Below are 52,858 nucleotides of genomic sequence, written 5' to 3' on the forward strand. Positions count from 1 at the left end.
ATGCCGAACAGATTCGCCGATATCAGGCCCGTTGGGAATCCGACAGGCTGCTAGCTCAGTCGATCTGGATGCCGGCGCGGCGGATCGCCTCGCCGTAGCGGGCGATCTCGACGCGGACGAGGGCGGCGGCCTCGTCCGGGCTGCCGCCGGCGGGCTCGAAGCCGGCCTCGCGCATGCGGGCCTGGAGTGCGGGCTCGGCGAGCGCCCGGATCGCCGCGGCGGACCAGCGGCGGAGCACCGCCGGCGGGAGGCCGGGCGGGCCGTAGAGCATGTACCAGACATCGAGGTCGTAGCCGGGGATGCCGCCCTCCATCACCGTCGGCAGCTCCGGCAGCGCGGCGACGCGGCGGGCGGTGGTGACGGCGAGGCCGCGCAGCAGCCCCTGGCGGATGCCGGGGAGGACGGAGGAGAGCGTGTCGAAATTCACGTCGACCACGCCCTGCGCCAGGTCCATCACCACCTGGCCGCTGCCGCGATAGGGGACATGGATCATCCGCACCCCCGTCGCCTGCATGAAGAGCTCGGCGGCGAGGTGCTGGCTGGTGCCGACGCCGTTGCTGGCGAAGTTCAGCTGTCCCGGCCTGGCCCTGGCCAGGGCGACGACGCCGGCGAGGTCGCGGGCGGGGGAGTTCGCCGGGACGGTGACGACCATCGGCACGGCGGCGACGAGCGTGATCGGCGTCACGTCCCGCGCCGGGTCGAAGGGCGGGGCGCGCATGGCGAGCGGGACCTGCACCATGTTGCTCACCGTGCCGAGCGTTGCGGTATGGCCGTCTGGTCGGGCGCGGGCAGTGGCGAGCGCGGCGATCGTCCCGCCCCCGCCGGTGCGGTTCTCGACGGCGACGGGCTGCGCGAAGTCGTCGCCGAGTCGGGCGGCCAGCAGGCGGGCCAGGATATCCGTGCCGCCGCCGGGGGCGAAGCCGACCAGCAGGGCCACCGGGCGGGAGGGAAAGGCCTCCTCGGCCGCCGCGGCGGCGGGGAGGAGCAGGCCGGCGAGGGCGTGGCGGGGGATCACGCGCCGAGCCTCGGCGCCTGGAGCTCGTCGGCGAGCCCGTCGAGCTGGACGCGAAGCGGGGGCGGGACCGGGATGCCTTCCGCCGCGCGGCGGCTGCGCGTCGCCGCGCTCTGCTCGCCGGGGAGGAAGATGCGGTCGACGCCGGGCAGCCGCTCGCTGCCGCGGATCTCGCGGGCCAGCGCGTCGACGCGGCGGCGGAACTCGGCGGGGTCGCCGAAGGCGGCGAGGTCGATGGCGAGGATCGCCTGGCCGGTATTGGTCGCCCTGGTGTCGTCGGCGTTGAAGTCGACCACCTCGCGGCCCATGGCGGCGCCGTTCAGCGTGCCGGCGAGCAGGCCGAAGATCAGCGCCAGCCCATAGCCCTTGTAGCCGCCGATGGGGAGCAGCAGCCCCTCCCCTGCCCGCTTCGGGTCGGTCAGCGGCTGGCCCTGCCGGTCGATCATCCAGCCCTCGGGCATCGGCTCGCCGCGCTGGGCGCGCAGCTTGACCTTGCCGTAGGCCGCGACCGTCGTCGCCATGTCGAGGACGATGGGCGGCTCGTCCTGCGTGGGCACGGCGACGGCGATGGGGTTGGTGGAGAGCAGCAGCTCCAGCCCGCCCCAGGGCGGCAGGTGGTTGGCGCTGCCGACGGCGAGGTAGAGGCCGATCATCCCCGCCTCCATCACCATCCGCGCATAGAGGCTGGCGGGGCCGGCATGGTTGCCGTGGCGGACGCCGCACCAGGCGACGCCCTGGGTGCGCGCCTTGGCGATGGCGGTGCGGGCGGCCATGGTCGTGGCGAGATGCCCGAGCCCGTTGTCGCCGTCGATCAGGGCGGAGGCGGCGCGTTCCTCGATGATGCGCGGGGTGGCGCGGGGGTTCATCCCGCCGGCGCGCATGCGGCGCACATACTGGGCGAGGCGGAAGACGCCATGGCCGTCGGCGCCGATGAGGTCGGCCTCCGTCATCAGCCCGGCGACGAGCGCGGCATCGGCGGCGGGCACGCCCGCCGCCTCGTAGATGCCGGTCATGAAGCGACGCAGCGCCTCGGCCTGGATCAGCTCCCGCATCGGTCGTCCTCCCTTGGGCAGGGAGGCTAGACCGGGGCCCGGGCTCAGGCCATGGCCGCCGTCGCGGAGCGCTTCAGCCCGACATATTCGAGCTCCGCGATCAGCGCCGTGGCAATCGCCTGCACCAGGATGAAGCAGGCGCCGAGCGCATTCGGCGCGATCCAGCCGGGCAGCAGGAGCAGCACGCTGTCGAGCGCCCAGAGCGCATTGCCCGTGACGATGCCGAGCACCAGCAGTCGCGGCAGCTGCGGCCGGGTGCAGGCCCAGGCGAGCAGCGCGGCGAAGGCCAGCAGGAAGAGGCCGGACTCGCGCAGCAGCGGCAGCGGCAGGTGGAACCACCAGCCGAGCGGCGCGGCGCCGACCGCGAGCAGCAGGCCGAGGCCGGCGCAGCTCACCGCATCGAGCAGCAGGGCGCGGCGGAGGAAGGTCGAGGGGATGATCGCGCGCGTCATGTCTCAGGCCCCCGGCGCGAGGTCGGTGAAGCCGAGGACGCGGGCGAAGCGCCCATCGGCGGCCAGCTCGGCGATGTCGGTGCCGGCGGCGACGGCGGGGCCATCCCCGTCGGCGAGTTCCCAGGTGAAGCGGAGCAGGTCGTGATGGGCATCGACCTTGCCGGCGCGCCGGAAGCTGAGGCCAGGGAAATGCGCCCTCGCCGCACCGATCATGGCGGCGATCCCGTCGGGGCCACGGCCTTCCATCAGCGGGTCGGTGTAGGTCGCGGCCTCGGTGAAGGTCTCGCTGGCCAGCGCCGCGCGGCGGGCGGCATCGGCCTCGTTCCAGCAGGCGATGTAGGTGTCGATCAGCTGGTCATGCATCATTCTGTCTCCCGTGCAACGGCGGGAAGGTCCCGCCGATGCAGGGGAGGATGCGGAACCGGCCGCCGCCGGGCGATTACGCGGGAGGTAGAATTCAGCGCGCCCGCGCCAGGAGCCGGCGGGCGCGTTCCACGACGGGGAGGTCGATCATGGCGCCCTCGAAGGCGACGGCCCCCTGCCCCGCCGCCAGCGCCTCCTCGAAGGCGGCGATGAGGCGGCGGGCGCGCTCCGCCTCGGCCGGCGGAACGCCGTATTCCTCGTTGATGATCGGCACATGCGCCGGGTGGATGCAAGCGGTGCAGGCGAAGCCGAGCTTGCGGCTGCGCTGCAGGCTGGCGCGGTAGCCCTCGAGGTCGCGGAAATCGGCGAAGGCGCCGACCGAGCCGAGGGGCAGGATGCCGCTCGCCCGCGCCGCGGCCACCACCATCATGCCGAAGGCGTAGAGCATGTCGGCGCCGGGCTCGGCCTCCAGCTCGGTCGCAAGGTCCTCGGCGCCGAGGCCGAGCGCGGCCATGCGCCGGTCGGCGCCGGCGATGGCGGCGAGATGCAGCAGGGCCTCAGGCGTCTCGACGATGCCGATGAAGCGGGTATGGCCCTGCGACAGGCCGAGCGCGGCCTCGCGGGCGGTGACCACCTCGGCGAGCAGGCGGATGTGCTCCGGGCCCATCACCTTCGGCAGCATCAGCGCCGAGACCTCGGGCCGGATGGCGGCGGCGATGTCGGGCATGGCGAGGTCGAGCGGGCGGTTGATGCGGACCGCGAGCGCCTGCCCCTCGGCATGCAGCGCCGCAGCGGCGGCCGGGAGCGCGGCGCGCGCAGCCTCCTTCCCGGCCGGCGGGATGCTGTCCTCGAGGTCGAGGATGACGACGTCGGCGCCCCGCGTGTGCGCGCGGGCGACGAAGCGCTCGGCGGTGACGGGGACGAAGAGCAGGGAGCGCCAGTTCGGCAGGGTCATCGCGGTCTCCTCAGGCGGCGGCGCCGGACTGCAGCAGGGCGTCGATCTCGGCCTCGGCATAGCCTGCCTCGGCGAGGATGGCGCGGGTGTCGGCGCCGAGGCGGGGCGCGGGCCGCGTCGCCTCGCGCATGCCGCCGCGGAAGGTGACGGGGGTGCGGGTGCGGCGGATGCGGCCCTCGGTCGGGTGCTCGTCGCTCTGCCAGAAGCCGACATCGCCGAGATGCGGGTCATCCAGCAGGTCGTCGATGGAGTTGTAGCGCGCGGCAGGGACGTCGGCGGCGGCGAAGATCGCCAGCCACTCCTCGGTGGTCCTCTGCGCCAGCGCCTCGACCTGCACGGTGAAGTAGTCGGCGGCATGCTGCGTGCGGGTGATGGGGGTGGCGAAGCGCGGGTCGGCCTTCAGCTCGGGCCGGCCGATGGCGTCGAAGAAGGCGAAGGCCTGGCGGTTGTCGTTCGGGCGGATGGTGATGAAGCCGTCCCGCGTCGGCAGCGGGCGGTAGTCGGGCGAGAGCAGGCGGGCATCGCCGCTCGGCCCCTCGGGCGGGTCGAAGGTGGCCGCACCCAGATGCTCGCTGGCGACGAAGCTCGCCATGGTCTCGAACATCGGCACCTCGATCGCCTCGCCCAGGCCTGTCCTCTCGCGCCGGTAGAGGGCGAAGCCGATGCTTTGGGCGGCGACGAGGCCGGTGATGTGGTCGGTCATCACCATGGGCACGAAGCGCGGCTCGCCGGTGGCGCGCTCGAAGGTGCCGGCGACGCCGGAGAGGGACTGGATCACCGGGTCATAGGCCGGGCGGTTGGCATAGCGCCCGTCCGTGCCGAAGGCGACGATGCCGCAATGGACGAGGCGCGGGTTGAGGGCCTCGAGCGAGGCATGGTCGAGCCCGGCGCGGGCCAGTGCCGCGGGGCGGACATTGGAGACGAAGACGTCGGCGCCGGCGATCAGCCGCCTCAGCGCGGCGAGGCCCCCGGCCTGCTTGATGTCGAGGACGATGCTGCGCTTGTTGCGGTTGAAGTTGATGAACTTGCCCGACATGGCGGGCGAGCGGCTGCCGGCGGCGAGGGTGCGGAGGATGTCACCGCCCGGCGCCTCCACCTTGATGACCTCGGCGCCCTGGTCGCCGAGGGTGCGGGTGCAGATCGGGCCGACGACGACGGTGGTGAGGTCGATGACGCGGACCCCGTCGAGCGGCCCGCCCGCCATCAGGCGAACTCGCAGTCGAGCTGCCCGCAGAGATTGCCGTCGCGGTCCTGCACCCAGGTCGCGGCCTTGCCGGCATCGGGCGCGCGGCCGCAGAGGGTGACGGTGTCGCCGACATAGATCGGCCGCGTCAGCCGGGCGGTGAAGCCGGCGAGCCGGCCCGGCGTGCGCGCCACGGCGGCGTCGAGCAGGAGCTGCATGGTCAGCCCGCCATTCTGCACGGTGGCGGGGTAGCCCTCCTCGCCCCGGGCATAGTCGGCGTCGTAGTGAATGCGGTGCGCATTCCAGGTGAGTGCCGAGTAGCGGAAGACCAGCGGCGCGCTGAGATGCGCCTCGACGCGCCAGGCGGCATCCGCCGGGGCGGGTGCGGGCGGCGGAACGGGGCTCGCCCCGCCCGGCTTCGGCGCCTCGCGGTAGACGGCGTCGAACTCCTCCTCGGCGACGACCTGGCCGGCGACGCGCCAGGTGTGGCGCATGGTGAGCACGGTGATGAAGCCGGTGCGCGCCTGCTTCGGCAGGATGGCGGCGACCTCGGCGGTGCGCTCGGCCATGTCGCCGATGCGCAGGGTGCCTGGGATGGCGACGCGGCGGCCCGCGCCCATGCGGCGCGGCAGCGGGATGGGCGGCAGGACGACGCCGGGATGGGGGTGCCCGTCCGGGCCGATCTCGGATTGCCGCGGCGCCTCGTTGCAGAAGAAGCCGAACCAGTGGGGCGGCAGCGCATCGCCCTGGCGGAAGCCGGCAGGGTCCATGTCCAGCATGGCGGCGATGCGGCGGACCTGCCCGAGGGAGACGTCCTCCTCGACGATGCGCCTGCGGCCGACCCAGGCCTGCAGCGCCTCGCTCACCGGTCGCGCCATTCGGCGAGCAGGGCTGCCATGATGCGGTCGACATCGCCCATGGCATTGTAGCCATGGAAGCTGAAGCGGATGCGGCCGCGGCCGTTCCAGGCCCAGACGCCGCGCTGGACCAGCGCCTCGGTCAGCGCCGCGGCGCCGGGGCAGGCGATGCAGACGCTGGCGCCGTGCCGCGCCGGGTCGCGCGGGGTGGTGCTGGGGATGCCCTCCGCCTCCAGCCGGGCGAGCAGCGCCGTCGTCAGGCGCTGGACATGCTCGGCGACGGCGCCCAGCGGGAAGGCCGCGAGGTAGTCCAGCGCCGCGGCGAGGACATAGACGGCGCCATGGCCGGGGTTGCCGCGGGAGAAGCGCATCGCATCCGGCAGCAGCCGCAGGCCGGCGGCGTAGTCGGGGCGGCCCGTGTCGTCGATCGAGTGCCAGCCCGCGGTGCTCGGCGCCCAGTCCGGCTGGCGGGCGCGGTTCCAGTAGGCGATGGCGGTGCCGGTCATGCCGAGCAGCCATTTGTAGGCGGCCGAGAAGGCAAAGTCGGCGATGCGCGGGTCGATCGGCAGGTAGCCCGCCGCCTGGGTATGGTCGACGATCAGCAGGGCGCCGACCGCATCGGCCAGGCGGCGGAGGGCCGCAAGGTCGTAGCGCTCGCCGGTCAGGTAGGAGACGTGGGAGACGGCGATCATCCGCGTCCGCTCCGTCACCGTGGCGGCGAGCGCGGCGGCGTCGTTGGCGCGGGCATAGCGGATGGCGATGTGCGGGTGGCGCTGCAGGGCGACGGGGGCGACGAGCGAGGGATACTCATCCGGGTCGACGACGATGTTGTCGCCGGGCCGCCAGTCGAGGCTCTCGACCAGCATGGACATGCCCTCGGCCACATTGGCGACCAGGCCGATATCGCCGCGGTCGACGCCCCAGGCGGCGGCGGCGAGGCTGCGGGCGCGCATCACCTCCGCATCCTGGGCGTGGCGGCCATGGGTGCCGCGGCTCTTGTCGGCGGCGTAGCGGGCGAGCGCCGCGTCGTGGCGATGGAGGAAGGCGGTCTCGCCCCCGGCGCAGACATGCGTGATGCCGGCGGGGATGCGGAAATCCCGCGGGTCGAAGAGCGGCACGGCACTCGCCGCGGGGCGCACGGCCTCCGCCAGGCTGGACATGGCTTGGTTCCTCCCGAATTGCGGCGGATGATAGGCCGATGCCGGGTTTCGGCAAGCGGCGGAGGCGGGGCGGCATGGCGCTGAACCAGGCGATCTATGAGGACCTGCCGCGATTCCCCTACCGGCCCGTCGAGGGGCCGCAGCGGGCGCCGGTGGCGGTGCTCGGGGCGGGACCGGTCGGGCTCGCCCTCGCCGCGGGGCTGGCGCGGCATGGGGTGCGCTGCACCGTCATCGAGCCACGGGGGGCGGTGAGCTTCGGCAGCCGGGCGATCTGCATCAGCCGGCGCTCGCTCGAGATTTTGGAGGGGTTCGGGGTGGCGGCGCCGCTGCTGCGGGCCGGGCTGCCCTGGCGGCGGGGGCGAAGCTTCTGGCAGCGGCACCAGGTGCTGGAATTCGAGATGCCGGACGGGCCGGAGCAGCGGCATCCACCCATGCTCAACCTGCAGCAATGCTTCACCGAGCAGCTGCTGGTCGATGCGCTGGCGGAGCGGCCGGAGGTCGATATCCGCTGGCACAGCCGGATGCTGGGGCTGGCGCAGGGCGAGCGGGGCGTCACGCTCAGGATCGGCACGCCGGAGGGGGAGTACGAGCTCGAGGCCGAGTATGTGGTCGCGGCGGATGGGGCGCGGAGCCCGGCGCGGGCGGCGCTCGGCCTATCCCTCCGGGGCAATTCCTATGAGGGACGGTACCTGATCGCCGACATCCGCCTGCGCTCGGAGAGCCCGACGGAGCGGCGGGCCTGGTTCGACCCGCCTTCCAACCCCGGCTCCACCCTGCTGATGCACCGGCAGCCGGGCGACATCTGGCGCATCGACTACCAGCTCGGCGAGGAGGAGGATGCCGAGGCGGCGCAGCGGGAGGAGGCGGTCCGGGCGCGGATCGACGCGCATCTGGCGGCGATCGGCGAGCCCGCGGAGTATGAGCTGGTGCTCATCAGCCTCTACCGGGCGCATTGCCTGACGCTCGACGCCTACCGGCACGGGCGGGTGCTCTTCGCCGGGGATGCGGCGCATCTGGTGCCGATCTTCGGCGTCCGGGGGCTCAACTCCGGCATCGACGATGCGGGGAATCTCGCCTGGAAGCTGGCGGCGGTGCTGCGCGGCGAGGGCGGCGAGGCGCTGCTCGACAGCTATTCGGAGGAGCGCGTCTTCGCGGCGCGGGAGAATATCCGGGCGGCGCGGAAGTCGACGCTCTTCATGACGCCGCCGACGCGAGGCCATGCGCTGATGCGGGAGGCGGCGCTGAGCCTCGCCGTATCGCAGGACTTCGCCCGCGCGCTGGTCAATCCGCGGCAGAGCAGCGCCATCGCCTTTCCAGGTTCGCCCCTGCAGACGGCGGAGCAGGGCGAATGGCGGGCCGGGCCGGAGGTCGGGGCGACGCTGCCCAGCCTGCCGATGGGCGACGGGCATCTGCAGGCGATGATTGGCCCCTCCCCGACGGTCCTCGCCTCGGGCGGGGAGAAGGTGCCGGAGGGAGTGAGGCTGGTGGCGGTCAGGGATCCGGCGGTGCGGGCGGCGCTGGGACTGGCGGGGCCGGGCGCGGGCTACCTCCTCCGCCCGGACGGGCATGTCGCCTGGCGCTGGCAGGGCTGGGATGCGGCGGGCCTCGCCGCGGCGCTGCGGCGGATGCTGGGGCGATGAGCACGGACGAGATGACGGAGCGGCTGTGCGAGCAGCTCGCCGAGGCCATCGCCGCGGCGGGCCCGGAGCGGGAGGCGCTGCTCCTGGCGAAGCTCGCCCTGCTGCTCGGGCGGGAGGTCGGCGACGCGGAGCGGGTGGCCGCGGCGATCGGGGTGGCGCTCCGCGACCTGGACTAGGACCCGCCAAGTTCACGGGCAGAGCCGGGCGTTTCCCCTCCCTTTCATAAAAATCCTGCCCGCATAACTCGGCCGAAGGCTTGCAGGACTGCCGATGACCGACGCGACGATGGTGAGTCCCGAAGCCGCTGCCTGGGCGGTCCGGCTCCTCATCGGCCGGGGGCCTGTCGCCGCGGACGAGATCGAGTTCCACCGCCGCAATCCCGGCCTCGAGGCGCTGCGCATCGCCTTCGCGCAGATGGCGGAGTTCCGCCAGTTCCTCGGCGCCCTCGCACGAGGCCTATCGCGCGCCGCTTAACCTCCATCGGCGGCGACGAGATCGACCGACATGTCGACCTGCCGCCCTATGCGCTGCCGCATCCCAAGCTGCTGCTCGATCCCTATGTCAGCACCTCGGTCGGCCTCGTCGTGCGAAAGGCCGGGGCCTAGCGCGGCCCCTCCCCGCCTCGGCTGGCGGAGGCGGGGAGGGGCGAAAGGGGATCACCGAAGGCTGCGACGGCCGGCCAGGCTGATGCCTTGGCGCGCCGGTTCCGAAGCAAGGCAGCGGCGCCTCGCGGTAAAGGCCACACGGGTCGACGCAAAAAGCCGGGCTCTCGCCCGGCTTCCCGTCAAGGCATCGGCGGGCGGCTCAGGCCGCGGCGCCGGCCTTCTTCGCCTGGGCGCGCAGGATGCGGCGCTTCAGCACCTGAGCCTCGACCGGGAGCTTCCGGTTCGGGGTGGTGATGAGGAAGGCATCGAGGCCGCCATTGTGCTCGATAGTGCGGATGCCGTTGGTGGTCAGGCGCAGCTGGATGCTGGTGGCCAGCACGTCCGAGAAGAAGGACGACTCCTGCAGGTTGGGCAGGAAGCGACGCCGCGTCTTGTTGTTGGCGTGGCTGACGTTGTTACCCGTCAGGACGCCCTTGCCGGTGATGCCGCAGCGGCGGGCCATGGTGCAAATCCCAAGCGCAATGGCGCGCGGCAGGAGGGGGCAGGCCCCTACCCCGCGCGCGGTGGTGTGGAAGGTGGGGCGATATGCCCCGCGGCGGGGGTGGCGTCAAGACCGCGCTTGCGCGAGGCTCGGCGAAACATGGACGGGAGGACAAGCCGATGCGGCTCGCCAACAAGATCGCCCTCGTCACGGGCGCGGCCTCGGGCATGGGGGCGGCGACGGCGCGGCTGATGGCCGCCGAGGGGGCGAAGGTCGCCGTCGCCGACCTGCTGGAGGCGGAGGGCGAGGCAGTCGTCGCCGGCATCGCGGCGGCGGGCGGGACGGCGCGCTTCATCCGCCTCGACGTCGCCGAGGAGCCGGCCTGGGAGGCGGCCGTCGCCGCCGTCGTCGAAGCCTGGGGCGGCCTCGACATCTTGGTGAACAATGCCGGGATCTCGGGCAGCGCGACCAACGACCTCTACGATACCGGGCTCTGGGACCGGATCATGGCGGTCAATGCCCGGGGGACCTTCCTCGGGGTGAAGCATGGCGTCGCCGCGATGCGCCGGCGGGGCGGCGGGTCGATCGTCAACCTGTCCTCCATCTCGGGCAATGTGGGGCAGGAGCGGATCCACTGCGCCTACAACGCCTCGAAGGCCGCCGTCCGGCTGCTGACCAAGTCGGTCGCGGTGCAGGAGGGGCCGGCGAAGATCAGGGTGAACACCATCCACCCGGGGCTGATGCCGCCGATGCGCACCTCGGGCGCGACGGCCGACCCGGTGTTCCGCGCGAAGATGCTGGAGCATGTGCCGCTCGGGCGGTCGGGGGAGGTGGATGAGGTGGCGCGGGCCATCCTCTTCCTCGCCTCGGACGAGGCCTCCTACATCACCGGGGCGGAGCTGCATGTCGACGGGGGCTACCTGGCCTGCTGAGAGGGGGAACGGCGCATGGCGATCGCGGAGAAGGGCTTCCTGCTGGTTCGCGGCGCGTTGCTCGCCGACCCCTCGAAGCGGCGGGGAGAGCCGGCGGATGTGCTGATCGAGGACGGGGTGGTCCGCGCCCTCGGCCGCGGACTGGCGGCGCCGGAGGGCACGCCCGTCTTCGACGCCGCCGGGCTGCTGATGCATCCAGGCCTCATCAACGCGCATACCCACGGCCATTCCGGCCTCGCCAAGGGCATGGGCGACCGGTGGACGCTCGAGCTGCTGCTCGCCGCCTCGCCCTGGATCGGCGGCGGGCGGACGCTGGAGGACAAGAAGCTCACCACCCTGATCTGCGCCGCCGAGATGGTGGCGAAGGGCTGCACCGCGGCCTACGACCTCTACTACGAGTTCCCCCTGCCCTCCCGCGACGGGCTGGATGCGGCGGCCGCGGCCTATGCCGAGGCCGGGATGCGGGCGGTGATCGCGCCGATGGTCGCCGACCGGACGCTCTACGAGGCGATCCCCGGCCTGATGGAGGCGCTGCCCGACGCCCTGCAGGGCCAGGTGGCGCGGCTCCGCACGATGCCCGCCGAGCAGACCCTCGCCGCCATCGGCGAGGTGCTGCGGCATTGGCGCTGGTCGGGGCAGGACATCCGCGCCGGCGTCGCGCCGACCATTCCGCTGCATTGCGCCGACGACTTCCTGTGCGGCTGCGCCAGGCTGGCGCGGGAGCATGGCGTCGGCCTGCACAGCCATGTCGGCGAGAGCAAGGTGCAGGCGGTGGTCGGCCGCAGGCAATACGGGAAGACGCTGGTCGCCCATCTCGACGGGCTCGGCCTGCTCGGGCCGGACTTCACCGCGGCGCATGGCGTCTGGATGGATGACGACGACCTCAGGCGCATGGCCGACCGCGGCGCCTCCATCGCGCACAACCCGGGCAGCAACATGCGGCTCGGCAACGGCATGTTCCCGCTGCGCCGGGCGCTCGATGCCGGCTGCAATGTCGGCATCGGCACCGATGGCGCGAGCAGCGCCGACAACCAGAACATGTACGAGGCGATGCGCTACGCCTCCATGCTCTCCAAGGTGCAGACGCCGGACCCGCGCGCCTGGGCCAGCTCCGAGGAGGTCTACCGGGCGGCGACGCTCGGCTCGGCGCGGGCGCTCGGCTTCGAGGATCTCGGGCTGATCGCGCCGGGCTACAAGGCGGACATCGTCTTCCTCGACCTCGGCAGCATCAACTGGGTGCCGCACCACTGGTCGACCAACCAGATCGTCCATGCCGAGGATGGCGGCGGCGTGCGGCACGTCATGACTGGCGGGCGCTTCATCGTCCGCGATGGGCGGCATGTGGGGATCGACCTGGCGAAGCTGGCGCGGGAGGCGGAGGCGGCGCGCGCCCGGCTGGAGGCGCTGAATGCCGAGTGGCACGAGCTCTACCTCAAGCTCGAGCCGGTGGTGGCGAGCTTCTGCCCGGCCATCGCGGCGCAGCCCTACCCTGTGAAACGCTACCTCTGCGACGCGCCGGGCTGATATCCTTGCCCTCTCCGACGGGAAGGGATGGGGCATGGACACGCAAGCCGTCGCGGCGGAATTCGCCGCGCTCTGCAAGGCCGGCCAGTTCGAGGAGGCGGGCGAGCGCTTCTGGGCCGAGGAGATCGTCAGCATCGAGCCGATGCCGGGCGAGATGGCCGTCCTCCGCGGCAAGGCTGCGGTGAAGCGCAAGGGCGACTGGTGGTATTCCAGCCATGAGATCCACAGCGCCGAGACCCACGGGCCCTTTGTGAACGGGGACCAGTTCGGGCTGCGCTTCCAGCTCGACGTCACGCAGAAGGCCTCCGGCCAGCCGATGCAGATGGAGGAATTCGGCCTCTACACGGTGCGCGACGGCAAGGTGGTGGAAGAGCGCTTCTTCTTCCGCACGGGATGAGACATTGGCATGGGATTGGCATAGTAGGATCCGACCTCGCTCGGATGCCCGCCATGACCTTCCCCCGCCGTGCCCTGCTTGCCCTCCCCGCCCTGGTCGGCGGCGGGAGGGCTGCCCATGCGCAAGCCGCCTGGCCGGAGCGGCCGATCCGCTGGGTGGTGAATTTCCCGCCCGGCGGAGCGGCGGACACGCTCTCGCGCATCCTGGCCGAGCAGATCGGCGCCGGGCTCGGCCAGCCGATCGTGGTCGAGAACCGGCCGGGCGCGGGCGGCATGGTGGGGGCGGAGATCCTCGCCAAGGCGCGGGGCGATGCGCATTTGGTGATGATGTCGAGCGCCGCCTCGCACGGGATCGGGCCGGCGCTCTATCCCGCGACGCCCTATGACCCACTCGCGGATTTCAGCCATGTCGCGCTGGTCGGCACCTTCCCGAGCGTGCTCGTCGTCAATCCCGGCGTGCCGGCGCAGAGCCTGGCCGAGTTCCTGGCGCTGGCGCGGGGGCGGCCGGGCGGCCTCGCCTTCGGCACCGGCGGCAACGGCACGATGAACCACCTGACCGGCGTGCTGCTGGCCCGCGCGGCGGGGGTGGAGCTGACGCATGTGCCCTATCGCGGCTCGGCGCCGGCGCTCGCCGATGCAATGGGCGGGCAGATCCCGGCGGTGATGGAAAGCCTGCCGATCGCCCTGCCGCATCTCCGCGCCGGGCGCCTCCGGGCGCTCGGCACCAGCGAGCCGGGGCGGGACGCCACGCTGCCGGAGGTGCCGAGCTTCGGCGAGGCCGGCTTCCCGGCCGTGCAGAGCACCAACTGGTTCGGCTTCTCGGCGACGGCGGGCCTGCCGCCCACGGTCATCGGCCGCTGGCAGGCGGTGATCGAGGCGGCGCTGGCCGATGCCCGCCTGCGCGAGCGCTTTGCCGCCATCGGCGTGGTGCCGGGGCGGATGGGCCCGGCGGACTACACGGCCCTCATCGGCGGCGAGCTGGGGCGGTGGCGGCAGGTGATCCAGGAGGCCGGGGTGAGGCCCGACTGACCTACCATCGGCGGCGATCCTCCTCCCACCGCTGGCGCTCCTCCCAGGCACGGCGGCGCTGCTCCTCCTCCCAGCGGCGGCGCTCCTCCCAGGCTTGCCGGCGGTCTTCCCAGGCCCGGCGGCGGTCCTCCGCCTCGTGGCGCCTGGCCTCGATGCGGTAGCGCTCCTCCTCCACCCGCTCGCGCTCGGCCTCGGCGCGGCGACGGTCCCACTCGGCGCGCTCGCGGTTGGCCTCGTCGGGGCGGCGGTTGCGCTCGCGCTCATCCTCGCGCCATGGGTCACGCCAGGGCTGGGCGAGGGCGCTGCCGGGCAGGGCGAGGACGAGGGCGGCGATCAGGCTGCGGCGGTGCATGACATCCTTCCTTGCATGCGGGAGCGAACGTCCTGGCCGTGGCACGCCGGTGGCGGCGCCATGGCGGGTTCGGGGCATGGCACCCGACGAACGGGGCAACCCCGAAGCGGGCCGCCCGTTCGGCCGGGGACTCAGGGGAATCTCGCCATGGCTGATCACGACCTGCCGCGCCGCGGCCTCGTCCTCGCGGCCGCCGCGCTCGGCGCCGGCGGCGCGGGCTACCCGCCCCCCTCCCCCATCGACAGCGGCCATGTCGAGGGCGGCCGGGTGCAGTTCCCCGACTGGCGCGGCCCGGCCGACCCGCCGGGCGGCGGCGCGCCGCAGCCGCAGCCGCCGGGCGAACGCATCGGCTTCGCCGTCATCGGCCTCGGCCGCATCGCGCTGGAGGAGGTCCTGCCGGCCTTTGCCGAGGCGAAGGAGGCGCGGGCGGTGGCGCTCGTCAGCGGCAGCCCGGCGAAGGCGCGGGCGGTCGGGGCGCAGCACGACATCCCGGAAGGCGCCATCCACGGCTATGCCGAGATGGAGCGGCTGCGGGAGAATCCCGCCGTGCAGGCGGTCTACATCGCCCTGCCCAATGCCATGCACCGGGAGTTCACCGAGCGGGCGGCCGCCATCGGCCGGCACGTGCTCTGCGAGAAGCCGATGGCGAACAGCCTCGCCGACTGCCAGGCCATGGTCGGCGCCTGCGAGCGGGCGGGCGTCAGGCTGATGATCGCCTATCGCTCGCAGTACCAGCCGCATCACCGGGCGACGATCGCGCTGATCCGGGGCGGCGAGCTCGGCCGGCTGCGCTTCATCGAGGCCGCCAACACCCAGGTCAACGGGCCCGGGCCGCAATGGCGCTACAGCCGGGAGATGGCCGGCGGCGGGGCGCTGCCGGATATCGGCCTCTACTGCCTGAACGCGGCGCGCTACCTCACCGGGGAGGAGCCGGTGGGGGCCTTCGCCAGCATCGAGAGCCCGGCCGGCGACCCGCGCTTCGCCGAGGTGGAGGAAAGCATCGCCTTCCAGCTCCGCTTCCCCTCGGGCGTGATCGCCCAGTGCCTCAGCAGCTACGGCACCTACGAGAACCGGAACCTGCGGCTGCATTTCGAGCGCGGCAGCATCGAGATGGCGCATGCCTTCGCCTATCGGGGCCAGCGCCTCGTCGTGCAGCGGCGGGCCGGCGAGGTCGGCGCGGAGGAGGAGCGGATCATCCGGCCGAAGAACCAGTTCGCGCAGGAGATCGACCATTTCGCCGCCTGCATCCGCGCGGGCAGGCGGCCGCATACGCCGGGCGAGGAGGGCGTGCAGGACCAGGCGCTGATGGAGGCGCTCTACCGCTCGGCAAGGGAGGGAGGCCCTGTGCGGCTGGAGCCGCCGCCGGGGCCGACCCGGGGACCGGACCCCGTCTGAGGACGGGAAATGGAGGGGGTTGGATTCGAACCAACGTAGGCTGAGCCAGCGGATTTACAGTCCGCCCCCTTTAGCCACTCGGGCACCCCTCCGGGGAGCCGGGGGGATATCCGGCTTCGCCCTGCCCTGTCAATGCGCCGAAGCCTCGCCCGGCGCGAGGACCTCGCCGAGCCAGGGGGCGCGCCAGCCCTCCATCTGCCAGGCGAAGGCCTCCGCCCCGCCGAGCGAGGGCCCCGGCACGTCGACCCTCACCTCGCCCGCCTCGTTGGGCCCGCGGCGGAAGGCGGAGCGGCCCGCCGCCTCCAGCCGGAGCGCGCTGGCCGGGCCGATGAGGCGGGCGGTGCCCTCGCCCGGCTGGAAGGTCCCGGCGACCGTCATCCCGGCCGGCAGGTGCCGGGCGAGGAGGAAATTCTCGCCCTCCCCGCCCCCGGCCAGACGGAGGCCGAGGAAGGTGGTCCGCGGCCGGAGGCCGAGCGGCGGCGGCGCGTCGGGCGGCCCCTCGGCGGCGCCGGCCTCGGCGATGGTGAGGTACTCGCCCTCCGCGCCCCAGCGGCAGAGGATGAGCCAGGCGGCATGCGGCGGGCCCTGGCGGTGCGGCGCGTCATAGGGCGCCTGCCGGAGGCTGGCCCGCATGGCCATCAGGAAGCCCTGCGGCACCATCATGCGCGGCGCGACATGTCTCATGCGGTCTCCCCCCGTCGGATGATCTCGAGCATCTGGGTCTCGCGGTGGCCGCCCTGCACGACCCGGCAGAGCGCGGTCTCGGCCGGCGGGACGCCATGCGCCAGGCGCATCACCCCCGCCGCGTCGCGGAGGAAGCGCACCCAGTCGCAGCAGGCCTCGAGGTAGCCGGCATCGGCCGTGTCCCGGTCGGCGTTCAGCACCACCAGCCGCCCGCCCGGGCGCAGCAGGGCGAAGCAGGCCGCGGTGACGGTGTGGGCGAGCCGGTCGGTCAGGTCGTCGAACAGCGTCGTCGCATAGATCAGGTCGAAGCCGCCGCGCGGCAGCGTGCCGTCGAAGGTCGCCTTCGGGCTGCGGTGCAGCGTCTCGATGCCGCGCGCCGCGTGCTCCATCTGCACCATGGCGAGGGAGGCGGCATCCTGGTCGAGGGCGACGAAGCGGCCGATCCGCCCGGCCTGCACCGCCTGCGACAACTCCGCCTCGCGGAGATGGCCGCAGCCGAGGGCGAGCACATGCGGGCTGCGCCGCGCCTCGGCGGCCGCGTCGATCCTCTCCGCCACCAGCGACAGCCGGGCCCGGGCGGCGACGCCGCCGGGCGCGGCGTGGTCGCGGCGGAACAGGGTGAGGCCGAGGGCGCTCACCTGCTCGTTCTTCAGCGCCGCCTCGCCGCGATAGAGCATGTCGAGCATCGGCGCGTCGCCGGCATAGCCGCGCGGCTTGCGGAAGCCGCGGCGGGCGAAGGGGTTCTCGTGCAGCAGCGCCAGCAGCGGATGGGCCCGGAGCGCGGCGATGCTGCGCTGCCAGGTGGCGGGGGCGGCGGTGTTGCGCAGCCAGCGGAGGCCATCGGCCAGCGCGTCGAGCACCGGCGCCGCGGGGTCCGCGCCACGCAGGCGAACCAGCGCCTCGTCGAGCAGATGGCGCGGGTCGGCCGCGGCGGAAGCCAGGTGAGCGGGCGCCGACGGACGGAGGGCCTGCGCCAGGGGAACTCCCTTGGGGGCGGCCTGCAACGGCATATGGGTCATGCTCGCCTCACTGCTTTCATGGCCACCATCGGGCGGGATGGCCATCGCATGACGGACCATGGCAGGGCTTGCGTGACCCCAGCGTGATTGCGGGCGCCGCCCCGCCGCGTGGCGGGAAATCACGCTAGGTTCACGCAGGCGCCCGCAGCATGCCCGGGACAATGCCGGAAGGGGGTCTCTGATGACGAAAAGCGGTTCTGCGGGGGCCTGCCCTCTCGGCGGCGCGGCGGCGAGCGGCATCCTCGGCCCGCTCCCCGGCTTCCGTCACCTCCTCGGCGAACCCGAAGCGGCGGAGCGCTTCCAGGTGGATGGGGAGGACCCGCGCTGCTCGCCCGCCGCGCTCGCCACCTTGCGGCGGCGGCTGCGCGGCCTCGCCACGCTGATGGGGACGCGGCCGCCGGAGGCGGCAGAGAATCCCAACCTGCCCGCCGGCTACACCTATCTCGCCCAGTTCGTCGCGCATGACATGGTCTCGACCAAAATGGCCTTCTGGTCGGCGGGCGGGCCAAATCCGGGCGTCGCCAACGTCCTCGGCGCGCCGCTCCGCCTCAGGACGCTCTATGGCGGCGGGCCGGGCGCCTGCCCCTTCGCCTTCGCGCCCGACGATGCGCGCGACCAGCATCGCAGCCGCTTCCGCCTCTCCGCTTATGCCGGCGCGTCGGGCGAGGCGGCGAGCTTCCGCGACATCGGCCGGGCGGCGACGCCGGGGACGCTCGGCAACCGTGGCGGCTTCGCCGGCGCCGGGCGGGGCGAGGCGCTGGTCGCCGATTCCAGGAACGACCAGAGCGCGCTGCTCTCCCAGCTCACCGCCCTGTTCCAGATGCTGCACAACGCCCTGCTCGACATGATCCCGACGCCGGGGACGCTTCCGGCCAGGGCGCTGCGCGAGCGGACGGCGGCGCGCTTCGCGGTGGCGCAGGAGGCGACGACCCTCGTCTTCCGCAGCGTGCTGCGCCACGACCTGCTGCGGCGGCTGCTCCACCCAGAGGTGCGCAGGCTCTACCAGAAGCCGGCGCCCGAATGGCTGGAGCCGGCGCCGGTGCCCGGCATCCCGCTGGAATTCTCGCACGGCGCCTTCCGCTTCGGACATGCGATGCTGCGCGACACCTACCGCATCGGCCGCTTCCCCGATGCCAGCCTTGCCGAGCTGCTGCGGCAGAACTCGACGCGCGGCCCGAACGCGGTGCCGCTGACGCGGGACTGGCTGATCCGCTGGTCGCAATTCTACAGGATGCCGGACCAGCCGCCGCCCAATCTCAGCATGAGGCTCGGGCCGCACTACACGCCCATGCTGATGGGCGACGGGCTGTTCGATGCGATCGAGCCGGGCGATCCGGCCGGCGTCGTCTTCCGCGACCTGATGAGCGCTTCGCTCGCCGGCATGCGCTCGGTCGGCAGCCTGGCGGCGCGCGTGGCCGCGATGCGGCCGGGGCTCGCCACGCCGTCGACGCTGCTGGGCAACCCGGCGGCACGGCAGGCGGCGCTGGCGGAGTGGCTCGGCTGCGAGAGCGATGTCAGCCTGCTGAAGGAGGAGGATGTCGCCGCGCTGGCGGCCGATCCGCCCCTGCCCTTCTACATCCTCTTCGAGGCGGAGCGTGAGGCGGAGGGCGAGCGGCTCGGCCTGCTCGGCTCGCTGCTGGTCGCCGAGACGATCTACGGCGCGCTGGCGCGGGAGCGGCTGGCCTCCGAGGGCGGTGGCGGGCTCGACGCCACCTTCGACCGGCTCTGCGCCACCTGGCTCGGCCGCTACCGTTTTCCCGATCCGCCGCTGGTGAGGAGCATGCCGGAGCTGGTGGCCTATCTTGCCCGCCAGCCCGGCCTGAAGGCCGCGGATCCCGCATTCATCTAATCCGCAGGAGGAGCAAGGGCATGGCCATCGATCCGACCGAGTTCGTCAACATGGTCCCGGTGAATTACGAGAATTGGGGCAAGCTGGTGAAGACCTGGGCCACCGGCGAGGACTACCTGCAGAACGGCCACGAGTATCCGGTGCCGCGGACCCTCGACGAGCTGAAGCGGCAGCTCAAGGCGGCGCATACCGGGCTGGTCCTGCCCAAGCGCATGCAGCACCTGGAGGTGGTGGTCGGGCGGAGCGACACCTTCCTGCTGCGCCTGCCGCCGCCCGACCTGATCGAGGCTGCCGAGAAGCATCTGGCGGAGAAGGACTACACCCTGCCCGCCTTCTACAACGACCTCTACGAGGGCGCGGTGCCGAAGCCGGTTCAGGACAAGGAGGCGCGGCTGAAGTTCCATGCGCAGCGCATCGGCGACTACTCGATCGCCAACTGCCAGTAGTGGCTCTACCAGTCCCCGTGCCGGGCGCCGTAGGTCGGCAGCCCGGCGGCGGCAATGCCGTCACGCAGGCGCGCCCACTCCTCGGCGCGGCGGATCGGATAGAGGTGCAGCAGCCAGCGCACCATGTCGAGGTCGCTCGGCAACGCCGCGGCGAACCAGCTCTGCCGCACCCCGCGGAGGAATTGCTGCGCTGCCGCCTCCGCCTCGTCGATGCGGCCGAGCCGCGCCAGCGCCGCCGCCCGCCAGGCCGGCAAGGTGCGGATGACATCCTGCGCCCGGTCGCAGGCCTCGAGCGTCCCGGCATCGTCGCCGCGCAGATAGGCAATCGTCACCTGGTAGCCCCAATGTGTCAGGCTCGGCATAAGCGTCATCTCGAGCGACTGCGCCGAGAGCTCCGCCGCCCGCTCGTGGTTGCCGGCGAAGCTGTAGAGCAGTGCGGCCGAGATCAGCGTCCAGCTGTCATTCGGGTTGAGCTCGCAGGCGAGGCGCATCGGCACCTCCGCCTGGACATGCTGGTCGCTCATCGCCAGCGACCAGGCCAGGGTCAGGTGCGCGCGTGAATCCGTCGGGTCGAGTTGCACGGCGCGGCGCGCCAGCTCCACCGCCCGCACCTCCCGCTCCCGGCTGCGGCGCTCGCCGGGATGGATGATGTGAACGGAGTTCTCCATCTGCGCCAGGCCGCTATAGGCCGAGGAGAAGCCCGGCGTGCGCTCGATGCATTCGCGGAAGAGCTGCCCGGCGCGGGCCCAGTTCTGCGGGCTGAAGCTGCGGATCATCGCCGTCGCGCGCAACCAGCGGTCGTAGCTCTCGAGCGAGACGTCGGACTCCACCGCGAGGCGCTGCAGCCGCGCCGAGGAGATCTGCAGGTTCAGCGCGATGGCAATGCGGCGGACGATGTCGCGGTGCGCCTCGAACCAGCCGTCGAGCTGCAGCTCCATCCGCTCCGACCAGATGAAGATGCCGCTGTCCTGCTCGGCCAGCGTCAGGACCAGGCTGATGCGGTCGCCCACCTGGTAGGCCGTCGCGCTGATGCGGTAGCGGGCGGAGACGCGGCTGCCTGTCTGCGCGGCGCTCGGCATGGATGGCCCGTCGATGACGAACCATTCGCGGAAGCGCACCAGGCAGGCGATGAGGTCATGCCGGAAGCCGAGCGCCAGGTGCATCTGGTCCGGGCCGACGCCGTTCACCGAGAAGGGCTCGACCAGGAGGGCGATGCGGGCAAGGGTGCCGGCGGGACGGGGCACCGGCGCCGGGGTGAGCGCCTCGAGCTCCGCCTCCGACAGCGCAACGGGCTCGGCGAGGCCGGGCGCGACGGGGGCGATGGTGCCGAGCTTGATGTCGGCGACGAGCGCCTGGGTCGCGGCGGAGGGCTCGGTGTCGTACTCCTCCTCCAGCAGGCGCCAGAGCTGCTCGTAGGCGCGCAGCGCGGCCACGGTGTCGCCGGCCTCGGCGCTGCCGCGCATCAGGTCGCGGCAGGCCTCCTCATGCGTCGGGTCGAGCTTCAGGATCGCCTCGGCCAGGCGCTGGCGCAGGCTGCGCGGCTGGCTGTCCGCGCGCAGCGCCGATTCGAGGGCGCGGATCAGCCGGTCATGGAAGGCCTGGCGGGTGACGCTCAGCCAGCCGCGGAAGGCCGGGTCGAGGTCGTCGAGGCCCTGCAGCAGCGCCTCGCTCAGCCGCGGCGTCGAGAGCAGCAGCGGATGGGCGATGCCGCGCTCGGCGGCGTGCAGCACGTCGCGCGCATCGGGGCGGGCCAGGGCCAGGTCGAGGCAGACGGTGAGGCGGCCGGCGCGGAGGGCGTTGCAGCCGACGGCCTCCATCGCCTCGCGCAGCTCGTGCACCACCTGGCGGAGCGAGGCGCGCGCCTTCTCCTCGCCCGTCTCGCTCCAGAGCAGGCCAACGAGGCGCTCGCGGCTTTCCTCGCCGCCCTCGCTCAGCAGCAGGTAGCCGAGCAGGGCGCGGGCCTTGCGGCTGCGGAGGCGCAGCTCCCGGCCGGCGAAGCTGGCGCGCAACGGGCCGAAGAGCGAGGCGTGCAGCATCCCCGGCGCCACCTGCCCGGCCCGGCCCTCCGATACCGTGGCCTGCTGCGGTGACTCCTCCATCGACTCCCGGCCTGGATGAAAGCGACGTAACCGAGCCTCAGAACAACGCAATTCCACCCGTATGGCAATCGCCGCCGCCGGTTCGGGCGATCTGCGCCAGCAGCCTTGCACCTGTGGTTCGGGAGGGTTCGATCTCGAGGCCGGGCACGACCAGGCGGATGGCGGGAAGCCCAAGCTCCGGCCGCGTCAGGTCGAGGGCGAGCACCGGAAGGCCCCGGGCGCCGAGCCGGCCGATCGCCACGGCCATGGCGGCGGCGGGGTCCGCGGGCAGGTCGGGCCCCGGGGCGGCCGGGCCCTCCGGATGCAGCAGGGCGCAGCGTCCGGTGGCGATGCCGCGATAGCGGGCGAGCAGCGCCCGGTCATGGGCGTTGAGCGCCGCCGGCCCGGACTCCGCCTGCTTCGCCAGGACGACGGCATGGGCCATCTCCATCTGCGCCATCTCGAGGATGGCAGCCCGGGCGGCGGCGGCGCGGGAGGTCCGGGCGGCGAGGCCGCAGCAGAAGCCCTCCCCCTCCGCCCCGGTCGAGAGGGCGGCGATGACCGGGATGCCGAGATCGGTGGTGAGGTCGAGCAGCCAGCTTTGCCGCCCGGCCTCGCCCTGGCGCAGCCGCGCGACGAGGGCGGCGGCCGCAGCCATGGCCGGATCCTCCAGCGCCACCGGCCTGCCCCGCCGCCCGCCGCGCCACCAGAGGGCCGCGGCGTCGCGCTCGACCAGCTCCAGCAGGGCATGCAGGGCGGCGGCCTCGCGGGTCGGCCCGGCGGCGCAGCCGATGCTGAGAGGCCAGGGCGGGGCGAAGTCGGGGGCGGCGCGGCGCAGGCAGAGGCCGGCCGGCAGCCAGTCGGTGCCGGGGGCGTCGAGGCGGAGAAGCTCGATCCAGTCGGCGGGCGCGGCGCCTTCGGGCAGGATGCGGCCGAGCCAGCCCGCCTGGCCGGGCCCGGGCGGGGCGGGACGGAGGCGGGCGCGGTCGGCTTCGGTCTCGGAGGCGGACAGCAGTTCCACCCCCTCCCCCACGCAGCCCTCGAACGCCTCGATCAGGCTGACCCCGACGCCGGAGACGCCGGCCTGGCCCGTGCCGAGCGGCACCTCGGCCCCGAAGACGGCGAGGCCGGGCGCGGTCGGGCAGTCGAGCGCGAAGAGGCGGGTGAAGCGGCTGGCGGCGCCAAGCAGCAGGGCCCGGTTGCGCTCCATCGGGCCGGGCACCGTGGGGGCGGGGCAGCCGAGCCAGGCGAGGAAGTCCGTCACCTCCGGCCCCGAGGGGCGGAGAGGGTCGAGCAGGTGGCGGGCGGCGGCCTCGCACAGCGCGGCGGTCTCGTGCATCCGCCGAGACTAGCCCAATGCCAGGGGATTCCGCCGCCGGGATCGGTCCCCGCGCCGCCGGCCCCGGCTCCCCGGGCAACAGGGGCGGGGCGGCGCCGGGGGCGGCTTTAACGGGCCGGGGGGCCGTGGCGGTCTCGGCGACCCCTTGCTATACCGCACCCGCCGGAGCACCCGGGATGGCGGGGCCGCCGCGCGCCCGGCCGCCGGGGGCACGGCGGGAAGTCGCCGGAAGAAGGATATCTGTCACCATGGCGCGACGCCGTCAGCTCTATGAGGGCAAGGCCAAGATCCTGTTCGAGGGGCCCGAGCCAGGGACGCTGGTGCAGTACTTCAAGGACGACGCCACCGCCTTCAATTCGCAGAAGAAGGGCACCATCACCGGCAAGGGCGTGCTCAACAACCGGATCAGCGAATACCTGATGAGCCGGCTGATGGAGATCGGCATCCCGACCCATTTCATCCGCCGACTGAACATGCGGGAGCAGCTGATCCGCGAGGTGGAGATCATTCCGCTCGAGCTGGTAGTGCGGAACGTGGCCGCAGGCAGCCTCTCGACCCGGCTCGGCATCGCCGAGGGAACCCGGCTGCCGCGCTCGATCATCGAGTACTACTACAAGAATGATACGCTGAACGACCCGCTGGTCTGCGAGGAGCATATCACCGCCTTCGGCTGGGCGGCGACCCAGGACCTCGACGACATGGTGGCGCTGGCGCTGCGGGTGAACGACTTCCTCACCGGGCTGATGCTCGGCGTCGGGATCACGCTCGTCGACTTCAAGGTGGAATTCGGCCGGCTCTACGACAACGAGGAGATGCGGATCGTCCTCGCCGACGAGATCAGCCCAGACAATTGCCGGCTCTGGGACACCAAGACGGGCGAGAAGATGGACAAGGACCGCTTCCGCCGCGATCTCGGCAAGGTCGAGGAAGGCTACCAGGAAGTGGCCCGGCGGCTCGGCATCCTGCCCGAGGCGGGGGTGCGGGACCTCAAGGGGCCGGAGATGATGCAATGATCCTCCGGTCGCCGGAGGGCGCAGGCGGAGCCGGGCACCGCAGGCGTGAAGCGGAGGATTGAGATGAAGGTGCGTGTGACGGTGATGCCCAAGGCCGGGGTGCTCGACCCGCAGGGCAAGGCGATCGGCCATGCCCTGGCGGGCCTCGGCTTCGAGGACGTCGGCGAGGTGCGGGCGGGCAAGGTGATCGAGCTGGAGCTGGCCGAGACCGACCCGGCCAAGGCCCGCACGGCCGCCGAGGCCATGGCGCGCAAGCTGCTGGCCAATACGGTGATCGAGAGCTTCTCGGTCAGCCTGGACTGATGCGTCCCGTGGGCCTGAGCGCCGAAGGGCTGGATCGGCCCGTGCCGGAGGCCATGTCATGAAGACCTCGCTCTTCATCATGCTGGGGCTGACGGTGGTGATCGCCATCGGCCTGCGCTGGCGGGAGGAGCGGGTGGCGGTGCTGCGGCCGGCGGCGCCGGGGCGGCGGCGGGGCTTCCTCGCCGCGCAGAGGCATCGGCTGAACCGTTGGCTGACCGCCGCGACCCTTGCGGCGCTGACGACATTGCTGGTGCTGGGCGGGCTGCATTGGCTTCGCGTCTGGCAGGGGAGTTAGGGACATGCAGGCAGGGATCGTGATGTTCCCCGGCACCAACCGGGAACGCGACATGGCGCTGGCCCTCCAGCGCGCGACGGGCCGGAAGCCCGCCATCCTCTGGCACCGGGATACCGAGCTGCCGCAAGGGACCGACCTCGTCGTCCTGCCGGGCGGCTTCTCCTATGGCGACTATCTCCGCTGCGGGGCGATGGCGGCGCAGAGCCCGATCATGCGGGCGATCCACGACTTCGCCGGGCGGGGCGGGCACGTGCTCGGCGTCTGCAACGGCTTTCAGATGCTGGTCGAGGCGGGGCTGCTGCCGGGCGCGCTGCTCCGCAACGCCTCGCTCCGCTTCCTCTCCATGGACTGCCACCTGCGGGTGGAGCGGACCGATACCGCCTATACCGGCCGCTTCCAGCGCGGCCAGGTCTTCCGCGCGACCATGGCGCATGGCGACGGCAACTACTTCGCCGACAAGGCGACGCTCGACCGGCTGGAGGGCGAGGGGCTGGTCGCGCTCCGCTATGCGACGCCCTCGGGCGAGGTGACGCCGGCCGCCAGCCGCAACGGCAGCGCGCGGAACATCGCCGGCATCCTCTCGCCCAACCTCCGGGTGCTCGGGCTGATGCCGCATCCGGAGAACCAGACCGACCCGCTGATCGACGGGACGGATGGGCTGCCGCTCTTCGCGGGGCTGGCGGAGGCGCTGGCCCCCGCCTGACACGGCTCCGATCCGCGGTCACCGGGTCGCGGATCAGCGTCTGGCTTGTTGTCCTGTCGCGTGATTCGTGCTTCCGGCGATCACGCCCTACAGCTTCACCGCCTGCACCCGGCGGTTCAGCGCCCGTCCGCTCTCGCTGGCACTGTCGGCGACCGGCTCGTTGGAGCCGCGCCCCTCGGCGGCCAGCCGCTCGGCGGGGATGCCGTTCGCCACCAGCCATTGCCGCACGCTCTCCGCCCGCCGCTGGGAAAGCGGGATGTTGACCGCCGGCGTGCCTGTCGCATCCGTACGGCCGGTCAGGCGGAGGCAGAGCGCCGGGTCGGCCGCCAGCGCGTCGCGCAGCTGGGTCAGCACCGGCGCGGCGCCGATGTCGAGATCGGCGGAGTTGGTGCGGAAAGTGATGTAGAGTGCACCTGGCCGGTCCGCTGCAGCGTCTCGGCGACGGGCGCCTGGACGGGGGCGGCGGATTTCGTCGCGCGCGGGTCGCCGGTGAAGCGGAAGCTGGCGTTGTAGGCGCCGTAATCCTGGCTCTGTACGCCGTTGCGGGTGGTGCCCGGGTAGCGCGGGGCGCCGGGGAGCATCTGCATCGAGACGGAGCCGTTGGTCTGGGCGATCATCCCGGCATGGACGGCGGCGCGGCAGGTGGCGCTGTCGGCGGTATAGGCGTCGGTGCCCCAGACCGCGCCGCGGAGCGTTGCCTCGCCGGGGCAGAGGCAGGTGACGGCCTCGTCGCTATCGGCAGACGGCGCCCTGGCTCATCTGCTCGGCCGGGCAGGCGCAGGTCAGCACCCCGTCGCTGTCGGCGAAGGCATCCATATTGTCATTGTCCGGGCATTGGCTCGGCGCCGCCGGGGCCTTGGCGGTGCCGTCGAGCGGCTGGGCAAGTGCCGGCGCGGCGAGCATCGGTAGCAGGAGCAGCGACAGGAGCGCGCGCGGCATGGCAGGTCTTCCTCAGGGGCGGCGCCGGCCCCCTGCCGGCCTCGCCTTTCCTGCTATAACCCCCCACATTCCGCTCCCATGGGAATCCCGACCGCGTGACAATCGTGACCCTCGCCCCCGAGAGAGCCCGCCAGCTAGCCGCCGAATTCGGCCTGAAACCGGACGAGTATGAGCGCGCGCTCGCCATCCTCGGCCGCGAGCCGTCGCTGACCGAGCTCGGCATCTTCAGCGTCATGTGGTCGGAGCACTGCTCCTACAAGTCGAGCCGGGTCTGGCTGCGGGAGCTGCCGACCAAGGCCCCTTGGGTGATCCACGGCCCGGGCGAGAATGCCGGCGTGATCGACATCGGCGACGGGCTGGCCGCCGTCTTCAAGATGGAGAGCCACAACCATCCCTCCTTCATCGAGCCCTACCAGGGCGCGGCGACGGGGGTGGGCGGCATCCTGCGCGACGTCTTCACCATGGGCGCCCGGCCGATTGCCAACCTCAACGCGCTCCGCTTCGGCAGCCCGGATGCGCCGCGGATGAAGCAGGTGATCGACGGCGTGGTGCGCGGCATCGGCGGCTACGGCAACTGCGTCGGCGTGCCGACCGTGGGGGGCGAGGTCAATTTCCACCCGCGCTACAACGGCAACCCGCTGGTGAATGCGATGACGGTCGGCATCGCGCCGCGCGACCGCATCTTCCTCAGCGCCGCGGCCGGCATCGGCAACCCCGTGGTCTATGTCGGCTCCAAGACCGGGCGCGACGGCATCCATGGCGCGACCATGGCGAGCACGGAGTTCACCGCCGACTCGGAGGAGAAGCGCCCCACCGTGCAGATCGGCGACCCCTTCGCCGAGAAGCTGCTGATCGAAGCCTGCCTGGAGCTGATGGCGACGGATGCCATCGTCGCCATCCAGGACATGGGCGCGGCCGGCCTCACCTCCTCCTCCGTCGAGATGGCGGGCAAGGGCGGCGTCGGCATCGAGCTCGACATGGAGCGCGTCCCCCAGCGCGAGGAGGGGATGACCGCCTATGAGATGATGCTCTCCGAGAGCCAGGAGCGGATGCTGATGGTGCTCCGCCCCGGCGCCGAGCACATCGCCGAGCGAATCTTCACCAAGTGGGAGCTGGATTTCGCCGTCATCGGCCGGCTGACCGATACCGGCCATATCGTCATCCGCCACCATGGCGTGGTCGAGGCCGACATCCCCCTCGCCCCGCTCGAGAGCGAGGCGCCGCTTTACCGCCGCCCGACGGCCGAGATGCCGAAGCTGCCGGTGATCGACCCGGCCTCGGTCACCGACCCGGTCGGGCTGGAGGCGGCGCTGACGACGCTCGTCGCCTGCCCCGACCTCTGCTCCCGCCGCTGGATCTGGGACCAGTATGACAGCATGGTCGGCGGCCAGACCGCGAAGCGCCCCGGCGCCGCAGATGCCGCCGTGGTGCGCGTCGAGGAAAGCCTCGAGAAGGGCGGCGCCCGGGCGCTGGCCATGACCACCGACACCACGCCCCGCTACTGCCTTGCCGACCCGGAGGAGGGTGGCCGCCAGGCGGTGGCGGAGGCCTGGCGCAACCTCTCGGCCGTCGGCGCGCTGCCGCTCGCCATCACCGACAACATGAATTTCGGCAATCCGGAGAAGCCGGAGATCATGGGCCAGTTCGCCGCCGCCGTCCGCGGCATGGCGAGCGCCTGCACCGCGCTCGACTTCCCCGTCGTCTCCGGCAATGTCTCGCTCTACAACGAGACGGAGGGGCGGGGGATCCTCCCCACCCCCGCCATCGGCGGCGTCGGCGTGCTGGAGGACGTGGCCCAGGCGATGGGCCTCGCCCTGCCCGCGAACGCGGAGCTCGTGCTGGTGGGCGAGACGCGGGGCTGGCTCGGCCAGTCGCTCTGGCTGCGCGAGATCGCCGGGCGCGAGGAGGGGGCGCCGCCGCCCGTCGACCTCGTCGCCGAGCGCCGCAACGGCGACTTCGTCCGCGCACAAATCCTGGGCGGCGCCGTCCGCGCCTGCCACGACTGCGCGGATGGCGGGCTGCTGGTGACTGTCGCCGAGATGGCGATGGCGGGCGGCACCGGCGCCACCCTCCTCCCCGGCCCGGCCGGCATCCCTCCCCACGCCTACTGGTTCGGCGAGGACCAGGCGCGTTACGTTCTGGCGGTGACGGACTCGGCCGCCCTGCTGGAGGCCGCCCAGGCCGCCGGCGTGCCCGCCGCGCGCCTTGGCCGCAGCGGGGGGGAGGCCTTGGTTCTGCCGGACGGCCGATCCATATCCGTCGCTGAGTTGCGGCAGGCGCATGAGGCGACCCTGCCCGCCTTGATGGAGGGCTGACCGGGATGGCGATGCAACCTGCGGAGATCGAGGCGCTGATCAAGGCGGCGCTCCCCGATGCCGTGGTCACCATCGAGGATCTGGCGGGCGACGGCGACCACTACGCCGCCACCGTGGTCTCGGAAGCCTTCCGCGGCCGCAGCCGGGTCCAGCAGCACCAGCTCGTCTATGCCGCCCTGCGCGGCCGCATGGGGGGCGAGCTGCACGCCCTCGCCCTGCAGACCTCCGCCCCCGCCTGAACCACCGGAGCCCAGACCATGACGAATCCTGTCTTCGAACGCATCGAGAGCGAGATCAAGGCCACCCCCGTCGTCCTCTACATGAAGGGCACGCCGGTCTTCCCGCAGTGCGGCTTCTCCGCCCGCGTCGTCCAGATCCTCAGCCATGTCGGCGTGCCGTTCAAAGGCGTGAACGTGCTCGAGGACATGGAAATCCGCGAGGGCATCAAGGCCTACGCCAACTGGCCGACCATCCCGCAGCTCTATGTCCAGGGCGAGTTCGTCGGCGGCTGCGACATCATCATGGAGATGTTCCAGGCCGGCGAGCTGCAGTCCATGCTGAAGGAGAAGGGCATCCCGGTCTCCGCCGAGGCCTGATCCGCGCCGGTTACGGGGATGCCCCTCCGGCATCCCCGACACGCCCGGATTCATTCCGCTCGAGTGCTGACGAATTATATTCACAAATATAATATGACGGTGTTGTGTAATCGCTCTTCCGTGAGCGAGGCCGTCCATTGCCCGACACCAATCTGCAGACCGATACGCTGGTCGCGCCCGCGGCTGGCCACAGCGCCGATGACGGGGTCTCGGATGCCGCGCTCCTCTTCGGCACCGCCACCAGCCCGCCGCTCTGGCTTTGGCTGACCATCGAGCCGGCTGAGCTGGTCGCGCTCGAGGCCGCGCTGCTGCGGCACCTCCGCTCCCCCCTCTTCCCGTCCCGCATCGGCGAGGATGCGGTGCGGCCGGGCGATGATGCGGGGCTGCTCGACTTCGCGGTGCGCTTCGGCGCCATCGCCGGCCGCTTCGCCGAGGGGACGACCCTGGTGCTGGCCGCGACCCGCATCGTCGCCGAACGCGGCGGGCCGCTCTGCCGCCAGGGGGCCCTCGCCTGCATCGAGGCGCTGCACTACCGGCTACATGGCGAGGCGCGCGGGCTGGGCGGCGATTCCGGGCGGCTCCGGCATTTCGTGCTGGGCGCGCGGCTTTCGGCCGATCTCTGGCTCCGCTTCCTGCCCGGGCCGGAGAGCGCCCGGCCGCTGCCGGGCCGCCTCGCCGAGACGCTGAACATCGCGGTCCAGACCCCCGCCCCGGTGGCTGCGGTGCCGCCCCCGCCGCCGCCCGTCATCGCCGGCAGCCAGGCCGTGGTGCTGCAGCCCTTCACCGCGCCGAACGAGCGGGCAGAGTGGCAGAGCTACCAGCCGCTGACGACGCCGCTGCCGCTGCGCCGCGTGCCGCGCGATGCCCTCGCCCGGCTCGGCGCGCTGGCCGAGGCGGCGCCCGGCTTCGCCGCGCCGCTGGCCGAGATCCGGCGGACCCTGGCGCTCGCGGCCCATGCCGGCCGGCCCTCGCCGCGGCTGCGGCCGATCCTGCTCGTCGGCCCGCCCGGCGTCGGCAAGACTTGGTTCGCCCGGCGGCTGGCGGCGGCGCTCGAGCTACCCTTCGCCAGCCTCAACCTCGGCGGCGCGACGGACAACCGCTGCCTCCAGGGCACGGCGCGCGGCTGGTCCGCCACCACCCCGGCCTGGCCGATCGCCGAGATGGCGCGGCTCTCCGCCCCCAACCCGGTCTTCTTCCTCGACGAGATCGAGAAGGCCGGCGGCCAGCGCGACACCAACGGCCGGGCGCATGACACGCTGCTCGCCATGATCGAGCCGGAGAGCGCCTCCGCCTGGTTCGACGAGTGCCTGCGCACGGCGGCCGACCTGCGCCACGCCATCTGGATCATGGCGGCGAACGAGACGCGGGGGATCAGCGCGCCGCTGCTCTCGCGCCTCTCGGTCCACCATATCGAGCCGCCGCCGGCGAGCGCCTTCGACAACACCTATGCCGGGCTGCTCTCCGGCATCGCCGAGGATATGGGCTGCGTCGCGGCCGACCTGCCGCCGCTCGAGGGCGAGACCCGGGCGGCGCTGCGCCGGGCCTTCGCCGGGCACCGCAACCTGCGGCGGCTGCGGGCGCAGATGGAGGAATGCCTCGGCATCGCGGCCGAGGCGGCTCTTTCCGCCCCGCGCTGCTGACGAATGGCCGGAAGCGGCGTTATCCTCCCCAGGATGACGCCCTTCCACTCCCTCTACCGGCACGGCTTCGCCCGCATCGCCGCCTGCACCATCCGCTCCGCCCTCGCCGACCCGGCGAGCAATGCGGCGGAGATCCTCCGCGTTGCGCGGGAGTGCCATGGGCGGGGGGCGGCCGTCGCCGTCTTCCCGGAGCTTGCCCTCTCCGCCTACTCCATCGAGGACCTGCTGCTGCAGGATGCGCTGCTCGATGCGGTGGAGGCCGCGGCGGCGGAGCTGATCGAGGCCTCGCGCGAGCTGCTGCCGGTGCTGGTGGTAGGCGCCCCGCTCCGCCATGCCGGGCGAGTCTACAACACGGCGCTGATCATCCATCGCGGCCGGCTGCTCGGCGTGGTGCCGAAGACCTACCTGCCGAACTACCGGGAATTCTACGAAAAGCGGCAGGTCGCGCCGGGCGACGGCGCGCCCCCCGGCGATATCCGCCTTGCCGGCCAATCAGCGCCCTTCACCGCCGGCCTGCTCTTCGAGGCGGGGGATGTGCCCGGCCTCGTGATCCATACCGAGATCTGCGAGGATTTCTGGGTCCCCATCCCGCCGAGCGGCGCTGCGGCGCTGGCGGGGGCCACGGTGCTGCTCAACATCAGCGGCAGCCCCATCACCATCGGCAAGGCGGAGACGCGGCGGCTGCTCTGCCAATCGCAATCGGCCCGCTGCCTCGCGGCTTATGTCTACACCGCGGCCGGCGCCGGCGAATCGACCACCGAGGTCGCCTGGGACGGCCAGGCAGAGATCTTCGAGAACGGCGCGCTACTGGCCGAGACGGAGCGCTTCCCCATGGGCGCGCAGATGGCCGTCGCCGATATCGACCTCGACCTGCTGCGGCAGGAGCGGATGCGCCAGGGCACCTTCGACGACAACCGGCGCAACACACCGGCCGCGGCCGCCTTCCGCCGCATCGCCTTCCGGCTCGACCCGCCCGGCGCCGATCTCGGGCTGGAGCGGCCGATCGAGCGCTTCCCCTTCGTCCCCGCCAACCCCGAGCGCCTGGCCCAGGACTGCTACGAGGCCTACAACATCCAGGTCGCCGGCCTCGTGCAGCGGCTGGAGGCGGCGCGGATCAAGCGCATCGTCATCGGCGTCTCGGGCGGGCTCGACAGCACCCAGGCGCTGATCGTCGCCGCCAAGGCGATGGACCTGCTGAAGCGTGCCCGCACCGACATCGTCGCCTTCACCATGCCCGGCTTCGGCACCTCCGAGGGCACCAAGGGCAATGCGCACCGGCTGATGGCCTCGCTCGGCGTCGAGGCGCGGGAGCTGGATATCCGCCCGGCGGCGCGGCAGATGCTCGGCGATCTCGGCCACCCCTTCGCCGAGGGCAAGCCGGTCTACGACATCACCTTCGAGAACGTGCAGGCCGGGCTCCGCACCGACTACCTGTTCCGCGCCGCCAATTTCCATGACGGCATCGTGCTCGGCACGGGCGACCTGTCGGAGCTGGCGCTCGGCTGGTGCACCTATGGCGTCGGCGACCAGATGTCGCACTACAACGTCAATGCCGGCGTGCCGAAGACGCTGATCCAGCACCTGATCCGCTGGGTCATCGCCTCGGAGCAGTTCAGCGCCGAGGTCGGCGAGGTGCTGGGCGCCATCCTCAATACCGAGATCTCGCCGGAGCTCGTCCCCGCCGAGGATGGCAAGGTCTTGCAGAGCACCGAGGCCAAGGTCGGCCCCTATGCGCTGCAGGACTTCAACCTCTACTACACGCTGCGCTACGGCTTCCGCCCGTCGAAGATCGCCTTCCTCGCGCTGCGGGCCTGGGGCGATGCGGCGCGCGGGAACTGGCCACCGCACTTCCCGGAGGCGAAGCGCAACGCCTATGCCCTGTCGGACATCCGCCACTGGCTGGAGGTCTTCCTCAGCCGCTTCTTCGGCTTCAGCCAGTTCAAGCGCAGCGCCATGCCGAACGGGCCGAAGGTGGCCGCCGGCGGCTCGCTCTCGCCGCGGGGCGACTGGCGCGCCCCCTCCGACGGCAATGCCCGCGCCTGGCTCGAGGAATTGCAGCGGAACGTGCCGCAAGGGTGAAAATCCGGCGCCGCCCTCGCTCGTTCAGGGGGTATGACCCAGAATGACCTTTATCACGGCCCGTTGACCGAGACCTGCCTGCACCTCTGCATCGACATGCAGAACCTCTTCGCCGGGCAGACCGAATGGCATACGCCCTGGATGCAGCGGGTGACGCCCGTGGTGGAACGGCTCGCCGCCGCGAAGCCGGAGCGGACCATCTTCACCCGCTTCATCCCCGCCACCCGCCCTGGCGAGGGCACCGGCACCTGGCGGCGCTACTGGGAGCGCTGGCCCTCCATGACGCAGGAGCGGTTGCCGGCCGACGCGCTGGACCTCGTGCCGGCCCTTGCCCGGCTAGTGCCGCCGGCGGAGCTGTTCGACAAGGCGGTCTACTCGCCCTGGGTCTGCGGCGCACTGCACCCGCGGCTGCAGCAGCGGGGCATCGACACGCTGGTCATCAGCGGGGCGGAGACGGATGTCTGCGTCCTTGCCGCGGTGATGGGCGCGGTCGACCTCGGCTATCGCGTGGTGATCCCGACGGATGCCATCTGCAGCTCCTCCGACCACACGCATGACGCGCTGCTCACGCTCTACAACGAGCGCTACGGGCAGCAGGTGGAGGCGGTGACGACGGAGGTGGTGCTGCGCGAGTGGCGGTAATACGGCGGATGGGCATCTCCCCATCGAGCACCAGCCGCGGCGCCGCCCCGAAGGCGGAAGCGGCGTCGCAGGGGTGAAGGGCCATGTCCCTTCGCCATGCCCTGGGGCCGGGCGACGGCGCCGGTCCGCCCCGGCAGCGCGGCGATGCCGGCGGCGCGCCTCCCTGCGGCCGGGCGCCACGCGACCCTCGGGTGGAGGAGGATGGCCTTTGCGGCATCCGCCGCCGCAGGCTTCCACCCCTGTGTCCCGATCGTGGCGCGCCCGCGGGCGGAGCCTCCGGCGCGTTCCGGCAGGCCGCTGACCGCATGCTCCGATCGCTGGTGCTGCTGGCGGCGCTGCTGGTCGGCGGGTGTTCCGGCGCGGATGTGCTGAACGGCCTCGCCTCCATGCGGGGCGTCGCCGTCGCCCGGGACATCCCCTATGCCGGTCCCCTCGCCCTCGACCTCTACGAGCCGGAGGTGCCGGCGCCGGATGCGCCGGTGCTGGTCTCCCGGTGCTGCAGGCGATCTTCGGCCCGGAGCCGGGCTGGCCGGCGACCCAGCCCATCGCTCATGTCACGCCCGGCGCGCCGCCCATGCTGCTGGCGACGGGCCTGGCCGACACCACCGTCCGCCCGGCCAATACCGCCAATCTCGCCGCCGCGCTCCGCGCCGCGGGCAACCGGGTGGAGGAGCGCTACTACCCGCAGATCGGCCATGCGATGACTATCGGCGCCTTCGCCGGCCTGCTGCGTCCGGCCGCACCGGCGCGGCGGGACGTGCTCGACTTCGTCGCGCGGCGTCAGGCGCCGTAGGCCGGGACCTCGCGCGCCAGGCCGCCATGCAGGTCAAGCACCCGCTCCTGCCAGTCCAGCACTGCGTCGCCTGGCTCCAGCAGCGGCAGCGGGCTGACGACGCGCGGCCACATCAGCGTGCCGAAGACGCAGTAGTCGCCGTAATCCGGCGCCGCGCCGCCGAGGAAGGGCTGGAAGCGCAGCAGGTGCCGCAGCGGCAGCAGCAGGGCGCGGAATTCGGGGAGCCTCGCCTCCCGCCCCGCCGTCACCTCATGCAGCGGCTGGCCGAAGCGCCGCTCGCGGCTCTCGATGAAATAGGCGCGGTCCTTCGCGTCGAGCAGCGGCGGGATGTCGGAGACGATGAGCTTCGCCAGGGCCGGCATCAGCACCGTATCCGACCAGGTGGCGAGGAAGCGCTGCGAGGCCGGCGAGCCCTGGAACAGGTTGGGCGCCTCCGGGTAGCACTCCTCCAGGTATTCGGCGATGGCCCAGCTGTCGGCCACCGCCTTCGCACCGTCGACCAGCACCGGCACCTTGTCGTGCTGCGCGAAGGCGAGCGCCTCCCGCTCGGTGAAGCGCCAGGGCACCACCTCCGCCGTCAGCCCCTTATGGGCGAGCGCCATGCGGCTCCGCCAGCAATAGGGGCTGAAGCGGCGTGCCGGATCGGTGCCACAGAGTTCGAAGAGCTTGCGCGCCATGGTCCCTGATCCCCCGGCCGATCACCGGAACCATAGCCCAATCGCAAGCGTCGCCAAAGTCACCGGTATACCCGTCCGCGCATAGCGCCAGAATCCGATCTCCACCCCCTCCGCCGCCGCGCGCTGCGCGACGATGAGATTGGCGACGGAGCCGACCAGGGTGAGGTTCCCCGCCATGGTGGAGGCCATGGCGACCAGCAGCCAGGCGCGCTGCGGGTCGGCCAGCGGCTCGATGAAGGGCTTCAGCACCAGCACGGCGGGGACATTGCTGACGAGGCTCGAGAGGATGGTCGTCACCACCGTCAGGGAGAGCGGGTTGTCGAGATGCAGGCGCGCCGCGGCGGCCAGCACCTCCGGTGTCAGCGTTGCGCGCTCCAGCCCGTCGACTACGACGAAGAGCCCGGCGAACATCGCCAGCAGCGGCCAGTCCACCTCGCGCCAGACCTTCTCGGGCTTCACCCGCCGCGTCACCAGCAGCAGGGCGCCGCCGAGCAGGCTGGCCAGCGCCACCGGCACGCCGGCGAGGAAGGCGGCGACGACGCCGGAGGCGACCAGCGCCGATTTCACCGCCAGCGGGCCATGGATGCGCGGCAGCCGCGTCGGTGCCGGCGCCGGCAGGCGGGCCACCAGGAATTCGCGCGGATGCAGCAGCAGGATCAGCAGGAAGCAGGCAAGCAGGCCGAGCGCCGCGACCGGCGCCAGGGCCAGCGCGAAGTCCGCCCAGGACAGGCCGGAGAAGCCGCCGACGATCATGTTCTGCGGGTTGCCGGTGATGGTCGCGGCACTGCCGATATTGGCCGCCATGGCGACCGCGAGCAGATAGGGCAGCGGGTCCCGCCGCAGGTGCCGCGCCAGCGCCACGACCAGCGGCGTGATGGCGAGGCAGACCGTGTCGTTCACCAGCACGGCGGAGAGCCCGCCGCTCACCAGCACCACCGCGGCGAGCAGCGTCGCCGGGTGCCGTGCCCGCGCGGCTGCTACCACCGTCACCAGCCGGAAGAAGCCGGCCAGGCGGAGATTGGCGACGAGGAGCATCATCCCGAGCAGCAGGGCGAGCGTGCCGAGGTCGATGGCCTCGAAGGCCTGGCGCTCGGTCAGCGCGCCGCAGGCCACCATCAGCGCGCCGCCGAGCACCGCGGCGCCGGTGCGGTCGAGCCGCAGCCCCGGCACGCGGCCGAAGGCCACCACCGCATAGGTGGCGAGGAAGACGAGGACGGCCGCGGCGCGGCTCCAATCGGCGGGGCTCATCGGGCGGGCCTCGTCTCCGGCATCAGCCACCAGAAGGCCAGCAGGCCCAGGCCAGCGAAGGCCGCGAGCATCAGGAAGGCGGCGGAGTAGCCGCCCGCCACGACGACATAGCCGGCCGCCGCCTGGCTGAGGCCCGCGCCGATGCCCTGTGCGGTGGCGATCGCGCCGAGGCTCACGCTGAAATGGCCGGTGCCGCGCGTCAGGTCCTCGGTGATGACCGGGAAGAGCGCGCCGAACAGCCCGGCGCCCACGCCATCGAGGCATTGGACCGCGACCAGCCAGTAGGGATCGTCGGAAAGGGTGTAGAGCACGCCGCGCGCCGCCAGCACCAGGAAGCCGGCGAGGAAGAGCGGCTTGCGGCCCCAGGCATCGGCACGGGCGCCGGCCAGCATCGCCATCGGCACCATCACCAGCTGCGCGGCGAGGATGCAGACGGACATCAGCGCGGTGCCCTGGTTGGCGTCGCGCTCGGCGAGCTTCTGCCCGACCAGCGGGAGCATCGCCGCATTGGCGAAGTGGAAGAGCGCGACGCAGCCGGCGAAGGCCAGCAGCGGCCGGCAGCCGAGCAGGACGCCCCAGGCCGAGGCCGGCGCATCCCGCGCCACGCCGGCCTCGAGGCCGCGCGCCGCGTCCTGGTCGATGGCACCGGCCGGGATGGCGAGGGTGGCGGCGACGCTCAGCACCGCCATCGCCGCCAGCAGCCAGAACACGACGATGGGGCCGAACAGGGTGGAGAGCCCGCCCGCCGCCGCCGCGGCGAAGGCATTGCCGGCATGGTTGAAGCCCTCGTTCCGCCCCGTCCGCCGGGTGAAGGCGGCGCGGCCGGCGAGCCCAAGGGTGATGGCGGCAACCGCCGGGGCGAAGACGGAATGCGCCGCTCCCGCCAGCGCCTGGGTCACGATCACCGGCCAGAATCCTGGTGCTGCGGGCACAAGGAGGCAGGCCGCCGTGACGACCAGCGCCGCGGCGACGATGAGGCCCCGCCTGGCGCGGACGGCATCGACCAGCGCCCCGCCCGGCGTCTGCGCCACCAGGCCGGCGATGGCGGAGGCCGAGAGGGCGATGCCGATGCTCGCCTGGTCCCAGCGTTGCACGGCGAGGAGGTAGATCGCCAGATAGGGGCCGAGCCCGTCGCGCACATCGGCGAGGCAGAAGTTGAGCGCGTCGAGCGCCCGGTCGGGGCCTCGGCTTCCTGTCAGCGGCATCACCGTCACAATCTGCTGGAGCGGTGCCGGAACGGCAACGAGGCAGGGCGGTTCCCCCGCCTTGCCGCATCGCAATCCCGGCGCCCATAGTCGGGACACAAAGGAGGGACATGGCCGATGGCGAGGCTCCAGGGCAAGGTCGCCCTCATCACCGGCGCGGGCATCGGCATCGGCCGGGCCACGGCGGAGCTCTTCGCGCGCGAGGGAGCGCGGGTGGCGATCGCCGAGATCGACGCCGCCTCGGGCGAGGAGACGGCGCAGCGCATCGCGGCCGGGGGCGGCGAGGCCATCGCCATCCCGACCGACGTGCGGGAGGAGGCGCAGATGGAGGCCGCCTTCCGCCGCACCGTGCAGCATTGGGGGCGGCTCGACGTGCTGCACAACAATGCCGGCGGCTCGACGCTGGAGGACGGGCCGGTGACGGAGGCGCCGATTGGCGAGTTCTGGCGCGCCATCACCCTCGACCTCTTCGGCACCTTCCTCGGCTGCCGCTTCGGCATCCCGGCGATCGCCGCCTCGGGCGGCGGGGCGGTGATCAACATGGCCTCCGTGGTGGCGCTGATGGGCTTTCCGGGGCGGGACTGCTACACCGCGGCCAAGGGCGGCGTCGCGGCGCTGACCCGCTCGCTCGCCGTCGAATACGCGGCGCAGCGGGTGCGGGTGAACGCCATCGCCCCCTGCATTACGCTGACGCCGAGGGTCGAGCGGCTGCTGGCCGGCAATGCGGATGTCCGGCGGGTGGCGGAGGGGCACCTCCTCGGCCTCGGCGAGCCGATGGACATGGCGCATGCCGCGCTCTGGCTCGCCTCCGACGAGAGCCGGATCGTGACCGGCCAGGTGATTCCGATCGATAGCGGGGCGGTCGTGGCATGACGGCGAAGCTTGGCTTCATCGGCCTCGGCCAGATGGGCGCGCCGATGGCGGCGCGGCTGCTCGGGCCGGACGTGGCGCTGCATGTCTATGACCCGCGGCCGGAGGCGGTGGCGGCCTTCACGGCGCAGGGCGCCATCGGCTGCGCCGGCGCGCGGGCGGTGGCCGACGCATCGGAGATCGTCTTCGCCTGCCTGCCCAACGGCCGCGTCAGCGAGGCGGTCGCCGCCGAGGTGGCGGAGGGCGGCGCAGTGACCCTCTATGCCGAGATGTCGACCATCGGCCGCGCGGCCGTCGAGGGCATCGCGGCGCGGCTCGCCGGGCGCGGCATCGCGGTGGTGGATGCGCCGATCAGCGGCGGGCCGGCGGGGGCGCGGGCCGGGACGCTCGCCATGCTGGCCGCGGGCGCGCCAGAGGCCTTGGCGCGGCTGCGGCCCTGGCAGGAGCGGATCGGCCGCGTGGTCTTCACCCTCGGCGAGCGGCCGGGGCAGGCGCAGGTGATGAAGCTCGTCAACAACCTGGCCTTCGCCGCCAACATGGTCGCCAGCTTCGAGGCGCTCGCGATGGGCGCCAAGGCAGGGCTCGACCCCGAGACCATGCTGGCCATGCTGAATGCCGGGACGGGCCGCAGCATGGTGACGGAGCGCGTGGCGGAGGAGGTGCTGACGCGGCGCTTCAGCTTCGGCGCGGCGATCGCGGTGGTGGACAAGGACGTGACGCTCGGCCTCGCCGAGGCGGCGGCGCTCGACGTGCCGATGTGGGCGATCGAGCAGGCGGCGCGGGTCTGGCGCTTCGCCGCCGGGCATGGGATGGCGGGGGAGGACATCTCGGCGCTGGCCCGGCTGATGGAAGGCTGGGCGGGCGCGGAGATCAAGGCAGGGCAGGAGTGACGGCGGATGGCGAAGATCCACTACAAGATCGTCCAGCACGACGGCGGCTGGGCCTACAAGCTGGGCGACGTCTTCTCGGAATCCTTCCGCACCCACGATGCCGCCATGCAGGCGGCGAAGCGGGTGGCGCAGGAGCAGCACGTGCCGGGCAACGACGCCTATATCGAGTACCAGGACGAGAAGGGCGAGTGGCACACCGAGTATTCGGCCGGCGGCGACCGCCCGGATGCGGATGTGAGCGATTAGGGCGCGGTCCGGCCGGCCCGACTCACGGCAGCCGCTCCGCCCTCCTGCCGGCATCGGTGCCGCGCCCCGGCCGGGGTGATCGCGCCTGATCGGAGTTTGCTCTAGCCGAAGGCGCCCACCTCATGGGTGATGGCCGCACCGCATTCGCGCACCAGGGCGAGGAGCTTCGCCATCGGCTGAAACAGGTTGGCATGCTCGGCGGCATAGCTCAGCCCCTCGCGCGGCGGTGCCGGCTCGCCGAATTCGAGGCCGATGACGGGGCCGGGGGCGGCGGGGAAGACCTCCTCTAGCAGCTTGAGCGCCGGCTCGACGTCGAGCTGGAGGATGCGGCCGACCAGCGCCTCCCGCGTCGCGCCGTGGCGGGGCGAGAAGTCCGGCACGTCGACGGCGAGAAGCCAGATGCGGTGGATCAGCGCGAGGCGCAGCGCGTGCAGCAGCACCAGCCGGTCCGGCATCTCCGGCAGGTCGGGCCAAGCATGGCGGAGCGCCAGGTGGTCGGCCTGGAGGCGGCGGAAGAGGCGGCGCACCGGCGCATCGAGGTCGAGCGCCTCCACCGCCGTGGCGACGCGCAGCAAGGCCGCCCGCCGCCCGGGCCGCCGGGTGAAGCCGGCGCGGTCGAGCCAGGGGCCGGGATCCAGCGTGTCGACCACCGCCCGCAGCACGCCGATATCGGAGCAGGCGGCGGCGCGGGCGGCCATGGCCAGGGCGCGTGCAAAGCGGGGCGAGCGGGTGCGGAGGTCGGTGAAGGCATCCGGGTTGGCGGAGGCGGCGGCGCCGAGCCCGTGCAGCGTGTTCGCCATCCAGCCAAGCTGCTGGAGGATGGCGTTGTTCGGGATGGCGCGGAGTTGGGAGGGGTGGGCGATGCGGATCGGCCCGCCCATGCCATCCGCCTGCCGGACGGCGGGGCGGGAGCCGGTGCGGTCGAGCAGCCCAGGGCCGAAGGCGCCGAGCAGCGCCGCATAACCGGGGTCGGCGACCAGGGCCTGCATCTCGCGCCGGGCGGTTGCGAAGAAATCGGCGACGTAGTCGGCCTCGGCATAGACCGGGTCGGTCACCTTCCAGGCCGGGGCGAAGGCATGCTGCGCGATGCCAGCGATGGTGGCGCGGGCGAGCGCGGGCGTGCCGAAGAGGAGGTAGCCGTCGCCGCCCTGGAAGGCGGTCTCCTCGCGCAGCCGGAGGCCGGCGCGGTCGAGCGCCATGCGCGCCTGGGGCGGCGAGAGATAGGCGAGGCGGTCGGCGAGGCTGCCGGGATGGCCGCCGCGGCCGACGCTCTCGCCATGCGTGTCGAAGAGCACGACCTCGATGCCGTCGAGCCTGTGCCGCCGCAGCAGCTCGACGAGGCGAAGCTTAAGCCGCTCGGCCAGGTAGCTGCCGGCGAGCTGGCCGACATAGCGGCCGCTGTCGGAATAGCCGAACTGAAGGCAGAGCCGGCCATGGGCGCGGAGGTAGTCGCGGTAATGCGGGCTGCGCAGCGCCTCCTCCAGCACCCGCTCGCCGCGATCCAGCGCCTCGGCCGTCTCGAAGAGGGGCGAGAGCTCGACGGCCATCTCGGCGCCGAAGCGGCGGGCGAGCCAGAGGGCGGCAAGCAGCGTGTAGCCCGTCTCCGTCTCGGCGATGAGGAAGCGGATCGGGGCGGAGTCGTCGACATGCTTGGCGATCTGGGCGCAGACCAGCATGAGCCGGGCGGCGCTCGCCTGCTCGGCGAGCAGCGCGCCGAAATCGACCGGCAGCGGCGCGACCTCGGCCAGCGCCTCGTTGATGGCGGCGAGCAGGCCGCGGCGCTGCGCCATGTCCTCCGCCGAGGCGGCGAGGCCGAGGCGCTGGCGCACGGCATTGTGGAGCTGGGCGGCGTTCAGCCGGACATGGGTATGGGCCAAGGCGAGCCCATGCGCGGCGAGGCCGGCGCGGGCCACGGCGAGGCCGAGGCGCGTGGCCTCGTCGGGCGCGGCGGCGAGGGCGGCCGGGAACAGCGAGAGCAGCGGCTCGCCATCGGTCATCGCCGCCGCCCGCCGCTCGATCAGCAGATGCGCCATGGCGCGCACCGCCTCCGGCTCCGGCCGCTCGGGCACGGCGGCGAGCTGGGCCTCGGTCGCCTCCAGCGCCTCGGCGGTGCGGGCGGCGAGCGGGGCGGCGGCCTCGCCGAGCGCGGCGAATTGGCCGGCCAGGCGCTCCAGCTGCAGCCGCTTCATGGTCAGGCGGAGGCGGAGCGTGTCCCACCAGCCGATATCGGTGCGGCCGTCCGTGTCGTAGCCGACCCAGCTTGCCAGCAGGATCGGACGGGGAACGAGCGTCGCCCAGCGGTCGGGCCAGGTGCCGCGGGCGGCCGTGAGCAGCGCCTCGGTCAGCGCGTCGATGGCGTCGCGGCCGCGGGCGATGGCGGCGGCGGCCTGGCGGAACTCCTCGGCGAGAGCGGGCGCGGTCGGCCGGTGCGGCAGGCCCGGCGGGAAGGCCGCGCCGCTCGCTGCCTCCGCCAGGGCGGTGCCGGTGCCGGGCGGCAGGGAGAAGGTCGGGTGGGCGGTGAAGACGGCGGCGAAGCGTGGCGTCTCCAGGAGCGCCCGGTACTGCGCGAAGGGCACCGGGCTGTCATCCGGGTCCGGCCGGACCAGGTGGGCGGCGAGTGCGCCGAGATCCGGCACCGCATCGGGCAAGCCGACATAGGAAGCGATGCGCCGCGCCCGCTCGCCGGCCGCGGCATCGGCCAGGCGCTGGACCATCTCCGCCACGAGGTCGAGGTCGAGGGCGCTGTCGTCCAACCTGCGGCTGATGGCGAGCGCGACCAGCAGCACCGGGTCGCCGAAGGGGTCCTGCGCCGCCGCCGCCCGCGCCTCCCGCAGCCGGGCGAGGAGGTCCTGCAGGGGGTCGGGGGCGGTGTCGGGCATGGGCCGATGTTGCACCTGCGAAGACGCGGATGGCCAGCCTTTCCCGGGGCCGCTTCAGCCGGCGAGGCTGCCCATGATGCCGGGCACCTCCTCCGGGATCTCGCGGGCAAGGTAGCCGAGCGGGCCGACGCGGCGGGCCAAGCGGTCGCCGGCCTCGGCATGGAGGAAGACGCCCCAGAGCGCGGCCTGCAGCGGCGGCGCGCCGCGGGCGACGAGGGCGGCGATGATCCCCGCCAGCGTGTCGCCCGACCCGGAGGTGGCGAGGCCGACATTGCCGCGGTCGCAGGACCAGGCCTCGCCCTGGGGCGAGGCGACGAAGGAGCGGCCGCCCTTCATGTCGACGACCGCGCCAAAGGTGGCGGCGGCGCGGCGGGCGGCGGCGAGCGGGTCCTCCGCCACCTCGGCGGCGGGGCAGCCGAGCAGGCCGGCCATCTCGCCGACATGCGGCGTCAGCACCAGGCGGCCGGCATGGCGGCGAAGCGCCTCGCGGCAGTCGGCAAGCGCCGCGAGCGCCCCGGCATCGAGCAGGAAGGCGGCCTCGCCCTCGGCGCGGGCCAGGACCTCGCGGGTGAGCGCGGCGAGGGCTGGCGGGTCCATCATGCCGGGGCCGAGCACCACGGCATCGGCGCCGGCGCAGCGGCGGGCGAGCATGGCTGCCTCCCTTGGGTCGATGCCGCCGGCCTCGGTTTCGGCGAGGGGAAAGACGCGGGCCTCGGGCATCGCCATGGCCAGGTGCGGTGCGGCGCCGGCCGGGGCGGCGACCTGCACCTTGCCGGCGCCCGCCCTGAGCGCCGCGACGCCGGTGAGGAGTGCCGCACCCGGGACCTCACGGCTGCCGGCGATGACGAGGACGCGGCCACGGCTGTTCTTGTCGGCGCCTTCCTGGTGGGTCGGCAGCGGCATGGTCCGCAGCAGCTCGGGCGTGAGCGAGGTCGGCGCGCTCATCGGGCGGCGCTCGCCGGGGCGTCCGGCTCGGCGGTGACGGGGGCGCCCTCCTCCAGCAGCGGGGCGAGGAAGTTGTAGCGCCGCAGGACGAGGCCCGAGCCCGGCTCATGGGCGTATTCCGTGACGCTGCAATTGCCCACGTCGCCCTCCCGGTCGATGGCGAGGATCTGCTCCTCCGTCATCCGCTCGATCAGGTAGCGGAGGCAGAGCACCACGACCTGGTGGGCGACGATCATCACCCGCTCGCCGGCATGGTGGAGGCTGATGGTGTCGAGCGCGCTGCGCAGGCGGAGGATGACGTCGCACCAGCTCTCGCCGCCGGGCGGGCGGTGGTAGAACTTGCCCAAGGAGCGGCGGAGCTCGGCCTGCGCCGGGTGCTCGGCGGCGATGCCGTAGCGGGTGAGGCGGTCGAGGATGCCGAATTCCTTCTCCCGCAACCGCTCGTCGAGGGTCAGCGCCGCGGGCGGGGTGCCCATCAGCTCGGCGGTCTGCCGGGCGCGGAGATAGGGCGAGGCGAGGACGACCTCGGGGCGCTCATCCTCCGGCTGCTCGGCGAACCAGCGGCCGAGGGCACGGGCCTGCTCCTCGCCGCGGGAGCTGAGGGGCACGTCCACGTCGCGGGCCAAGGTCTCGATGCGGTGGAGGCGGGCGGCCTGGGCGGCATCGCGCGCGACATTGCCGCGGCTCTCGCCGTGCCGGATGATCCAAAGTCGCTCGGGCCAGCGCTGCTGCATGGAACTCCCCCGCCGATGGCGAGGAGGCAACGCGGCAGGGCCCCCGGGTTTTCTGGCGGCCCGCTTTCAGCCCGCCAGGTTGTGCAGCGCCCAGCAAACCTGCCCGACCTGCTCGTCGGTCAGCTCGGGGTACATCGGCAGGCTCAGCACCTCCTGCGCGGCGCGGGCGGTCTCGGCGCAGCCGGCGGGGCCGAGGGGGATGCGCCCGGCATAGGCCGATTGCTGGTGCACTGGCACGGGGTAGTGGATGCCGGTGCCGACGCCGTCCCGGCGCAGCCGCGCCTGCACATCGGCCCGCGTCATGCCCCAGGCGCCGGTGCGGATGACGTATTGGTGGAAGACATGCTCGGCATCCGTCCGGCGCGCGGGCGGGGCGAAGGGGCTGCCGGCCAGCGCCGCGTCATAGGCGTCGGCGATCCAGCGGCGGCGCTCGTTGCCCCAGTCGAGCGCGGTCAGCTTCACCCGGAGGATAGCCGCCTGCACCTCGTCGAGCCGGCTGTTCACGCCGACCATCGAGGAGACGTAGCGCTCCTTCCAGCCATATTGCCGGATGGCGGCGATGCGGTCGGCCAGCTCGAAATCGTCCGTCGCCAGCACGCCGCCATCGCCGAGGGCGCCGAGATTCTTGGTGGGGTAGAGCGAGAAGGCGGCCGCGCGGCCGAGCGTGCCGAGCTTGCGGCCGCCGAGCGTCGCGCCGTGGCACTGGGCGCAATCCTCGATCAGCGCGACGCCGGCCGCCTGACAGGCCGCCAGCATCGGGTCGAGGTCGCAGGCCTGGCCGTAGATGTGGACGGCGATGGCGGCGCGGATCGGCGGCAGGCCGGGCGGCGGGTCCTCGAGGACGGCGGCGAGCTCGTCAGGATCCATAGTGTAGGTGTCGGGGTCGATGTCGAGCAGGAGCGGCACGGCGCCTGCCATCTCGATCGCCGCCACCGTCGCGACGGCGGTGTGGGAGACCGTGGCGACGGTCGAGCCCTCGCCGATCCCCATCCCGCGCAGGATCAGGGCCAGCGCATCCGTGCCGTTAGCGCAGCCGACCGCACGGGTGGTGCCGAGCCAGGCGGCGAATTCCTGCTCGAAGGCCTCGCCCTCCCGGCCGAGGATGTACCAGCCGGAACCGAGGGCCCGCGCCACCGCGGCATCGATCTCGGCCTGCTGGGCGCGGTAGCCCGCGCCGGGATCGGCCTGCGGGATGACGGTCATGCTCATCGGCGGTTCGTCCTTGGAGCCCTGGAGCATGATCCGCGATCACCGGATCGTCGACCATGCTCCAACCTATCGTTTTGCCGCATGATTCACGCCTCCAGCCGTTCCAGCCTTCGGCGATCACGCTCTAGATGTAGTCCGCCATGCGGGTGCGGTACCAGTCGAGGGAGCGCGCCAGCCCCTCGTCCAGCCCGACCAGGGGTTTCCAGCCGGTGGCGGCGCGGAAGGCATGGTCATCGGCGTGGTAGCTGCCGATGTCGATGGGGGCGCGGTCGGCAGGGAAGGATTTCACGGCGTAGTGACCCTCGCCCCCGTTGGCCGCGATCAGCCGGTCCGCCAGCTCGGTCAGGCTGGCAGGCGGCGAGCCGCCCAGGTTGAAGACCCGGCCCGCCACCTCCGGTTGCGGAGCATATTCCGCCGAGAGCAGGAAGGCGCCGACCACGTCGTCGACATAGGTGAGGTCGCGCAGCTGCTCGCCGCCCCAGACCTCGAAGGGCTCGCCCTTGAGCACCTGGCGGATCCAGATGCCGAGGAAAGTCTGCCGCGCGTCGCGGATGCGGAGGCGCGGGCCGTAGCAATTGGTCAGGCGGAGCGAGACGACGGGGCGGTGCAGCACGCGCTGCTCCAGCAGCCAGTACTGCTCGCCCGCCCATTTGGAGACGCCATTGGCATCCGGTGGGTTGACGGGGTGGAGCTCGTCGACCGGGAGCTGCATCGGGCGGCCGTAGAATTGCCGCGTCGAGGCGTGGACGACGGTGGCCTTGGGGGCGGCCTCACGCATCACCTGGATCAGGCGCACCTGGGCGACGGCGTTGATGGCGATGTCGGCCACCGGGTCCTTCTGCCCGCCCATATGGCTGGTCTGGGCCGCCATATTGAACAGCACGTCCACGTCCTGGCAGAGCGTGTGCAGCTCCACGTCGCGGATGTCGCCGCGCACGAGCAGCACGCCGGCGCCCTCGAGATTGGCCATGTTGGCGCCGCCGTCGGGGAACATGGCGTCGAGCGCCGTCACCCGCGCGCCGAGCGCGGCGAGGGCATGGCAGAGGGCGCTGCCGAGGAAGCCGGCCCCGCCGGTCACCAGCACGCGCTTGCCGCGCCAGAAGGCGGCCCGTTCGGCCTCGGTCATCGGTACAGGGTCCTTTCTCACTCCGGGCAGGTTCCACCCCGATTGCGGCGGAACCACGCCTAATCCCCGGCGACGGCGCGGCGCTTGGCGTCCTCGCGGGGCGGCGCCTCGGGCAGGCCGGCGCGGCTGCCGCGCATGATCTCGATGAAGCCGAAGAGCAGCAGGAGCTGCGCCAGCAGCATCTGGATGCTGGCCAGCAGCCGGATGCCGTCATCGGCCGGCAGGATATCGCCATAGCCGACCGTCGAGAGCGTCACCACGCTGAAATGCAGCGCATCGGAGAAATCCACCCGGATCGGCCCATGGGTGCTGGTGAAGAGCGGGCCGCCTGAGAACCCGTCCGCGATGCGGTAGAGGCAGCCGAAGACCACCGTCAGCAGCGCCCAGAGGCTGGAATAGGCGGCGATCGGCACGGCGAGGCGCGAGAGCCGCCGCGTCACCACGCGGAAGATCACGGCGATGTCGACCAGCAGCCGCACCACGTCGCCGACCGATATCACGCTGACGGCGGCGATGGCGCCCATGGCGGCGATCAGCGCCACGCCCTGGCCGGTCGTGGGCAGCCGGTTCACCGGGAACCCCAGGGAGACCACGCCGACCAGCCCGGTGATCGCCAGCCAGCGGGCGAAGCGGGGCAAATGGGCGAGGTCGGCGGCTTCCTCCTGCTCGGCCCAGGCGCTGAGGGTGCGGCGGCGCAGCCAGCAGGCGGCGACGAAGGCGGCGATGGGGAGGACGAAGCCGATGGCACGCGACCAGTCCGGCGCATCGGGGAAGCCGGCGCGGCCGAGCACGACAAAGAGGCAAGCATACATCGCCAGCCCGTTGGTGGTGCCGAGCGCGAATTGCGGCCCATGCGGGAAGAGCCGGTAAAGCGCGCCGATCGCCAGCGCCGAGGTACCGAGCAGGACCAGCGGGAAGGCGCCGCCGCGATCCGCCACGCCGCCGGCGACCAGCAGCATCAGCCCGAGCGAGAGGCCGATGGCGGCGAGGAAGGGGCGGCGGTGCCGGTCAGGCATCCGGGAGCGCGGCGATGCCCGTGACCTCGACGCGCCAGCGGGGATCGACCAGCGGGGCCTCGACGGTCATTCGGGCGGGCTTCGCGCCGGGGTCGAGCCAGCGGTCCCAGGCGCGGTTCATCGCCGGCGCGTCGCGGATGTCGGCCAGGACCACGGTGACGGTGAGAAGGCGGGACTTGTCGGTGCCGGCCTCGGCCAGCAGGGCGTCGATCTGGGCCAGGATGTCGGCGGTCTGGCCCTCGGCATCGAGCGACGCATCATCGGCGACCTGCCCGGCCAGATAGACCAGTGCGCCATGCACCACGGCGCCGGAAAGCCGTCCCTCCTCTGCCAGGCGCCGGATCGCCATGCGTGCCTCCCCTCCCCTGCGGCGTGAACCATAGGGGCGATGGCGGCGCGGTGGATACTCCCGATCGGCAGTGGCCTGCGGACCACAGTCGGCGGCGTCCCGCAGCGGCTTGGAACGAAACGGCGCCGGCAGCGTAAGGGGCGTTGACACCCACGTCGCTCCCACCCCCCGAGGGAGATCATCCTTGCCCGAGACCACCCCCCGTGCCGCCCCCCGCGGCACGCAGCACTCCCTTGCGCGCCGGCTGCGGCCGGCAATGGCCATCCTTGCCTGTGCCTTCGCGGCGAGCCTTGCCGCACCGGTGCCGGCCGCGGCGCGCCCAGACCGGCCGAGCGCGGCGCGCAGCCAGGCGAAGCCTGCTCCGCTGGTGCGGCCGGCCCCGAGGCGGCAGGCCGCCGCCCCGGCGCGGGCGCGCCCAAGGACGGTGGCGGCGGCGGCGCCTGTCGCCGTCGCGGCGCCGCCCACAGCGGATGGGGCGCCGAGCCCCGTGGTCGCCGCGGCGCTGGCGTCGGCCACGCGCAGCACGGGCGCCGACCCGGTGCTGCTGCGGGCGATCGCCTGGCAGGAAAGCCGCTTCAGCCATCGTGCCGGCAACCGGCAGAGCTCGGCGCGCGGGCTGATGCAGTTCACCGAGGCGACCTGGCTCGAGGTGGTGCGCGACTTCGGCGCGCGGCATGGGCTGGCGCGGCAGGCGGCGAGCCTGTCCACCGATGCGCGGACCGGCGCCATCACTAGCAAGCGCCCACGCGACCTGCGCTACATCCTCTCGTTGCGCTTCAACCCGCGGCTCTCGGCCATCATGGCGGCCGAGCGGCTGGCGGCCGAGCGGGCGGCGCTGGAGGCGGTGCTCGGCCGGCCGGCGGGGGCGACGGAGTTCTACCTGACGCATCTGCTCGGCCCGGCGGGGGCGCGGCGCTTCCTCGCCGAGTTGGACCGGGCGCCGGCGCGGCCGGCGGCGGAAGCCGTCGGCGCCGACAGCCTCGCCGCGAACCGGGGCGTCTTCTACGAGCGCGGGACCGGGCGGGCGCTGAGCCTCGCCGAGGTGCAGGCGGCGGTCGCGCGGATGCTGGCCCAGCAGCGGGCAGCGCCGGAGCCCATCAGGCTCGCCGCGCGGTAGATTCCTTGCATTTCCGAAACGCATCACGAAATTGTTAACTTCTCGTGAGCGGCCGATTACTCCGGCTGGGTGGTGACGCCCACCCTAGCCGGTGAGGTGCCGCCGCCGCAGCAGGCGGACGGCGAGGCCATCGACCGGCCCGGCCAGTACCGAGACCGCCCAGGCGAGGCCTGCGCAGAGCACCACCGCCGGGCCGGCCGGGACGTCGGCGTGATAGGAGAGCAGCAGCCCGGCGAGGCTCGCGGCCATGGCGATGCCGACCGAGGCATAGGTCATCCCGCCCAGCCGGCGCGACCAGTGCCGGGCGGCGATGGCGGGCAGCATCATCAGCCCGACCGCCATCAGCGTCCCGAGCGCCTGGAAGGCGGCGAGCAGGTTCAGCACGACGAGGCCGAGGAAGCCGAGATGCCAGAGGGCACCGCGGGCACCGACCGCCTGGGCGAAGCCGGGGTCGAAGCATTCCAGCACCAGCGGGCGCCAGGCGAGCGCCAGGGCGGCCAGCGTCAGCGTCGCCGCCCCCGCCATCAGCAGAAGCGCGCCGTCATCGACGCCGAGGACGCTGCCGAAGAGCAGGGTGGTGAGCTCGACCGCCCCACCGCGCATCGAGACCATGGCGACGCCGGCCGCCAGCGCGACCAGGTAGAGCGCGGCGAGCGAGGCATCCTCCCGCCCGCCGGTCGCACGGGAGAGGGCGCCGGCGCCGATCGCCACCACGAGCCCGGCGAGCAACCCACCCGCCGCCATGGCCGGCAGCGACAGGCCGGCGACGAGGAAGCCCGCGGCGACGCCGGGCAGGATGCCATGCGCCAGCACATCGGCGGTCAGGCTCATCCGCCGCAGCATCAGGAACAGGCCAAGCGGAGGCGCGGCGACCGAGAGCGCGAGGCACCCGACCAGGGCGCGGCGCAGGAAGCCGAACTCGAGGAAGGGCTGCAGGATCAGGCGGCGCAGGCCTCCGCCTGCCCGGCCCAGGCCTCGGCCATCATGCGGGCGCGGAGGCGGTTGGCGGCGGTCAGCACCTCGCCGGTCGGGCCCCAGCCGAGGCAGTCGCGGGCGAGCAGCAGCGTCTCCGGGAATTCGCGGCGGACGAGGTCGACGTCGTGCAGCACGGCGATCACCGTCCGGCCCTCGCCATGCCAGCGCCGCACCAGGGCCAGCAGCTCGGCGGCGGTGCGGGCGTCGAGGGCGTTGAAGGGCTCGTCGAGCAGGATCACCGGCGCGTCCTGCAGCAGCAGCCGGGCGAAGAGCACGCGCTGGAACTGGCCGGCGGAGAGGCTGCCGACGGGCCGGCGCTCGAAGCCCACGAGGCCGACCGCGGCGAGCGCCGCCTCGGCCCGGACGCGGCCGGCGCGGGGGATGGCGCGAAAGGCGCCGGTTTCGGCCCAGAGGCCGAGCAGCACCGCATCGAGGCAGGTGAGCGGGAAGCTGCGGTCGAGGCTCGATTGCTGCGGCAGCAGCGCGACCTGGCCGGCGGCGCCCTCGATCCGCCCGCCATCCGGGCGGTGCAACCCGGCGATGGCGCGCAGCAGGGTCGTCTTGCCGGCACCGTTGGGGCCGACCACGGCGGTGAGGCTGCCGGGAGCGAAGCGGCCGGAAAGATGATGCACCGCCGGCCGGCGCTGGTGGCTGACTGTGAGGTCGGCGATACGGATCTCGGCCGGGCTCATGCCGCCATGGCCCAGGCGACAGCGAGCCAGAGCCCCGTCGCGACCACCGCCGCCAGCGCGAGGCGGGCGGCGGCGCCGGAAGACAGGTCGAGGGGGTCAGGCCAGGGCATGATGTTATGAGATAACATCACCCCCCCCGGGTTGCTACCCCCTCCCCCGGAACCTTCCGCGGCTCCGCCGCGGAAGGATGCCGAAGCCGCGGGCGCGGGCGACGACCGGCCCCCCGCGGCGACGCGCAGCGACGTCGTGGGGAGTTAGGAGGCCTTGCGCTTCGAGCCGCCCTTGGCGTCGTTCGCCGCCTCGCCGCCCATGATCTGGCCCATGAGGACCGACTGGGTCAGCTCGGTCAGCTTCAGATCGGTCTGCCGCTCCTCCTCGAGGATCTCGCCGAGGATCTGGCCGACCTTCTGCTCGCCGAGCGCCTTCGCCAGCGACGCCGTGGTGCCGTAGGAGGCGATCTCATAGTGCTCGATCTTTTGCACGGCGGCGACGACGACGATGTCGAGCACGGGGCCCTTCTCGTATTCCTCGACCTCGTGCTGCGCCTCCTCGATCAGGCCGCGCATCGCCTCGCAGACCTTGCGGCCGGGGCGGGCGCCCATCTCCTCGAGCGCCTGCTCGACGCGCTCGACCTGGGTCTGCGTCTGCTCGACATGCATGGTCAGCAGCTCGCGCAGCTCCGGCGCGGAAACCTTGCGGATGACGCGCTGCATGTTGCGGGTGCCCTGCTTCTCGGCGCTGTAGATGTCCTTCAGCTGCGCGACCAGCATCTCGCGGATTTCATTATTCATCCGGCTTCTCCGTGTTTGGCGTGGATGCGGAGGGAAAGGCTGGCGGAGGTCGAAGTTGCCTGCGTCGCGGTAACGTCTCATCCCCTTGAAGCGAGGGCGACGCCGCCGAGCGTGAGCGCCAGCGCGGCGAGCTGCCGGGCGCCGAGCGGCTCGCCCAGCAGGGCCGCGCTGCCGAGCACGCCGATGATCGGCACCAGCAGCGAGCCGATGGCCGCCGTCCCCGCCGGCAGCCGCTTCAGCGCGCGGAACCAGGCGAGATAGGCGAGGCACTGGCCGAGGATGGAGGCATAGGCGAGGCAGGCCCAGCCGAGCGGGCGCACCTCGGCCGGATGCGCCTGCTCGAAGGCGAGCGCGACCACGACGACCGGCAGCGCGCCGATACCGAGCTGCCAGGCGACGAGCGGCACCGGCGCCATCGCCACGGGGAAGCGCTTGGTCCAGATGGTGCCGCAGGCGAAGAGCAGCGCCGTCGTGAGGATGGCGAGCACGCCGGGCAGCTTCCCCGCCGCCAGCCCGGCGCCGAGGTCGAGGCGCCCCGCCATCAGCAGCGTCACGCCGGCGAGGCCGAGGGCAAGGCCCGCGAGGCGGCGCCAGCCGGGCCGCTCGCCGAGGAAGGGCCAGGCGAGGATCGTCGCCCAGACCGGCATGGTATAGGCGATGATCGCCGCCTCCGAGGCGTCCAACCAGAGGATCGCCAGGGGCGCGAAGAAGAGCCAGGAGGTGACGTTCAGCAGCGCCGCCACGGCCAGCCGCCCCCATTGGTCGGGGCGGGGCAGCAGCGCCTCGCGCTGGAGCAGGGCGATCAGCGAAAGCAGCAGGACGGAGCCGCTGGCAGCCAGCACCCGGAAGGTGAAGGGCGGCCAGTCCTGCATCAGCAGCTTCATGACCGGCCAGTTCATCCCCCAGGCCGTCGCCGTCACGCCGAGATAGCCGAAGCCGGCGAGGCGGGGGCTCACGCCAGGAGGGCCGCGACGCGCTCCAGCACCGGGGGCGGCAGCGGCCCCCGCTCGGCGGCGGCGATGGCCTGCTCGAGCTGCTCCAGCGAGGCGGTGCCGACCAGCGCCGTGCCCATCTCCGGCGGGGTGATGGCGAAGCGGATGGCGAGCTCGGCAAGGGAGGCGGCATGCCCCTCCTCCACCAGCGGCCGGAGGCGGCGGGCATGGGCGAGGTCGGTCGCATAATCCTCGGCCGAGGCGATCGGCGCGACCTCGGGCATGGCGATGGGGTGGCGGCCCGCCTCGCCGGAGAGGGCGCCAGCGGCGAGGATGCGGATGCCGATCAGCCCGACGCCCTGAGCGGCCGCGACCTGGCCGAGCCGGCGGAAATCCTGCCCCGGCAGGCCCGGCGGGAGCGGCGCGAGCCAGGAGGGGTTGAGGGCGTTGAAGGGAATCTGGGCTGTATCGACCAGCCCGGCCTCGAGGAACTGGCGCAGCGCCGGCTCGGAGCCGAGGGCGGTGATGCCGAGGAAGCGGCACTTCCCCTGGTCGCGCAGGCGGTGGAGGGTCGGCAGCGCCTCGCCGAGGATCTCGGTGAGGGTATAGCCCTCCGCCACCCCGACCGGGTCATGGAGTTGCAGCAGGTCGACGCTGTCGCGGCCAAGGCGGCGCAGGCTTTCCTCCAGCGAGGCGGCGAGCGCCGCCGGGATGTCGCGCGGCGCGGCCTTGGGCAGGCGGAATTTGGTGCCGATCAGCGGCCGGGCCCCGAGCGCCTTCAGCGCCCGGCCGAGATTCTCCTCCGAGGCGCCATTGCCATAGGCGGGCGCGGTATC

The 52,858-nt window shown here is 72.9% G+C and carries 56 protein-coding genes, 1 tRNA gene and 1 pseudogene (1 of these 58 cut by a window edge); 25 read left to right on the forward strand and 33 right to left on the reverse strand.

Features of this window, described 5'->3' with window-relative positions; translation table 11 throughout:
• Positions 1-55: 55 nt before the first annotated feature.
• The 8 genes from AC5JJ1_RS21975 to AC5JJ1_RS22010 all read right to left on the reverse strand — a co-directional run bounded on the left by AC5JJ1_RS21975 (position 56) and on the right by AC5JJ1_RS22010 (position 7,034).
• On the reverse strand, positions 56-1,015 hold the full coding sequence (locus AC5JJ1_RS21975) for a Bug family tripartite tricarboxylate transporter substrate binding protein (RefSeq protein ID WP_495787249.1): 960 nt from the start codon (positions 1,013-1,015) through the stop codon (positions 56-58).
• A complete protein-coding gene (locus tag AC5JJ1_RS21980) occupies positions 1,012-2,064 on the reverse strand; it encodes an Ldh family oxidoreductase (protein ID WP_495787250.1) in 1,053 nt (350 codons plus the stop codon). Before AC5JJ1_RS21980 ends, AC5JJ1_RS21975 begins: the two co-directional genes overlap by 4 nt.
• A 44-nt stretch (positions 2,065-2,108) precedes the next feature.
• Positions 2,109-2,516 carry a hypothetical protein gene (locus AC5JJ1_RS21985; protein ID WP_495787251.1) on the reverse strand — a complete coding sequence of 136 codons (408 nt, stop codon included), beginning with the start codon at positions 2,514-2,516 and terminating at the stop codon, positions 2,109-2,111.
• Positions 2,517-2,519: 3 nt separating this feature from the next.
• On the reverse strand, positions 2,520-2,882 hold the full coding sequence (locus AC5JJ1_RS21990; protein WP_495787252.1) for a nuclear transport factor 2 family protein: 363 nt from the start codon (positions 2,880-2,882) through the stop codon (positions 2,520-2,522).
• Between the two features lie 91 nt (positions 2,883-2,973).
• Positions 2,974-3,834, reverse strand: coding sequence for an HpcH/HpaI aldolase/citrate lyase family protein (locus AC5JJ1_RS21995; RefSeq protein WP_495787253.1), 861 nt, complete (start codon positions 3,832-3,834; stop codon positions 2,974-2,976).
• 10 nt (positions 3,835-3,844) lie between these two features.
• Positions 3,845-5,038 (reverse strand): CaiB/BaiF CoA transferase family protein, encoded by a 1,194-nt coding sequence (locus AC5JJ1_RS22000; protein WP_495787254.1) that lies wholly within the window; start codon positions 5,036-5,038, stop codon positions 3,845-3,847.
• Positions 5,038-5,895 carry an HTD2 family dehydratase gene (locus AC5JJ1_RS22005; protein WP_495787255.1) on the reverse strand — a complete coding sequence of 286 codons (858 nt, stop codon included), beginning with the start codon at positions 5,893-5,895 and terminating at the stop codon, positions 5,038-5,040. Before AC5JJ1_RS22005 ends, AC5JJ1_RS22000 begins: the two co-directional genes overlap by 1 nt.
• The gene (locus tag AC5JJ1_RS22010; RefSeq protein ID WP_495787256.1) at positions 5,880-7,034 is read right to left on the reverse strand and encodes an aminotransferase class V-fold PLP-dependent enzyme; all 1,155 of its coding nucleotides are present in this window, start codon (positions 7,032-7,034) and stop codon (positions 5,880-5,882) included. The genes AC5JJ1_RS22005 and AC5JJ1_RS22010 overlap by 16 nt, the downstream gene beginning before the upstream one ends.
• A gap of 38 nt (positions 7,035-7,072) precedes the next feature.
• On the opposite strand from AC5JJ1_RS22010, the gene AC5JJ1_RS22015 reads away from it, so the two are divergent.
• From AC5JJ1_RS22015 to AC5JJ1_RS22025, 3 genes are all read left to right on the forward strand, one after another.
• A complete protein-coding gene (locus tag AC5JJ1_RS22015) occupies positions 7,073-8,674 on the forward strand; it encodes an FAD-dependent monooxygenase (RefSeq protein WP_495787257.1) in 1,602 nt (533 codons plus the stop codon).
• Positions 8,671-8,850, forward strand: coding sequence for a hypothetical protein (locus AC5JJ1_RS22020; RefSeq protein WP_495787258.1), 180 nt, complete (start codon positions 8,671-8,673; stop codon positions 8,848-8,850). The genes AC5JJ1_RS22015 and AC5JJ1_RS22020 overlap by 4 nt, the downstream gene beginning before the upstream one ends.
• Positions 8,851-8,944: 94 nt before the next feature.
• Entirely contained in the window at positions 8,945-9,148 is a 204-nt protein-coding gene (locus AC5JJ1_RS22025; RefSeq protein ID WP_495787259.1) for a hypothetical protein, read from the forward strand.
• A 330-nt stretch (positions 9,149-9,478) separates the two neighbouring features.
• Here AC5JJ1_RS22025 and rpmB read toward each other — a convergent pair whose 3' ends face one another.
• Positions 9,479-9,781, reverse strand: a complete 303-nt coding sequence (gene rpmB, locus AC5JJ1_RS22030) for a 50S ribosomal protein L28 (RefSeq protein ID WP_495787260.1) — start codon at positions 9,779-9,781, stop codon at positions 9,479-9,481.
• Between the two features lie 158 nt (positions 9,782-9,939).
• Here rpmB and AC5JJ1_RS22035 point away from each other — a divergent pair, with 158 nt between their 5' ends.
• Genes AC5JJ1_RS22035 through AC5JJ1_RS22050 form a run of 4 tightly spaced genes read left to right on the forward strand, consistent with a single transcriptional unit; the run spans position 9,940 to position 13,641 of the window.
• Positions 9,940-10,692 (forward strand): SDR family NAD(P)-dependent oxidoreductase, encoded by a 753-nt coding sequence (locus AC5JJ1_RS22035; RefSeq protein WP_495787261.1) that lies wholly within the window; start codon positions 9,940-9,942, stop codon positions 10,690-10,692.
• A 15-nt stretch (positions 10,693-10,707) separates the two neighbouring features.
• Positions 10,708-12,216, forward strand: a complete 1,509-nt coding sequence (locus tag AC5JJ1_RS22040; RefSeq protein WP_495787262.1) for an amidohydrolase family protein — start codon at positions 10,708-10,710, stop codon at positions 12,214-12,216.
• Between the two features lie 34 nt (positions 12,217-12,250).
• A complete protein-coding gene (locus tag AC5JJ1_RS22045; RefSeq protein ID WP_495787263.1) occupies positions 12,251-12,613 on the forward strand; it encodes a SnoaL-like domain-containing protein in 363 nt (120 codons plus the stop codon).
• Positions 12,614-12,666: 53 nt separating this feature from the next.
• Positions 12,667-13,641 (forward strand): Bug family tripartite tricarboxylate transporter substrate binding protein, encoded by a 975-nt coding sequence (locus AC5JJ1_RS22050; protein WP_495787264.1) that lies wholly within the window; start codon positions 12,667-12,669, stop codon positions 13,639-13,641.
• Position 13,642: 1 nt separating this feature from the next.
• Here AC5JJ1_RS22050 and AC5JJ1_RS22055 read toward each other — a convergent pair whose 3' ends face one another.
• On the reverse strand, positions 13,643-13,993 hold the full coding sequence (locus AC5JJ1_RS22055) for a hypothetical protein (protein ID WP_495787265.1): 351 nt from the start codon (positions 13,991-13,993) through the stop codon (positions 13,643-13,645).
• A 147-nt stretch (positions 13,994-14,140) separates the two neighbouring features.
• On the opposite strand from AC5JJ1_RS22055, the gene AC5JJ1_RS22060 reads away from it, so the two are divergent.
• Positions 14,141-15,388 carry a Gfo/Idh/MocA family protein gene (locus tag AC5JJ1_RS22060; RefSeq protein WP_495787266.1) on the forward strand — a complete coding sequence of 416 codons (1,248 nt, stop codon included), beginning with the start codon at positions 14,141-14,143 and terminating at the stop codon, positions 15,386-15,388.
• Between the two features lie 10 nt (positions 15,389-15,398).
• On the opposite strand, the gene AC5JJ1_RS22065 is transcribed toward AC5JJ1_RS22060, so the two are convergent.
• The 3 genes from AC5JJ1_RS22065 to AC5JJ1_RS22075 form a co-directional block, all read right to left on the reverse strand.
• A tRNA-Tyr gene (locus tag AC5JJ1_RS22065) sits at positions 15,399-15,480 on the reverse strand.
• A 37-nt stretch (positions 15,481-15,517) separates the two neighbouring features.
• The gene (locus tag AC5JJ1_RS22070) at positions 15,518-16,072 is read right to left on the reverse strand and encodes a hypothetical protein (RefSeq protein WP_495787267.1); all 555 of its coding nucleotides are present in this window, start codon (positions 16,070-16,072) and stop codon (positions 15,518-15,520) included.
• Complete coding sequence (locus tag AC5JJ1_RS22075) at positions 16,069-17,091, reverse strand: class I SAM-dependent methyltransferase (protein ID WP_495787268.1); 1,023 nt, start codon at positions 17,089-17,091, stop codon at positions 16,069-16,071. The genes AC5JJ1_RS22070 and AC5JJ1_RS22075 overlap by 4 nt, the downstream gene beginning before the upstream one ends.
• Positions 17,092-17,272: 181 nt before the next feature.
• Between AC5JJ1_RS22075 and AC5JJ1_RS22080 the strand changes: the two genes are divergently transcribed.
• Both AC5JJ1_RS22080 and AC5JJ1_RS22085 read left to right on the forward strand, forming a co-directional pair.
• Complete coding sequence (locus tag AC5JJ1_RS22080; protein WP_495787269.1) at positions 17,273-18,940, forward strand: peroxidase family protein; 1,668 nt, start codon at positions 17,273-17,275, stop codon at positions 18,938-18,940.
• A gap of 20 nt (positions 18,941-18,960) precedes the next feature.
• The gene (locus AC5JJ1_RS22085; protein WP_495787270.1) at positions 18,961-19,386 is read left to right on the forward strand and encodes a hypothetical protein; all 426 of its coding nucleotides are present in this window, start codon (positions 18,961-18,963) and stop codon (positions 19,384-19,386) included.
• 5 nt (positions 19,387-19,391) lie between these two features.
• Here AC5JJ1_RS22085 and AC5JJ1_RS22090 read toward each other — a convergent pair whose 3' ends face one another.
• Positions 19,392-21,485: a BTAD domain-containing putative transcriptional regulator gene (locus tag AC5JJ1_RS22090; protein ID WP_495787271.1), complete on the reverse strand. Its 2,094-nt coding sequence runs from the start codon at positions 21,483-21,485 to the stop codon at positions 19,392-19,394.
• A gap of 37 nt (positions 21,486-21,522) precedes the next feature.
• Positions 21,523-22,803: a YcaO-like family protein gene (locus AC5JJ1_RS22095; RefSeq protein WP_495787272.1), complete on the reverse strand. Its 1,281-nt coding sequence runs from the start codon at positions 22,801-22,803 to the stop codon at positions 21,523-21,525.
• 248 nt (positions 22,804-23,051) lie between these two features.
• Here AC5JJ1_RS22095 and purC point away from each other — a divergent pair, with 248 nt between their 5' ends.
• The 4 genes from purC (at position 23,052) to purQ (ending at position 25,117) form a co-directional block, all read left to right on the forward strand.
• Positions 23,052-23,816 (forward strand): phosphoribosylaminoimidazolesuccinocarboxamide synthase, encoded by a 765-nt coding sequence (purC, locus tag AC5JJ1_RS22100; protein WP_495787273.1) that lies wholly within the window; start codon positions 23,052-23,054, stop codon positions 23,814-23,816.
• Positions 23,817-23,879: 63 nt separating this feature from the next.
• On the forward strand, positions 23,880-24,119 hold the full coding sequence (gene purS, locus AC5JJ1_RS22105) for a phosphoribosylformylglycinamidine synthase subunit PurS (protein WP_495787274.1): 240 nt from the start codon (positions 23,880-23,882) through the stop codon (positions 24,117-24,119).
• Positions 24,120-24,177: 58 nt separating this feature from the next.
• On the forward strand, positions 24,178-24,414 hold the full coding sequence (locus tag AC5JJ1_RS22110; RefSeq protein WP_495787275.1) for a hypothetical protein: 237 nt from the start codon (positions 24,178-24,180) through the stop codon (positions 24,412-24,414).
• Positions 24,415-24,418: 4 nt separating this feature from the next.
• Positions 24,419-25,117: a phosphoribosylformylglycinamidine synthase subunit PurQ gene (gene purQ, locus AC5JJ1_RS22115; RefSeq protein WP_495787276.1), complete on the forward strand. Its 699-nt coding sequence runs from the start codon at positions 24,419-24,421 to the stop codon at positions 25,115-25,117.
• Positions 25,118-25,204: 87 nt separating this feature from the next.
• Here purQ and AC5JJ1_RS22120 read toward each other — a convergent pair whose 3' ends face one another.
• From AC5JJ1_RS22120 to AC5JJ1_RS22130, 3 genes and pseudogenes are all read right to left on the reverse strand, one after another.
• Positions 25,205-25,471 (reverse strand): OmpA family protein, encoded by a 267-nt coding sequence (locus AC5JJ1_RS22120; RefSeq protein WP_495787277.1) that lies wholly within the window; start codon positions 25,469-25,471, stop codon positions 25,205-25,207.
• Positions 25,465-25,836: pseudogene (locus AC5JJ1_RS22125) on the reverse strand (LCCL domain-containing protein); the annotation flags it as partial. The pseudogene AC5JJ1_RS22125 and the gene AC5JJ1_RS22120, both read right to left, overlap by 7 nt.
• Before the next feature lie 13 nt (positions 25,837-25,849).
• Positions 25,850-26,056, reverse strand: coding sequence for a hypothetical protein (locus AC5JJ1_RS22130; protein ID WP_495787278.1), 207 nt, complete (start codon positions 26,054-26,056; stop codon positions 25,850-25,852).
• A 104-nt stretch (positions 26,057-26,160) separates the two neighbouring features.
• Between AC5JJ1_RS22130 and purL the strand changes: the two genes are divergently transcribed.
• The 7 genes from purL (at position 26,161) to AC5JJ1_RS22165 (ending at position 34,121) form a co-directional block, all read left to right on the forward strand.
• On the forward strand, positions 26,161-28,371 hold the full coding sequence (gene purL / locus AC5JJ1_RS22135; protein ID WP_495787324.1) for a phosphoribosylformylglycinamidine synthase subunit PurL: 2,211 nt from the start codon (positions 26,161-26,163) through the stop codon (positions 28,369-28,371).
• Between the two features lie 5 nt (positions 28,372-28,376).
• A complete protein-coding gene (locus tag AC5JJ1_RS22140) occupies positions 28,377-28,610 on the forward strand; it encodes a BolA family protein (RefSeq protein WP_043337248.1) in 234 nt (77 codons plus the stop codon).
• An 18-nt stretch (positions 28,611-28,628) separates the two neighbouring features.
• Positions 28,629-28,967, forward strand: a complete 339-nt coding sequence (grxD, locus tag AC5JJ1_RS22145) for a Grx4 family monothiol glutaredoxin (RefSeq protein WP_090664558.1) — start codon at positions 28,629-28,631, stop codon at positions 28,965-28,967.
• Positions 28,968-29,104: 137 nt separating this feature from the next.
• Entirely contained in the window at positions 29,105-30,607 is a 1,503-nt protein-coding gene (locus AC5JJ1_RS22150; RefSeq protein ID WP_495787279.1) for an AAA family ATPase, read from the forward strand.
• Between the two features lie 33 nt (positions 30,608-30,640).
• On the forward strand, positions 30,641-32,686 hold the full coding sequence (locus tag AC5JJ1_RS22155) for an NAD(+) synthase (protein WP_495787280.1): 2,046 nt from the start codon (positions 30,641-30,643) through the stop codon (positions 32,684-32,686).
• Positions 32,687-32,749: 63 nt separating this feature from the next.
• Positions 32,750-33,328 (forward strand): cysteine hydrolase family protein, encoded by a 579-nt coding sequence (locus tag AC5JJ1_RS22160; protein ID WP_495787281.1) that lies wholly within the window; start codon positions 32,750-32,752, stop codon positions 33,326-33,328.
• 493 nt (positions 33,329-33,821) lie between these two features.
• Complete coding sequence (locus AC5JJ1_RS22165) at positions 33,822-34,121, forward strand: prolyl oligopeptidase family serine peptidase (RefSeq protein WP_495787282.1); 300 nt, start codon at positions 33,822-33,824, stop codon at positions 34,119-34,121.
• Here the strand turns inward: AC5JJ1_RS22165 and AC5JJ1_RS22170 are convergent.
• The 3 genes from AC5JJ1_RS22170 to AC5JJ1_RS22180 are packed head-to-tail and all read right to left on the reverse strand — an operon-like array spanning position 34,109 to position 37,251.
• Complete coding sequence (locus tag AC5JJ1_RS22170) at positions 34,109-34,798, reverse strand: glutathione S-transferase family protein (protein ID WP_495787283.1); 690 nt, start codon at positions 34,796-34,798, stop codon at positions 34,109-34,111. The genes AC5JJ1_RS22165 and AC5JJ1_RS22170 overlap by 13 nt on opposite strands.
• A gap of 21 nt (positions 34,799-34,819) precedes the next feature.
• A complete protein-coding gene (locus AC5JJ1_RS22175; protein ID WP_495787284.1) occupies positions 34,820-36,046 on the reverse strand; it encodes an anion transporter in 1,227 nt (408 codons plus the stop codon).
• The gene (locus AC5JJ1_RS22180) at positions 36,043-37,251 is read right to left on the reverse strand and encodes an MFS transporter (RefSeq protein ID WP_495787285.1); all 1,209 of its coding nucleotides are present in this window, start codon (positions 37,249-37,251) and stop codon (positions 36,043-36,045) included. Before AC5JJ1_RS22180 ends, AC5JJ1_RS22175 begins: the two co-directional genes overlap by 4 nt.
• A 117-nt stretch (positions 37,252-37,368) precedes the next feature.
• On the opposite strand from AC5JJ1_RS22180, the gene AC5JJ1_RS22185 reads away from it, so the two are divergent.
• Genes AC5JJ1_RS22185 through AC5JJ1_RS22195 form a run of 3 tightly spaced genes read left to right on the forward strand, consistent with a single transcriptional unit; the run spans position 37,369 to position 39,257 of the window.
• On the forward strand, positions 37,369-38,124 hold the full coding sequence (locus AC5JJ1_RS22185; protein ID WP_495787286.1) for an SDR family NAD(P)-dependent oxidoreductase: 756 nt from the start codon (positions 37,369-37,371) through the stop codon (positions 38,122-38,124).
• Positions 38,121-39,011, forward strand: coding sequence for an NAD(P)-dependent oxidoreductase (locus AC5JJ1_RS22190; RefSeq protein ID WP_495787287.1), 891 nt, complete (start codon positions 38,121-38,123; stop codon positions 39,009-39,011). The genes AC5JJ1_RS22185 and AC5JJ1_RS22190 overlap by 4 nt, the downstream gene beginning before the upstream one ends.
• Before the next feature lie 6 nt (positions 39,012-39,017).
• A complete protein-coding gene (locus tag AC5JJ1_RS22195; RefSeq protein ID WP_495787288.1) occupies positions 39,018-39,257 on the forward strand; it encodes a DUF2188 domain-containing protein in 240 nt (79 codons plus the stop codon).
• A 101-nt stretch (positions 39,258-39,358) separates the two neighbouring features.
• Here AC5JJ1_RS22195 and AC5JJ1_RS22200 read toward each other — a convergent pair whose 3' ends face one another.
• From AC5JJ1_RS22200 to AC5JJ1_RS22230, 7 genes are all read right to left on the reverse strand, one after another.
• Entirely contained in the window at positions 39,359-42,136 is a 2,778-nt protein-coding gene (locus AC5JJ1_RS22200; RefSeq protein WP_495787289.1) for a phosphoenolpyruvate carboxylase, read from the reverse strand.
• 54 nt (positions 42,137-42,190) lie between these two features.
• Positions 42,191-43,081: an NAD(P)H-hydrate dehydratase gene (locus tag AC5JJ1_RS22205; protein WP_495787290.1), complete on the reverse strand. Its 891-nt coding sequence runs from the start codon at positions 43,079-43,081 to the stop codon at positions 42,191-42,193.
• Positions 43,078-43,815 carry a histidine phosphatase family protein gene (locus tag AC5JJ1_RS22210; RefSeq protein ID WP_495787291.1) on the reverse strand — a complete coding sequence of 246 codons (738 nt, stop codon included), beginning with the start codon at positions 43,813-43,815 and terminating at the stop codon, positions 43,078-43,080. The genes AC5JJ1_RS22205 and AC5JJ1_RS22210 overlap by 4 nt, the downstream gene beginning before the upstream one ends.
• Positions 43,816-43,881: 66 nt before the next feature.
• Positions 43,882-45,024 carry a DegT/DnrJ/EryC1/StrS family aminotransferase gene (locus AC5JJ1_RS22215; protein ID WP_495787292.1) on the reverse strand — a complete coding sequence of 381 codons (1,143 nt, stop codon included), beginning with the start codon at positions 45,022-45,024 and terminating at the stop codon, positions 43,882-43,884.
• Between the two features lie 124 nt (positions 45,025-45,148).
• The gene (locus AC5JJ1_RS22220) at positions 45,149-46,150 is read right to left on the reverse strand and encodes an NAD-dependent epimerase/dehydratase family protein (RefSeq protein ID WP_495787293.1); all 1,002 of its coding nucleotides are present in this window, start codon (positions 46,148-46,150) and stop codon (positions 45,149-45,151) included.
• A 59-nt stretch (positions 46,151-46,209) separates the two neighbouring features.
• Positions 46,210-47,166, reverse strand: a complete 957-nt coding sequence (locus tag AC5JJ1_RS22225; protein ID WP_495787294.1) for a potassium channel family protein — start codon at positions 47,164-47,166, stop codon at positions 46,210-46,212.
• Positions 47,159-47,515 (reverse strand): RidA family protein, encoded by a 357-nt coding sequence (locus AC5JJ1_RS22230; protein ID WP_495787295.1) that lies wholly within the window; start codon positions 47,513-47,515, stop codon positions 47,159-47,161. The genes AC5JJ1_RS22225 and AC5JJ1_RS22230 overlap by 8 nt, the downstream gene beginning before the upstream one ends.
• 184 nt (positions 47,516-47,699) lie before the next feature.
• Between AC5JJ1_RS22230 and AC5JJ1_RS22235 the strand changes: the two genes are divergently transcribed.
• Positions 47,700-48,632, forward strand: a complete 933-nt coding sequence (locus AC5JJ1_RS22235) for a transglycosylase SLT domain-containing protein (protein ID WP_495787296.1) — start codon at positions 47,700-47,702, stop codon at positions 48,630-48,632.
• Between the two features lie 84 nt (positions 48,633-48,716).
• Here AC5JJ1_RS22235 and AC5JJ1_RS22240 read toward each other — a convergent pair whose 3' ends face one another.
• The 5 genes from AC5JJ1_RS22240 to AC5JJ1_RS22260 all read right to left on the reverse strand — a co-directional run.
• A complete protein-coding gene (locus AC5JJ1_RS22240; protein ID WP_495787325.1) occupies positions 48,717-49,571 on the reverse strand; it encodes a metal ABC transporter permease in 855 nt (284 codons plus the stop codon).
• Positions 49,571-50,299 carry a metal ABC transporter ATP-binding protein gene (locus AC5JJ1_RS22245; protein ID WP_495787297.1) on the reverse strand — a complete coding sequence of 243 codons (729 nt, stop codon included), beginning with the start codon at positions 50,297-50,299 and terminating at the stop codon, positions 49,571-49,573. The genes AC5JJ1_RS22240 and AC5JJ1_RS22245 overlap by 1 nt, the downstream gene beginning before the upstream one ends.
• Positions 50,300-50,553: 254 nt before the next feature.
• Positions 50,554-51,090, reverse strand: coding sequence for a ferritin-like domain-containing protein (locus AC5JJ1_RS22250; RefSeq protein WP_495787298.1), 537 nt, complete (start codon positions 51,088-51,090; stop codon positions 50,554-50,556).
• 77 nt (positions 51,091-51,167) lie between these two features.
• Positions 51,168-52,046 carry a DMT family transporter gene (locus AC5JJ1_RS22255; RefSeq protein WP_495787299.1) on the reverse strand — a complete coding sequence of 293 codons (879 nt, stop codon included), beginning with the start codon at positions 52,044-52,046 and terminating at the stop codon, positions 51,168-51,170.
• A protein-coding gene (locus AC5JJ1_RS22260) for an aldo/keto reductase (protein ID WP_495787300.1) crosses the window boundary here: on the reverse strand, positions 52,043-52,858 show its 3' portion. It continues 150 nt past the right edge of the window; only the last 816 of its 966 coding nucleotides appear in the window; its start codon lies beyond the right edge, outside the window; it ends in the stop codon at positions 52,043-52,045. The genes AC5JJ1_RS22255 and AC5JJ1_RS22260 overlap by 4 nt, the downstream gene beginning before the upstream one ends.

The organism is Belnapia sp., from assembly GCF_059504005.1.

Excerpts from the sequence above, each read along its gene's own strand:
- AC5JJ1_RS21980 (WP_495787250.1), bottom strand. The coding sequence starts at position 2,064 with ATGCGGGAGCTGATCCAGGCCGAGGCGCTGCGTCGCTTCATGACCGGC.
- AC5JJ1_RS21985 (WP_495787251.1), bottom strand. The coding sequence starts at position 2,516 with ATGACGCGCGCGATCATCCCCTCGACCTTCCTCCGCCGCGCCCTGCTG.
- AC5JJ1_RS21990 (WP_495787252.1), bottom strand. The coding sequence starts at position 2,882 with ATGATGCATGACCAGCTGATCGACACCTACATCGCCTGCTGGAACGAG.
- AC5JJ1_RS21995 (WP_495787253.1), bottom strand. The coding sequence starts at position 3,834 with ATGACCCTGCCGAACTGGCGCTCCCTGCTCTTCGTCCCCGTCACCGCC.
- AC5JJ1_RS22000 (WP_495787254.1), bottom strand. The coding sequence starts at position 5,038 with ATGGCGGGCGGGCCGCTCGACGGGGTCCGCGTCATCGACCTCACCACC.
- AC5JJ1_RS22005 (WP_495787255.1), bottom strand. The coding sequence starts at position 5,895 with ATGGCGCGACCGGTGAGCGAGGCGCTGCAGGCCTGGGTCGGCCGCAGG.
- AC5JJ1_RS22010 (WP_495787256.1), bottom strand. The coding sequence starts at position 7,034 with ATGTCCAGCCTGGCGGAGGCCGTGCGCCCCGCGGCGAGTGCCGTGCCG.
- AC5JJ1_RS22015 (WP_495787257.1), top strand. The coding sequence starts at position 7,073 with ATGCCGGGTTTCGGCAAGCGGCGGAGGCGGGGCGGCATGGCGCTGAAC.
- AC5JJ1_RS22020 (WP_495787258.1), top strand. The coding sequence starts at position 8,671 with ATGAGCACGGACGAGATGACGGAGCGGCTGTGCGAGCAGCTCGCCGAG.
- AC5JJ1_RS22025 (WP_495787259.1), top strand. The coding sequence starts at position 8,945 with ATGACCGACGCGACGATGGTGAGTCCCGAAGCCGCTGCCTGGGCGGTC.
- rpmB (WP_495787260.1), bottom strand. The coding sequence starts at position 9,781 with ATGGCCCGCCGCTGCGGCATCACCGGCAAGGGCGTCCTGACGGGTAAC.
- AC5JJ1_RS22035 (WP_495787261.1), top strand. The coding sequence starts at position 9,940 with ATGCGGCTCGCCAACAAGATCGCCCTCGTCACGGGCGCGGCCTCGGGC.
- AC5JJ1_RS22040 (WP_495787262.1), top strand. The coding sequence starts at position 10,708 with ATGGCGATCGCGGAGAAGGGCTTCCTGCTGGTTCGCGGCGCGTTGCTC.
- AC5JJ1_RS22045 (WP_495787263.1), top strand. The coding sequence starts at position 12,251 with ATGGACACGCAAGCCGTCGCGGCGGAATTCGCCGCGCTCTGCAAGGCC.
- AC5JJ1_RS22050 (WP_495787264.1), top strand. The coding sequence starts at position 12,667 with ATGACCTTCCCCCGCCGTGCCCTGCTTGCCCTCCCCGCCCTGGTCGGC.
- AC5JJ1_RS22055 (WP_495787265.1), bottom strand. The coding sequence starts at position 13,993 with ATGCACCGCCGCAGCCTGATCGCCGCCCTCGTCCTCGCCCTGCCCGGC.
- AC5JJ1_RS22060 (WP_495787266.1), top strand. The coding sequence starts at position 14,141 with ATGGCTGATCACGACCTGCCGCGCCGCGGCCTCGTCCTCGCGGCCGCC.
- AC5JJ1_RS22070 (WP_495787267.1), bottom strand. The coding sequence starts at position 16,072 with ATGAGACATGTCGCGCCGCGCATGATGGTGCCGCAGGGCTTCCTGATG.
- AC5JJ1_RS22075 (WP_495787268.1), bottom strand. The coding sequence starts at position 17,091 with ATGACCCATATGCCGTTGCAGGCCGCCCCCAAGGGAGTTCCCCTGGCG.
- AC5JJ1_RS22080 (WP_495787269.1), top strand. The coding sequence starts at position 17,273 with ATGACGAAAAGCGGTTCTGCGGGGGCCTGCCCTCTCGGCGGCGCGGCG.
- AC5JJ1_RS22085 (WP_495787270.1), top strand. The coding sequence starts at position 18,961 with ATGGCCATCGATCCGACCGAGTTCGTCAACATGGTCCCGGTGAATTAC.
- AC5JJ1_RS22090 (WP_495787271.1), bottom strand. The coding sequence starts at position 21,485 with ATGGAGGAGTCACCGCAGCAGGCCACGGTATCGGAGGGCCGGGCCGGG.
- AC5JJ1_RS22095 (WP_495787272.1), bottom strand. The coding sequence starts at position 22,803 with ATGCACGAGACCGCCGCGCTGTGCGAGGCCGCCGCCCGCCACCTGCTC.
- purC (WP_495787273.1), top strand. The coding sequence starts at position 23,052 with ATGGCGCGACGCCGTCAGCTCTATGAGGGCAAGGCCAAGATCCTGTTC.
- purS (WP_495787274.1), top strand. The coding sequence starts at position 23,880 with ATGAAGGTGCGTGTGACGGTGATGCCCAAGGCCGGGGTGCTCGACCCG.
- AC5JJ1_RS22110 (WP_495787275.1), top strand. The coding sequence starts at position 24,178 with ATGAAGACCTCGCTCTTCATCATGCTGGGGCTGACGGTGGTGATCGCC.
- purQ (WP_495787276.1), top strand. The coding sequence starts at position 24,419 with ATGCAGGCAGGGATCGTGATGTTCCCCGGCACCAACCGGGAACGCGAC.
- AC5JJ1_RS22130 (WP_495787278.1), bottom strand. The coding sequence starts at position 26,056 with ATGCCGCGCGCGCTCCTGTCGCTGCTCCTGCTACCGATGCTCGCCGCG.
- AC5JJ1_RS22140 (WP_043337248.1), top strand. The coding sequence starts at position 28,377 with ATGGCGATGCAACCTGCGGAGATCGAGGCGCTGATCAAGGCGGCGCTC.
- grxD (WP_090664558.1), top strand. The coding sequence starts at position 28,629 with ATGACGAATCCTGTCTTCGAACGCATCGAGAGCGAGATCAAGGCCACC.
- AC5JJ1_RS22155 (WP_495787280.1), top strand. The coding sequence starts at position 30,641 with ATGACGCCCTTCCACTCCCTCTACCGGCACGGCTTCGCCCGCATCGCC.
- AC5JJ1_RS22170 (WP_495787283.1), bottom strand. The coding sequence starts at position 34,798 with ATGGCGCGCAAGCTCTTCGAACTCTGTGGCACCGATCCGGCACGCCGC.
- AC5JJ1_RS22175 (WP_495787284.1), bottom strand. The coding sequence starts at position 36,046 with ATGAGCCCCGCCGATTGGAGCCGCGCCGCGGCCGTCCTCGTCTTCCTC.
- AC5JJ1_RS22180 (WP_495787285.1), bottom strand. The coding sequence starts at position 37,251 with ATGCCGCTGACAGGAAGCCGAGGCCCCGACCGGGCGCTCGACGCGCTC.
- AC5JJ1_RS22185 (WP_495787286.1), top strand. The coding sequence starts at position 37,369 with ATGGCGAGGCTCCAGGGCAAGGTCGCCCTCATCACCGGCGCGGGCATC.
- AC5JJ1_RS22190 (WP_495787287.1), top strand. The coding sequence starts at position 38,121 with ATGACGGCGAAGCTTGGCTTCATCGGCCTCGGCCAGATGGGCGCGCCG.
- AC5JJ1_RS22195 (WP_495787288.1), top strand. The coding sequence starts at position 39,018 with ATGGCGAAGATCCACTACAAGATCGTCCAGCACGACGGCGGCTGGGCC.
- AC5JJ1_RS22200 (WP_495787289.1), bottom strand. The coding sequence starts at position 42,136 with ATGCCCGACACCGCCCCCGACCCCCTGCAGGACCTCCTCGCCCGGCTG.
- AC5JJ1_RS22205 (WP_495787290.1), bottom strand. The coding sequence starts at position 43,081 with ATGAGCGCGCCGACCTCGCTCACGCCCGAGCTGCTGCGGACCATGCCG.
- AC5JJ1_RS22210 (WP_495787291.1), bottom strand. The coding sequence starts at position 43,815 with ATGCAGCAGCGCTGGCCCGAGCGACTTTGGATCATCCGGCACGGCGAG.
- AC5JJ1_RS22215 (WP_495787292.1), bottom strand. The coding sequence starts at position 45,024 with ATGAGCATGACCGTCATCCCGCAGGCCGATCCCGGCGCGGGCTACCGC.
- AC5JJ1_RS22220 (WP_495787293.1), bottom strand. The coding sequence starts at position 46,150 with ATGACCGAGGCCGAACGGGCCGCCTTCTGGCGCGGCAAGCGCGTGCTG.
- AC5JJ1_RS22225 (WP_495787294.1), bottom strand. The coding sequence starts at position 47,166 with ATGCCTGACCGGCACCGCCGCCCCTTCCTCGCCGCCATCGGCCTCTCG.
- AC5JJ1_RS22230 (WP_495787295.1), bottom strand. The coding sequence starts at position 47,515 with ATGGCGATCCGGCGCCTGGCAGAGGAGGGACGGCTTTCCGGCGCCGTG.
- AC5JJ1_RS22245 (WP_495787297.1), bottom strand. The coding sequence starts at position 50,299 with ATGAGCCCGGCCGAGATCCGTATCGCCGACCTCACAGTCAGCCACCAG.
- AC5JJ1_RS22250 (WP_495787298.1), bottom strand. The coding sequence starts at position 51,090 with ATGAATAATGAAATCCGCGAGATGCTGGTCGCGCAGCTGAAGGACATC.